Source organism: Flavobacterium denitrificans DSM 15936 (assembly GCF_000425445.1).
Taxonomy (GTDB): Bacteria; Bacteroidota; Bacteroidia; order Flavobacteriales; family Flavobacteriaceae; genus Flavobacterium; species Flavobacterium denitrificans.
On the sequence record NZ_KE384378.1, the window covers coordinates 105,482 to 163,152 of the forward strand.

Annotated in this window: 33 protein-coding genes (1 of these 33 cut by a window edge); 6 read left to right on the plus strand and 27 right to left on the minus strand. The window is 35.3% G+C overall.

Translation table 11 applies throughout. The features are described from left to right. From H600_RS0117135 to H600_RS0117160, 6 genes are all read right to left on the minus strand, one after another. On the minus strand, positions 1-1,907 hold the 5' portion of the coding sequence (locus H600_RS0117135; RefSeq protein WP_026729936.1) for a SusC/RagA family TonB-linked outer membrane protein. The gene continues 1,126 nt to the left of window position 1, outside the view; only the first 1,907 of its 3,033 coding nucleotides appear in the window; it begins with the start codon at positions 1,905-1,907; the stop codon falls past the left edge of the window. Between the two features lie 42 nt (positions 1,908-1,949). Further along, complete coding sequence (locus H600_RS0117140; RefSeq protein WP_026729937.1) at positions 1,950-3,347, minus strand: cadherin repeat domain-containing protein; 1,398 nt, start codon at positions 3,345-3,347, stop codon at positions 1,950-1,952. Between the two features lie 677 nt (positions 3,348-4,024). Continuing rightward, positions 4,025-5,647, minus strand: a complete 1,623-nt coding sequence (locus H600_RS0117145) for a glycoside hydrolase (protein WP_035108732.1) — start codon at positions 5,645-5,647, stop codon at positions 4,025-4,027. Between the two features lie 120 nt (positions 5,648-5,767). Beyond that, positions 5,768-8,563, minus strand: coding sequence for a sugar-binding domain-containing protein (locus H600_RS0117150; protein ID WP_157509946.1), 2,796 nt, complete (start codon positions 8,561-8,563; stop codon positions 5,768-5,770). Positions 8,564-8,677: 114 nt separating this feature from the next. Beyond that, positions 8,678-12,058, minus strand: coding sequence for a DUF5107 domain-containing protein (locus H600_RS0117155; protein ID WP_051234460.1), 3,381 nt, complete (start codon positions 12,056-12,058; stop codon positions 8,678-8,680). Positions 12,059-12,072: 14 nt separating this feature from the next. Then, on the minus strand, positions 12,073-13,449 hold the full coding sequence (locus H600_RS0117160; protein ID WP_026729941.1) for a sugar porter family MFS transporter: 1,377 nt from the start codon (positions 13,447-13,449) through the stop codon (positions 12,073-12,075). 379 nt (positions 13,450-13,828) lie between these two features. On the opposite strand from H600_RS0117160, the gene H600_RS0117165 reads away from it, so the two are divergent. Then, positions 13,829-14,713 carry an AraC family transcriptional regulator gene (locus H600_RS0117165; protein WP_026729942.1) on the plus strand — a complete coding sequence of 295 codons (885 nt, stop codon included), beginning with the start codon at positions 13,829-13,831 and terminating at the stop codon, positions 14,711-14,713. Here H600_RS0117165 and H600_RS0117170 read toward each other — a convergent pair. After that, positions 14,710-18,750 carry a hybrid sensor histidine kinase/response regulator transcription factor gene (locus H600_RS0117170; RefSeq protein WP_026729943.1) on the minus strand — a complete coding sequence of 1,347 codons (4,041 nt, stop codon included), beginning with the start codon at positions 18,748-18,750 and terminating at the stop codon, positions 14,710-14,712. The two genes, H600_RS0117165 and H600_RS0117170, sit on opposite strands and share 4 nt — an antisense overlap. A gap of 345 nt (positions 18,751-19,095) precedes the next feature. Between H600_RS0117170 and H600_RS0117175 the strand changes: the two genes are divergently transcribed. Further along, a complete protein-coding gene (locus H600_RS0117175; RefSeq protein ID WP_026729944.1) occupies positions 19,096-19,515 on the plus strand; it encodes a hypothetical protein in 420 nt (139 codons plus the stop codon). 95 nt (positions 19,516-19,610) lie between these two features. On the opposite strand, the gene H600_RS0117180 is transcribed toward H600_RS0117175, so the two are convergent. From H600_RS0117180 to rhaT, 8 genes are all read right to left on the minus strand, one after another. Then, a complete protein-coding gene (locus H600_RS0117180; protein WP_026729945.1) occupies positions 19,611-20,198 on the minus strand; it encodes a LutC/YkgG family protein in 588 nt (195 codons plus the stop codon). Further along, positions 20,188-21,591 carry a lactate utilization protein B gene (locus H600_RS0117185; protein ID WP_026729946.1) on the minus strand — a complete coding sequence of 468 codons (1,404 nt, stop codon included), beginning with the start codon at positions 21,589-21,591 and terminating at the stop codon, positions 20,188-20,190. The genes H600_RS0117180 and H600_RS0117185 overlap by 11 nt, the downstream gene beginning before the upstream one ends. Positions 21,592-21,617: 26 nt before the next feature. After that, positions 21,618-22,994, minus strand: a complete 1,377-nt coding sequence (locus tag H600_RS0117190; RefSeq protein ID WP_035108767.1) for a glycoside hydrolase family 28 protein — start codon at positions 22,992-22,994, stop codon at positions 21,618-21,620. Positions 22,995-23,111: 117 nt separating this feature from the next. Continuing rightward, positions 23,112-23,849, minus strand: coding sequence for a (Fe-S)-binding protein (locus H600_RS0117195; RefSeq protein ID WP_026729948.1), 738 nt, complete (start codon positions 23,847-23,849; stop codon positions 23,112-23,114). 178 nt (positions 23,850-24,027) lie between these two features. Further along, positions 24,028-25,389 (minus strand): FGGY-family carbohydrate kinase, encoded by a 1,362-nt coding sequence (locus H600_RS0117200; protein WP_026729949.1) that lies wholly within the window; start codon positions 25,387-25,389, stop codon positions 24,028-24,030. 80 nt (positions 25,390-25,469) lie between these two features. After that, complete coding sequence (locus H600_RS0117205) at positions 25,470-26,744, minus strand: sugar isomerase (protein ID WP_026729950.1); 1,275 nt, start codon at positions 26,742-26,744, stop codon at positions 25,470-25,472. Positions 26,745-26,927: 183 nt separating this feature from the next. Next, positions 26,928-29,069, minus strand: a complete 2,142-nt coding sequence (locus H600_RS0117210; RefSeq protein WP_026729951.1) for a bifunctional rhamnulose-1-phosphate aldolase/short-chain dehydrogenase — start codon at positions 29,067-29,069, stop codon at positions 26,928-26,930. 26 nt (positions 29,070-29,095) lie between these two features. Continuing rightward, on the minus strand, positions 29,096-30,166 hold the full coding sequence (gene rhaT, locus H600_RS0117215) for an L-rhamnose/proton symporter RhaT (RefSeq protein ID WP_026729952.1): 1,071 nt from the start codon (positions 30,164-30,166) through the stop codon (positions 29,096-29,098). A 387-nt stretch (positions 30,167-30,553) separates the two neighbouring features. Here rhaT and H600_RS0117220 point away from each other — a divergent pair, with 387 nt between their 5' ends. Beyond that, complete coding sequence (locus tag H600_RS0117220; RefSeq protein ID WP_026729953.1) at positions 30,554-31,594, plus strand: GntR family transcriptional regulator; 1,041 nt, start codon at positions 30,554-30,556, stop codon at positions 31,592-31,594. Positions 31,595-31,895: 301 nt separating this feature from the next. Here H600_RS0117220 and H600_RS0117225 read toward each other — a convergent pair whose 3' ends face one another. The 3 genes from H600_RS0117225 to H600_RS22235 all read right to left on the minus strand — a co-directional run bounded on the left by H600_RS0117225 (position 31,896) and on the right by H600_RS22235 (position 39,506). Next, entirely contained in the window at positions 31,896-33,683 is a 1,788-nt protein-coding gene (locus tag H600_RS0117225) for a rhamnogalacturonan lyase (RefSeq protein WP_280648347.1), read from the minus strand. Positions 33,684-33,902: 219 nt separating this feature from the next. Continuing rightward, the gene (locus H600_RS0117230) at positions 33,903-36,026 is read right to left on the minus strand and encodes a hypothetical protein (protein ID WP_026729955.1); all 2,124 of its coding nucleotides are present in this window, start codon (positions 36,024-36,026) and stop codon (positions 33,903-33,905) included. Positions 36,027-36,197: 171 nt separating this feature from the next. After that, a complete protein-coding gene (locus tag H600_RS22235; RefSeq protein ID WP_245176593.1) occupies positions 36,198-39,506 on the minus strand; it encodes a DUF4450 domain-containing protein in 3,309 nt (1,102 codons plus the stop codon). Between the two features lie 356 nt (positions 39,507-39,862). On the opposite strand from H600_RS22235, the gene H600_RS0117240 reads away from it, so the two are divergent. The 3 genes from H600_RS0117240 to H600_RS0117250 all read left to right on the plus strand — a co-directional run bounded on the left by H600_RS0117240 (position 39,863) and on the right by H600_RS0117250 (position 45,757). Continuing rightward, positions 39,863-41,218 carry a rhamnogalacturonan acetylesterase gene (locus tag H600_RS0117240; RefSeq protein WP_051234461.1) on the plus strand — a complete coding sequence of 452 codons (1,356 nt, stop codon included), beginning with the start codon at positions 39,863-39,865 and terminating at the stop codon, positions 41,216-41,218. A gap of 21 nt (positions 41,219-41,239) precedes the next feature. Further along, complete coding sequence (locus H600_RS0117245) at positions 41,240-44,107, plus strand: glycoside hydrolase family 2 protein (RefSeq protein ID WP_026729957.1); 2,868 nt, start codon at positions 41,240-41,242, stop codon at positions 44,105-44,107. 141 nt (positions 44,108-44,248) lie between these two features. Next, complete coding sequence (locus H600_RS0117250) at positions 44,249-45,757, plus strand: rhamnogalacturonan acetylesterase (RefSeq protein WP_026729958.1); 1,509 nt, start codon at positions 44,249-44,251, stop codon at positions 45,755-45,757. A 140-nt stretch (positions 45,758-45,897) separates the two neighbouring features. Here the strand turns inward: H600_RS0117250 and H600_RS0117255 are convergent, their stop codons facing one another. The 9 genes from H600_RS0117255 to H600_RS0117295 form a co-directional block, all read right to left on the minus strand. Beyond that, positions 45,898-46,074 carry a histone H1 gene (locus H600_RS0117255; protein WP_026729959.1) on the minus strand — a complete coding sequence of 59 codons (177 nt, stop codon included), beginning with the start codon at positions 46,072-46,074 and terminating at the stop codon, positions 45,898-45,900. A 223-nt stretch (positions 46,075-46,297) separates the two neighbouring features. After that, complete coding sequence (locus H600_RS22240) at positions 46,298-48,739, minus strand: glycosyl hydrolase 115 family protein (protein ID WP_035108734.1); 2,442 nt, start codon at positions 48,737-48,739, stop codon at positions 46,298-46,300. 214 nt (positions 48,740-48,953) lie between these two features. Then, positions 48,954-50,282, minus strand: coding sequence for a rhamnogalacturonidase (locus H600_RS0117265; protein WP_026729960.1), 1,329 nt, complete (start codon positions 50,280-50,282; stop codon positions 48,954-48,956). 165 nt (positions 50,283-50,447) lie between these two features. Continuing rightward, positions 50,448-51,872: a family 43 glycosylhydrolase gene (locus tag H600_RS0117270; RefSeq protein ID WP_035108735.1), complete on the minus strand. Its 1,425-nt coding sequence runs from the start codon at positions 51,870-51,872 to the stop codon at positions 50,448-50,450. Positions 51,873-51,933: 61 nt separating this feature from the next. Further along, complete coding sequence (locus tag H600_RS0117275) at positions 51,934-53,268, minus strand: hypothetical protein (RefSeq protein WP_026729962.1); 1,335 nt, start codon at positions 53,266-53,268, stop codon at positions 51,934-51,936. A gap of 242 nt (positions 53,269-53,510) precedes the next feature. Then, on the minus strand, positions 53,511-54,860 hold the full coding sequence (locus H600_RS0117280) for a glycoside hydrolase family 88/105 protein (RefSeq protein ID WP_026729963.1): 1,350 nt from the start codon (positions 54,858-54,860) through the stop codon (positions 53,511-53,513). A 31-nt stretch (positions 54,861-54,891) separates the two neighbouring features. Continuing rightward, positions 54,892-56,160, minus strand: coding sequence for a DUF4861 domain-containing protein (locus H600_RS0117285; protein ID WP_026729964.1), 1,269 nt, complete (start codon positions 56,158-56,160; stop codon positions 54,892-54,894). 57 nt (positions 56,161-56,217) lie between these two features. Further along, positions 56,218-56,547: an L-rhamnose mutarotase gene (gene rhaM, locus H600_RS0117290; RefSeq protein ID WP_035108736.1), complete on the minus strand. Its 330-nt coding sequence runs from the start codon at positions 56,545-56,547 to the stop codon at positions 56,218-56,220. A 3-nt stretch (positions 56,548-56,550) separates the two neighbouring features. Further along, positions 56,551-57,570, minus strand: coding sequence for a family 43 glycosylhydrolase (locus tag H600_RS0117295; protein WP_026729966.1), 1,020 nt, complete (start codon positions 57,568-57,570; stop codon positions 56,551-56,553). Positions 57,571-57,671: the final 101 nt, after the last annotated feature.

Genomic DNA, 57,671 nt, shown 5'->3' on the forward strand with positions numbered 1-57,671 from the left:
GACTGATAAACCGCTGTTGGCAATCCTTGGTTACCCACTTTACCCCAACCAGCTCTGAATCTAAGATCGCTCAATACATCTTTAGTAGATTCCATAAAGTCTTCATTTAAAATTCTCCAAGAAACCGACGCCGAAGGGAAATTAGCCCATTTGTTGTTGGTCATGAATTTAGAAGAACCATCACGTCTGAATGTTCCTGTAAAATAATATTTCCCATCATAGTTATAAGAGAAACGAGAAATATAAGACATTAAAGAGCTTGACCAGCTGTTACCACTGCTGTTTCGGTTTTTAGTTGCCGCTTTCAATTCTCTCATCGAGTCTGTATTGTTAGGAACTCCTTCACCGTAACCCCAAAGATCGTTACCATTGTACTCTTCCATAGTATTACCTACCATCAAAGAAGCATTGTGTTTTTCACCAAATTTTCTTGCGTATGTAATTGTATTCTGCCAAGTCCAGTCCACATTTGTTGTGTTCCATTTTTCAACGATGTTGATTTCTTCTTTTTCATGCGCCGCATCAATTACGAAATCAGGTCTGAATCTGTTTCTTACTTTATCCCCCACCTCGATAGAAGCTTGTGAACGAATAACCAAACCTTTAATTGGTTCGTATTGCAAGTAACCATTTGTATTTAAATTATATTGATCTGTATAATCATCATAACGTTTTACAGCAGCAACTGGATTCCAAACGTACGAAGGAGAACGCGCGTAGATGCTGTATTCATTTTCTGTACCGTTTAATTGATCAGCTGGTTTGTAAATTGGCGTAATTGGATCAATTTTATCAAAATCTGCCCAGTTTCCAGGACCACCGTAAGCTTCATAACGTGGATTTAAAGTAATTCCAGCAGAGAATTTATCAGAGAATTTAAAATCATTAGCAATTCTCATTGTAATTCTTTCCCATCCACCTACTTCATAAATTGATTCAGCATCATAATAGTTAAGGCTGATCGCAAAAGTATGTTTGTCAGAACCACCAGTAACACCCAAAGAAGCATTTACAACTGGAGCACCGCCTCTAATACCTGCTTTCCACCAGTCTGTGGTTTTTCCTCTGTATTGAGAAGGATTTGGCAAATAATCGGCATATCCTGAATTGTTGTTTGCTGTATTCATGATTGTCGCGTACGTTTCAGCATCAGCCATACGGTACGGATTATTCATGATCTGCATACCAGAACTAGTATCAAAGTTGAATCTCGTTTTTCCAGATTTTCCTTTTTTAGTCGTAATCAAGATAACCCCATTAGATGCACGAGAACCATAAATTGCACTCGCAGAAGCATCTTTCAAAACCTCCATCGATTCGATTTCGTTGTTGCTCAAAAAGTTAATGCTAGTTCCCATTGGGATACCATCTACCACATAAAGTGGATCTGTACTCAGGTTAACCGTAGAAATACCACGAATCAAGACTCTAGGCTGTGCTCCTGGACCACCAACACCTGTAACCTGAACCCCAGACACTTTACCTTGCAACGATTCTGTTACGTTACCTACAGTCATTGTCTGCAATTCTTTTCCTTTTACAGAAGAAATCGAACTCGTTACATCGCTCTTTTTTACAGCCGCATAACCTACAACTACGATCTCATCTAATGTCTGGCTTGATTCTTCCAAAACCACATTAAGTGTTGTTTGTCCACCAACTGTAATAGTTTTATTAGCAAAACCTACAAATGAGAATTCGATTTGTGCATCCTGGTTTGGAACATTCACAACAAAGTTTCCGTCAAAATCAGTTGACGCTGTTGTTGCAGTACCTTTAACGATCAAATTTACGCCTGGAATTGGCACAGCACCCTTATCCTTAACTGTACCTGTTACTTTTATTTGTCCGAATGACACCGCAGTACACATCAGGGCAATAAAAAATCCTATATATTTAAATTTCATATTAAGCTATTTTAGTAATTAAATGTTATAACAGCGTCATAACTATTTTTTTGTGATAAAAACTCTTTCTAACTCTGTATCAAGAACCACTTTATAAACTCCCGGAGCTGCTGGATATTTAGCATTTCCATTTTCACCAGGTGACATTGTACAGATTCCGTTTTTGATCAATCTCCAAGAAGGATCCCACCACTGACCAGTGAAAGTCGCTTCCATAGTTCCAGTCAAAGTATACTCGCCTACTAATTGATATGGATTTGCTGAATTATTAGCTAAATGCAATCCCGTCATAACCCATGCATTCCAAGTATCCCAGTTTGCATCTTTAATACCGCCACCACAAACACTTACGAATGGTTTTCTCAATGCTGCATCATCATGCCATAAACCGTTTGCAACATCAGCCCAAACTTTGCTTGAAGGTGTGTATTTTTCAGCAGTGTATTTTAGTGTATTCGGATTTACTTTGATTTTGTAGTATCCTTTTGTTGGTAAGATAATTGGTGCAGAAGCAACATCATCTACTAATTCTCCAGTTCCATTCAAACCAAAACAGTGTGGCCCAAAATCAGCTTCTTGACCTAAGAAATAAACTTCTTTATTGTCTTTATCAGCATAATATTTGAATTCGAAATCTTGTCCATTTTTCTCATGGAAATACATTGGAACTCCAACTGCATCTGTTGTCAAGTTAGTTCCTTTTGGCTGATCGCATAAAAAGATTGCAGGATACTCGTTTGTAGCTACTATATTAACATTTAAAGATCCTGTATTTGGAATAGCAAATTTATCCTTAGCCGTAATAGTCAAAACATAATCTGCTGCAGTTACTGGCAATGTATAGGTTTTGTTGAATGTATATGATTGAGGCGAACCTGTCAATTGAATCGTTTCGTCAATACCTAATGCAGCACATTGAATCTGAACGAAATCAATTCCTGAATCATCATTCACAACAAAATTTACAGGCAATTTATTGCTAGTTGACAATAAAATTACCGCTCCTTCTTTTGGAGAAACCATAGTAATTGATGGTGCAGCAAATTCTCCGTCTAAACGCAAATTGATTTCTTCATTTACAACATTTCCGGAAACGTCTGTGATAACTAATTTAATTTTGAAAGCTTCAGAAGTTCCTCTGTTTGCTGGAACTTCAAAAAAGTAGCTCAAATCATATTTTGTAAGCAATGTATTTGTTGGAAACGTAATTAGTTTATCAAGTGATAACTCTGGAATCTGAATTGCTACGCTTTTTAATCCTAAATCATCTGCTAAAGCTGCTTTGATTTCGAATTTTCGGCTCGGCGCGCCATAGATTTCTTTAGTAGAAACTACAACTGTAGGGTCATCAGATGGAGCAAAATCTGCGTCATTGCTTTGACATCCAGTAAAAAGGATGGCAAAAAGTGCAAGAAAAAATACAAATATATTTTTTTTCATCTCTTTAATTTTAAGGTTAGTTTAGTTTGTTTTTTGTTAATGTGATTGTTGATTGAAATGAGCGAAACTCATTTTTGAAGATCCTGACTCTTTGCTCCTCTCTTTCAAAGAAGTCAGACAATAAAAAATCGGTGGTTTGGTTTTTGTCATGTTAGTAAAGTTTGATTAATATTTTTTTCTTTTTTTCTTTATTCGTCAATGAGCAAACTATTTTTTATAGTTGAGATTTTATTTTTTTGACCCGCGATTTTATTTTCATCGCGGGTCAGATAAGTAATACGTAAAACCAACTCTTACAATCTTATTTTAAAGAAGGCTCAATTCTTTAAACCGATTAAAAACTTATCAAAAAAATAACACTTATAATTCTACACAGTAATACAACTTAATCTATTACTATAAGTGCAAAGAAATGTCGAAAACACACTTATTAGGAGGGGTAAAATGGAAAAAAAAGGAGGTCAAAATTGCAATTAGTTACTATTTTTATCTAAATATTGATTACTTTAAAAAAATAACCCACTATTTTTAAACATTATGTAATTTTACAAAAAAAACTGTTTTTCAGCTAAAACGTTTGAAATTTGTTAATGAATTCTTCAAACAGCATTAAAAACAATCAATTCCTCAAAAGCATTCTTAACAATTTTTTAAATATTACTGCTCCTTATTTCAAATTATTTGTATTCTCCTACATAAGTAACAATCGATTTTTCTGGTATTTTAACTGTATTATTTTTTAAAATTATGCCTCTTTTTAGACTTGAATTTTCAGCTGTCACATAAGGGATTAATTCCTTGTTTTTTAAACTCCTGCTTAAATCCAATTTATATGTTTTCGATTCATTGCTAGAATTAACTACGACAATAACAATTTTCTTTTTGACGCTGTCCTTGTACGCTGTTATCATAATTTCATTTGATGTCTCTTTTTCATTCGCATTCAAAACCTCTAACCGAATCATTCCTGGTCGTACAAAGCGCGAATAATTTCCAAAGGCCCATAATAATTTTGAATCACGAAAAAAGCCGTCATGTTTGCAATAACCGTCTATCATACTACCATTGTTTGTTCCATCATCCAGATAAATTAGACCGTCTTTAAAATCTGCTCTCGTTAATGCGGTCCACCATTGCCATGACGATGCACCGGCCACTGCAACATCATTATGAATAAGACACGCCACAAAAAGAGCTGTTTTCATTCCAAGATCTCTTTGATGTCCTGAACCTCCCGGAATTTCAGTTTCTCCCGGTTGCTCCAAAATACTGTATTCCGTCTGCCAATAATTTAATCCTGAAATTGGTTTGATACGTAAATTCAATTTCTTGCGATACGCAATCTGATCTTTTACGGGCCAAACCGAAAAATAACTATGCCCTGTAATTACTTTTTTTACATTCGGCAAATTTGAAATATTGGTTGGAGAACTACTACCAAAAAAAGCATTGATCTGGTCATCTCTAGTCTCTTCGTTTACATTTTCATATAAATAATTTATAATTGCCGCTTCACCTAATACTATTTCCGTTTTCAACCCTTTTGCTTTCAATTTTTCTGATAAAAGCTTTGTAAAATCAAAAATTTCCTCATTTGTGGCAGGCGTTCCCTCCTGACTTGCTTTTCCATTATTTCCTGCCATCCAATCCCATTGAGGCTCATTAATTGGACTTAAATAATCAAAAGTGACACCTTCCTTATTTTGCAAATTTTCAACCGTTTCGACTAGAAAGTTTGCATAATCAGGAAGCATTCCTTTTTTGATATTCATGTTTACTTTTTGTGATGAAAATGCTTTTCCGTTTAAGGTCATCTGCACCGGCGGACTGATAGTAAAAGCCAGAAACTTTTCGACCCCTCGTTTTTTAGCAGCCTGTAAAAACCAGCGCTGCCCTTCTTGTTTGGTCCAATCATAGGTTCCATCTGGTTTTTGAAAACATTCGCTTCTTCTCCATTCGTCGGTAATACCGCTTTCGGTACCCTGCTCCGCACTTCCTGCGCCCAAATAGAATCTCCATATCGATAATCCAATTCCTTTTGGATTTCCCTCTTTATCCAATTCTTTGCTGAAAAGCAAATCGGCAATAGCGTTTCTTTTTTCCATTGGCCAATTCTTGCCCACCATCTGGCATCTCCAAGCATCCGACGCTCCAAAACCTTCCATGGTCTGCAGTTCCTTGTTCAGATCAATTTTAATAGTTGCTAAAGAAGTTTTTATTTGAGCATTTGAGACAGCGTATAAAAAGAGCGAACAAATGGAAAACAATACTGCTTCCTTGCTTATTTGAAATATTCTCATACTTTATAATAATTTGATGGTTGTATCACGAAGAAAATTGATACTTTAGAAACCAAAAACAAATCTGATTACAAAAATTCAATTCATGCATTCAGATTTGTTTAATGGTTTTAGATTCTTCTAATATATACTTGTGGCACCCTCCTTGCCTTTTTCTTGCTGAACAGCCAAAACTGATTTCAAAAACTCTGGGTTCTTTATCGGCTCAGGATTGAATTCTGCGCTGTTCATATATTTCAAAATAGAAAGCAACATTTGTTTTGCTACTGGGCGTTTCTCTAAATCGGTTGTTAAATCGAAAGCAGCGATTACAAGCTTTCCTGATTTTACACTTCCTTCAAAAAGAGCAGCCAATTTTCGGTTGTTTGCAAAATTGTCCACCATTTCAACGATAGGATTTCCTCCTTCAACTCCATCCATAATCAACGTTGTGGAATTTACATTCAAATCCCACCATTGCCAATCGGTATTCATATCTGTTGGAAAATCTTTAAGGGCTTGATGCGATGGATTGCACAGCACTCCCATTGTACCGGCTTGTTTCGGAAAATGAATTGGGCTCCAAAACACGGGAACAAATTTCCCTTCGATTCCTTTAATTTTCTTCCAATCTGGATTTAATAATACTTTTTTGCCGGCGTTTAGCAATTTATAAGCTTCATCCAAACTTCTTGTATAAACTACTTGACCATAATCAACAGTTTGTTTTTGCGGATATACCCAAATATTCCATTGGTTTTTATAATTTGTTCCTTTCAGATTTACTTTAACTGTCAATTTCGAAGCTTTGTTGATTTTCTGAAGGCTAGTATTTATATCCAAAACGTTATGATTGTATCCAATAGCAACAGCTACTTTAGTACTTCCCGAAGCCACTACAGTAGTTCCTTCGTTGATGGCCCATTCGATTTCCTGATTGTTTAAAAGTGAATCTGAATAATTGCTTACATCCAAAGAAGCAGTGAAATACTCGTTATTCGTATAGGTTGCTTTTGGAAAACGAAGCAATGGAACAACCGGTGCTGAAAATTGTCTGAAATCAGATGCCGAAATCAAACCTTTGCTGTCCCAAAAAGCATCCAGCAAACCAACTAATGCCGTTCCTTGTCCTGGAAAATCATGCAAATCCAACAATTGAAAACCGCTGATTCCTGCTGTTTTCAAAGCTCTTTCAATTTCCTCTTTATACAGAATTACAGCCAATTTACCTGAAGCTTCCGTATATTGAGACGCTTTTGAAATTAACCCTTTTCGTTCTAAATCCTCTTTAACCGACTTAAAGTTGATTGGTTCTAAAACGCCGGTATATTTTGCAATTTCATCTATTTTAGGATAAACCGCATATTGTCCTATTTCATGTGTAACCAAAGGCACTGTCATGCCTTCAACTGAAGCTACATAATCTTTATTGAATGTTGGCGATTCGCTGTTGAAAACACCTTGACCACGTACCCATCCTTTTTTAGTCCATTGCGTAATAAAAAAGTCATCTTCAGGTTCTGGCCAGTCGCCGTGTCCTTTTTCGAAAGTAAATGATGTTGTGGTATAAAGATGTCTATTATCCTGAGCTCTTAAGCTGTTCATTAATTTGGTCAAAACAGTCATATCGCCTTGCAATTCATTCCCCATCGACCACATACAGAAAGAAGGATGATTTCCATATTCGTTAATCATGCGTTGTGCTTCGGCATACAGAAAATCAGTTGTTTTTTGATCTTGCCCAATTTTAAGCACCCAAACTGGCAATTCAACTTGCAAATAAAACCCCATTTCATCAGCCACTTCAAACGCAGCTTCTGGCGGGCACCACGAATGAAAACGCAAATGATTCAGTCCCCAGTCTTTTGCTGTTCCAAAAACTTTTCTCCAGCCATCTTTGTCCATCGGTGCATGTCCTGTAAGCGGGAAAATATCGCATTCTAATGTTCCTCTTAAAAATACAGGTTGATTGTTGATTGTCAACACCGCTCCTTTTCTAGAAAAACTGCGCATTCCGAAATCTTCTGAAGCATTCGAAGTGTTTTTTCCAGCTTTTAATTCGGCTTTCAATTCATACACCTCTGGTGAAAACTCACTCCAAAGTTTTACGTTTTTGCCCATATCATAATCCACTTCAACAGCAGATTCACCCGTTTTGATCTGGATTTCTTTTTCAATCGTTCCAACAGCAACATTGCTTTTTTTATTTACAGCTGTGATGCTTAAAACTCCTTTTGTTGTTTTCTTAGTATTGTTGGCAAGCACTACTTTTACTTTTGCTTTTCCGGTACTGATTTCTGGTTTTACTTGAAGATTGGCAATTTTAATGGCATCAAAAGCTTCAATTTCCATTTTTCCAATGATACCATTCCAAATAATCTGCGTTTCATTGGTATATGCATGTGCCATATTATCAACACTGATATCAAAAAGTTTTCGGTTGTCAATACGAATGGTCAAACGATGTGTTTTTCCAGCCGTAAGAAACTTGGACAAATCAAAATAATGTGGTGCGATCAAACTGTTTTGTTCAGCCTGAAGTTCTTTTCCATCAATCCAAACATTGGTTTTCCAGATGACACGTTCTAGTTTTAGAATCAGTTCTTTTCCTTTCCAATCTTTAGGTATAGTAATTTCACGCGTATACCAAGCAGCGCCTAAATAACTGTTTTTACGCGTCAAATGACTCATTTGCAGTTTTTCTAAGCTTGGCTTCAATTTATTAGGAACGCCAATACCTGCATCATCTGTAGTTCCAGGCAATTTCATCAATTGCTTAAAATTCATATTCTGCCAGCCATTTTTCAGTCCGCTATCGGTGCTATCCAGCTGTACGGTCCATTCTCCGGCAATGTTCATCACCCATTTATCTCTTGAATCCCAAGAAGAGAGAAAAAACAAGCAGCAAAAAGCCGTTATGATATATTTGATTTGCATTTTTTTATTTTTTTATTCAATATTCCTCAATATGATAAAGATGTAACCCGCTGGCCGTAATGTCCAATCAATCCTATACTAATGAAAAACACCACTACCAACGAGTTATAATCTCTATTTACGGAAGGTTTGTTTATTGATATCCAATTGTTTCACCTTTTGATAATACTTTTCAGCATCCATTTCATTTCCTAATCCGCTGTGCCCTAAAGCCATTACATAATAGCAGTGCACCTGATTCCTCACATTCAAATCGTCATCCCAAATCGCAAGATCTGGCAATGAAACCGCAAAATAATCTATTCTTGATTTTTCAAACAAGTATTTCTCGCCGTGCGCTATTAATTTGTTGAAACGGCTGCGGGCTTTATCTTCATCACCTAATTCACGCCATGCCAATCCTTGATAAAAAATCTTATCTGGTTGTTGATCATTATAAAAAAAGGCCTGAACAGGTTCTGAAGATCCTAGCGTTGCTTCGACAAAATTAGCTGTAGCATTTTCTGCATCTCCAAGTCCTTTGCAAGCCAACCCTTTATAATAAAAGACTTCATTTTCCTCAGCATTTTTCAATTTCCCCTCTCCTAAATCATGCGGGTAAACCTCTGTTTCTTTCAATAATTGCAATGCTTCTTCAAATCTGTTTTCAGCAATTGCAATTTTGGCTAATTCTACTCTGCACAATGTATATTGTCCTGTTACTTTTCCTTCTCCGCCTTCCCAAGGATGGAATTTGCGTTTAGAAATCAGTTCTTTGGCAACATCATATTTTCCAATTTGATTGTAAAGTGTAATACGTTCAATACACAAATCATCACGTTCTTCGACCAAATTTGGATACTGATTTAAAACCTCTAAACGGAATTCAGGCGTTTTTCCGATTTTCTTATAAAGCTGATCCAGCTCCATGAAAATTCTTGAATCAGTAGAGTCTAAAGCAAATGCTTTTTCTAACATTTCCTGCGCAGCCACTTTATTATCTGTCTTATTGTAATACGCCAAAGCAAGATTTCTCAATAAAGTTGGAAATTTGTCATCAATGCTGTACGACAGTTCCCAGCTTTTAACCGCTTCATCATACTGACGGAAAGCGTACCAGAAATTCCCTAAGTAATAAGGCGCTTTAGCATCAGACGGGTTTAAAAGAATCGCATCTTGCAAAATAGTTACTTCCTCAATACGGTTCGGGAAACACTTTTCTCCCGACTGTGAAGACGCTTTCTGGTACCATTCAATTGCTTTTTCTTTATTTCCATCCATTGAAGCGAAATAACCTAAAGCATAATATACCATTGGATATACATTTTCGGCATCACTGATTGATTCCTGCAACAATCGAGAAGCTTCTTCATATAATCCCGCTCCAGCAAAATCCAACGCATATTCAATGTAGCCATGTGCCCATTGACGCATAATGGTATTCATTTCGTCTAATGTCGTTTTGTCTTTTGTAAGCAGGTATTTTTCAAAACGGCATCCCATATTGAAACGGTCGATTTTGATAGATTCTTCAATCCAAGACAAAGCTTCTTGATTTCTATTTAATTTTCTTAAAATAGACGCTTTCAACTGACGTGCTTTGTGATTGTGCCAATTGCGTATCAATGACGATTCAACTCTTTCCAAAGCTTCTTGCCATTCTCCTCTGCTACTGTCAATTTGTGCCAATGCATAAAAACCGGCATCCTGCCATGCTGCATTCCAAGTTGATTTGAAAAGCGAATTGTAAGCTTCGTCTAATTTTCCTTGCAATTTTAAACAATAACCCAAATTGTATAAAGGCTCTCCATCAATTGGATTTGGGTTTCTTTCTGTTAAAACCTCGACAGCAGTTCTGAAATACTTTTCTGCTTTTTCAAACTGCCCTCTGCGCAACATCAAAAGACCAACAGCATTATTGCATCGAACGTCCTTTTCGTCTCGGCTTAATGCTTCAAAATAATAGTCCAGCGGATTGTAGGTGGCATGTCTATATTGTTCCAAATGCAATCCTGTCAAATACAACTGTTCCATTGAAGCAATATCTTTTGGATCCAAAGCGGCTTTTGCAGGATCAGGAACAGGCTTTATTTCTGCTTTTTCTTCTTGATATTGCACCAGAATTTTTCCTTCAGCAGTATATACTGTAAAAATCAAATCTTGTGAAGCTGTCTCTCCAATAGCAACTCTTTTTTTATACGGATTTACAGGCGAAATCGTAATTTCTTCTTGAAATAATACGATATTGTGCTTGTCCTTTAATTCAATTTTCAAATTTTTATACAAACCAGTCGTATATAAAATCAAATCTGCTTCTTGACCCTCAACTTCAATATTAATGATTGCTTCTTTTGTTGCGTTTTTAACGTAGCCAACTTCAGCATATGGCATGAAATATTGTACCCAAGATTTTTCTTCGTAGGCTTGCAACCAAGAAAAATCAGGCTGATTGTCTGTAAAAACGCCCGTCATTAATTCGATATACGGGCCATCTTTGTCTGTTAGATTTCTATCCCAAGCAAGACCGAAATCGCCATTCCCCCAAGTCCATTGTTTTTTTCCTGGAGATACGTGGTGATTCGCCACATGCAATAATCCTGCCTGTACGTGATCTTCATATCCACCAACAAAATTATACTTGGACTGAACCGCCATATAAGACGTTGGAACTGGAATGTTTTTATATTTTGAAATGTCTACTCCCGCAGAATAATCTTGCTTGTAATATTCGCCAGTAGCAATTGGAAATTTAGAAACGTCTCTTTTTCCGTGGTCAAAAACAGCATTCACATCTGGTGGAAAAACCGATTTATAGCCATCATTTACTACAACCGCAGGATTTGCCCACCAAAGGAATGTTTGAGGAAATGCTGTACGGTTGTAAATTTTTACTTTAATTTCGATATAAGCTTTGTCAGGATGCAACGTAAAACCCTGCATTCCTTTTGTTCTAAACATTCTTTCTACTTCATTACACCAAATCGTTTTGCTTCCATCTTCATTTTCTTCAATATTGTAATCTGTTGGCAAAAAAGTACTCGGACGGTGGTGCTGTGGCCAATTGAATTCAATTCCGCCAGAAATCCAAGGTCCTGTAAGTCCCACAAGAGCAGGTTTGATTACCTGATTGTAATAAACAAAATGACGCTGTTTTACTTTGTCATACGCCATATGAACACGTCCTCCCAGCTCAGGAAGAATCATTATTTTGATGTATTTATTTTCTAAAAACACCGCATTGTAGGACTTATCAAATTTTTCATCCGATAGTTTTTCAACAACCGGATAAGGATAAACCGACCCCGAACTTCCTTGATACACACGTTTTTCAAGAAAAATTGGATTCTTTTCTTCTTCTCCAATTTGATATGTAGGAAGCAAAATATCTTCTTCCCAAACACGTACAACACCGTCTTCGTCAACTGTTGATTGAATTAAGTAAGCCGTGATTTTTTCATCTTGACCAGTTTCATTTATTGTTTGGTTTGCTTGTAAATCTGCAATTGTATTTTTCATTTTATATACTGCTATTATTTCGTCAATTCTTTTTCTATTTCCTCTAAAGATTTTCCTTTGGTTTCAGGCAGATTAACGCGAAGGAAAAAGTATCCTGCCAAGCAAATCGCACCGTAAAGCCAGAAGGTTCCATAAGACCCAAGACTGCTATTCAAAATTGGGAAAGTGTATGTCAAGACAAAACAGGCTGTCCATAATGAAAATGTAGCCACCGCCATTGCCATTGCTCGTATTTTAGTAGGGAATATTTCAGATAAAACCACCCAAGTAATTGGTGCCAAAGTCATTGCATAACAAGAGATTGATGCAATAACAAGCGCCAAAACTGCAATTCCTGTTATTTCAAAATAATAGCAAGCGCCTAAAAGGGCATAAATTAGAAACAGTCCAATAGAACCAATAAGCATCAAAGTTCTTCTTCCCCAACGATCTACAAAATACATTCCTGCGAAAGTGAATATTACATTAACCAAACCTGTAATTACGATATTGAACAAGATATCTGAAACGCCATAACCTGCAGCTGAAAAGATTTCCTGAGCATAATTAAAAATTACATTGATGCCGCACCATTGCTGAAAAGCTGCAATTACAATCCCTAAAATCAAAATTTTAGGCATTTTGCCTTCAAAAAGTGTTTTGAAATTGGCTTTTTCCTCAACATCTCCAGCACTTGATTTCAATTGCTCAATTTGTTCTGCGGCAAAAGAGCCACCACCGATTTTAGAAAAAATAGCTTCTGCTTTTAAGTAATTATATTTACTGGCAAGCCATCTTGGACTTTCCGGAATGATTAAAATCAAAACAAAAAACAATACTGACGGGATGGCTCCTGCCCAAAACATATATCTCCAACCCCATTGTCCGTTCCATGAGTTTAAAATATCCTCTCCTTCAATAATAGGTTCTGCAATTAGCCAGTTAACAATTTGCGCCGCCAATATTCCAATAACGACTGTTAATTGGTTGATCGAAACAAATTTACCTCTGGATTCACTTGGTGCAATTTCGGCAATATACATGGGAGAAAGATTAGACGCAATTCCGATTCCGATACCGCCAACTACTCTCCAAATGATAAACCATTCTATTGTATCGACCATTCCGGTACCGACTGCAGCCAACGTAAAAAAGATAGAAGCCACGATCATTAATGGTTTTCTTCCGTATTTATCAGATAAACCTCCCGAAATCATTACTCCCAACAAACACCCCAAAATAGCGCTTCCCATCACCCAGCCTTGCATAGAAGGCGAATTGGTAATATTAAAAAACACTTCATAAAAAGGTTTTGCCCCGCCAATGACAACCCAATCGTACCCAAAAAGCAAACCGCCCATGGCTGAAACTAATGCTATAAAAAGCAGATACGAAGAATTAAACTTACTCATATATGTTATTTTTAAATTAATTTATTCTTTACAAATGTCGCGGCTTACAACGGGTTCAAAAATGTAATATTTATATAAAACATGTATAAAACATCGATTACTTATTTGAACTTGTCATTCTGGGAATAAAAAACGCTTTTTTTTATAGCAACACTTTTTTTTCTGTTAAAAACCAAGAATAAAACATTTACTGAATATAAAAAACATCTTACCAAAAACCTTTGCTGCCACTTTACGACCTGGTTTTTATTAGCTTTATTTCATAATATGTAAATTTTAACGGTTTTTATCCAATTACGATTTAATCATATAATTTCTTAGATTTGGCTTTTATAACATTTAAAACAGGTTTTTGTTTTAAAAACTAGCACCTCATTTTATGGATCAGATAGCAGATGGATTTAAAGGAGAAAGAGCGATTGTTGTTCCTTATAGTATTCGAAATTTTCAATCGGAAAATGAACTGACAAAAAACTTGTTCGTTACTCATATTGGCTATTATCCGAATGCAAAATATCATTTCAGAAAAAGGTCAAAAGGTGCACTTGAAAACATCCTTATTTATTGTGAAAACGGAAAAGGCTCTATTACCTTTGAAAACGAATTGTATTCACTAACTAAAGATCAAGCTTTTATCATTCCCGCACATAAAGCACACAGTTACGAAGCCGAATTCTCAAAACCTTGGAGCATTTACTGGATACATTTTAAAGGAACCACGGCCGTGTCGTATGCTGCTGTATCAGGAAAAATATTAAATCTGGGCGATACAAGAGCAAATGATCGACTGAATTTGTTCGAGGAAATCTATCAAAATTTAGAAATGGGATTTTATCCTGATAATCTCGAATATTCGAGTATTTGCTTGCAGCATTTTTTAGCAAGCATAAAATACACCGATCAGTTCTTAAAAATTAAAACTTCTGATTCGGAGGTTTTAGACATTATTCCTATGAGCATCATTTATATGAAAAACAATCTGAACAAGAAAATCACCTTGCAAGAGATTGCAGAACATGTAGGCTATTCCAGTTCTTATTTTGGCTCTTTATTTTTGGAAAAAACATCGTGTACGCCAATGGATTATTACAACCAGCTGAAAATTCAGAAATCTTGTTCGCTTTTACAATTCAGCACCATGAAAATAAAAGAAATCGCTTATTTTCTAGGTTATTACGACCCATTTCATTTTTCAAAATCCTTCCGATTAGTAATGGAAATATCACCTCGTGAATACCGTTTGCGTTATAAAACACAAGCTTAATTTATAATATTCAAATCCGAATTAAAGGAACTCTTATACTTTTTGATATAATCAGAAGGCGTCATGCCAAAAAGCTTTACAAATTGCTGTCTAAAATATTTAGGATCTTCAAAACCAACTTCGGCACTTGCTTGCGCAATATTCATGTCTTCAGTAAGCATTAGCATGGCCGCACGGCGAATACGAAGCGAACGAATAAAAGCATTCAAAGTCTGTCCCGAAATAATCTTGATTTTTGTATAGAGCGTTCTGTGGCTCATTCCCATTTCTTGAGCAAACGTTTTGATTGTGAAATCTTTTTTGTGAATATTTCGCTCCACAATATCAATACACTTTTTCAGGATTTCCTGATATTCTACAGGCACTTTTTGTGCATTTTCTTTTAATGTAATACTGTCTAAGAAATACGTTCTTAAATTGCTTCGGTTGCGCAATAGCGATTCAACGCGAGCGACTAATATATCATCATCAAATGGTTTGGTGATGTAGTCGTCGGCTCCGTCATTGATTCCCTGTAAATGTGTTTCTGGATTCTTTGAAGCTGTCAATAAAATAACCGGAATATGCGATAGATCATTGCTTTCTTTTATTTTTCGGCACAATTCAAGACCGTCCATCTGCTCCATTGTAATATCACTTATTACCAAATCCGGCATATGTTTTTTGGTCATTTTTAATCCTTCTGCTCCATTCTCTGCGCTATAAACCATATAGTTTTCAGAAAACATTTTGATCAAATAATTACGAATATCATCATTATCATCAATAATCAAAACAGTACGTTTTTCCGTCAGCATTACTTTTTGGAAATCACTTTCTGAAACCTGATTATTGGCTTTTGAAGTGTTTTCATCAAAATCATCTACAATTAATTCATCAAAAAGCTGAGTTCTCTTTTGAACATCGTTTGTTATCACGACATTGTCAAAATGACTGTTTCCTTTTAAAAATGTCAATTTAAAGATACTTCCTTTTCCTATTTCACTGCTGCAGCTTACTTTTCCTTTGTGTTTGTCAACAAAATACTTCACAATAAACAATCCGATTCCGAAGCCAGTTCCAATAGAAACTTTAGAATTGATTTGTTTGAATTTCTCGAAGATCACCTCAATATCAGCCTTGTCGATCCCTTCCCCGCTGTCTGAAATCTCCATTGCAACATCAGTGCTGGTTTCGGTCAGCCTTAGAGTAATTTCACCTCCAACTGGCGTGTATTTAAATGCATTGGACATTAAATTAAACAATGAAATTTCGATTTTTTCGTAATCGCCAATGATCTCGATTTCATTTTCTGGAATTTGAAAATTATAGCTAATATTTTTATCCTTTGCCTGATTGACAAAACATTGATACACTTCATTGCAAAGTTTATTTACATCAATGGGCGACAATCGTAGTGAATCGGCATCGTTCTCTGCTTTTCTAAAAAGCAAAAGCTGATCAACCAAACTCAAAAGTCGTCTGGCATTTCGGTGTGCAATAGCCAAATCACTTCCCGAAGAACCGTTTTCAACACGTTCTTTTTGAACTGCTTTTTTCAACGGATTAATAATCAGTGAAAGCGGCGTTCTAAATTCATGTGAGATATAAGTAAACATCGACGATTGTTTCTCGGCAATTTCCTTTTCTTTTTTGCTTTCTAATTCGGCAATTTTTACTTTATATTTTAGCTTTTCTTTGTTTTTTTGATAATCCAAATAAACAAATAATGCACCTGCAACAGCAAACAAATACAAGGTATACGCCCACCAGGTTCTGTACCAAGGTGGCAATACTTGAATAGAAACCAAACTGACTTCCTTATTCCAACCACCTTTAAAATTGGTTGTTTTTACCTTAAATATGTATTTTCCTTCCGGCAATCTTGAATAATTTGCTTTTCGGGCTTGACCTACATAATTCCATTGCTCGTCCCAGCCTTCTAAAAAATAAGCATAATTGATTTTGTCGGCATTGTTATAATCAATTGCGACAAATTCTAATGACAAAGCGGTTTGGTCATAATCCAAACGAACTTCTTTCATTTTGCCCGAATCTGAAACTTCCACTTTGCTTTCTTCAATCGATTGATTATTAACCGAGAAATCACTCAACAATAAATTATTCTTCTGATTATAACCCTTAATGGCTTCTGGGAAAAAGATATTGAAACCATTGATGCCACCAAAAAGAAATTCCCCAGTCGACAATTCGATTCCAGCGTTAAAACTAAACTGATTACTCTGCAAGCCATCATTAACAGAGAAATTGCGGAATGTTTGTTGTTTTTTATCAAATCGACAGATGCCATTGTACGTACTCATCCAAAGATTTCCTTCTTTATCTTCGAGCAGTCGCAAAATGGTATTCGATGGAAGCCCGTCGTCTGTAGTATATCTTTTAAAAGTATTGCTTTTGCGATCAAACAACAGCAAACCACCTTCCTGTGTACCGATCCAAAGATTTTTGTCCCGATCTTCATGAATGTATCGAATCTGATTGCCAATCGGAATTTTATTGATTTTTCTAGTTGTCTTTTCAAGTGAAAACAAAGAAGTATAATTTCCTGCCCATAATTTACCATCGCTGGTTTCGATCATGCACTGCAAATTGGTAACTGCTTTGTCAAAAAGAACAAAACTGTTTTTAGCACGGTCGAGAAGATAAAGAGCACCTTCATTTGTAGCCCCTGCCCAAATATTATTTTTTGAATCTTTGTAAACAAACCAGATGTTCTTTTCAATTTGTTTGGTATACGGATTATAGCAAGAATATTGAGTAACCGAATTGTTTTTCGGATTGATCTTATTTACTCCTCCAGCCCAAGTAGAAAGCCAAATTTCGTTATTGTTGTCACGGGTAATTCCGGTAATAAAAGGACTTGACAATTTATTGCCGTAATTGCTATATGTATTTGTTTTTCGGTCCCAATATTTTAATCCCGCTCCATCGGTACCCACCCAAACATTCTTTTTTTCATCTTCACAAAAAGACAAAATAAAATTTTCTGCAGGGTTTTTGGCATTGTAACGGATGCTTTTAAAATACTTTGGGGTACTGCTCAACATACTAATTCCGCCACGAAGTGAACCAAACCATTTGTTGCCGCCTTTGTCTTCGTATAAACTCCAAACCGAGTTGCTTTTTGCCAACTGGTTTTCGTTGACACTATTGTACGGAATTGCTTTATTATTTGTTCCTATGACTTTGTAAATGCCACAACCGTCTGTCGTGATCCAGATTTCTTTTTTCTTATCAACCAAAAGATCTGTAACACTGCATTTATTCGGAAAATAATTATCTGAAATATTCCCCGTTTTGGTATTAAACAGAAAAAGCCCTTCATCAGTTCCGAGCCAAAGATTTCCATCTGACGCCAATTTCATTGCCTTTACTTCTTTTGAGAGAGGAAAAACCGCTTTTAAACTTTTATTCGAATAATTGTAACTACAGATTCCTACATTGCGGACATACACCCAAGCGTGGTTATTTTTTTGATCTTCCTGAATGGCAATAGCATCATAATTATTTATCATGATTCGGTTGCCAAGTGCAGTCAGCGGGATCTGTTTTCCAATAAAAGATCCATTTTCAAAACGGATTAAACCTAAACTTTGAGAAGCAACCAAAACCAAATGATCCGAAACCGCACGCATTTGATGAATAATGTCCTGAAGTGTTTTTTGCTTTTTGTTTGAAGCAATATATTCGACAAAATGAAAAGATGCTGTAGCCTTATTGTAAATACTGATTCCGTTAGCGCCACCTACCCAAATATTCTTCTTCGAATCGCCTTCTATATTGTAAATGGTATTGAATGAAAGTGATTTTTTATCATTGATACGATTACGGAAAACCTTGAAGTTATAGCCATCATAACGGTTAAGTCCGTCGTAGGTTCCAAACCACATATAGCCATCGTCGTCCTGAAAAATAGTCGTCACAGAATTGTTCGACAAACCATCAGAAATATCAAGAAATTTAACGGGATTGTCCTGCGCAAAACTCAGCGAAGTAAAACCAAATAACAGTATAAAATACAGAACAAAATACTTCAAAATATGGCACTAGTTTTTGATGTTGTGTAGAAAGCACAATTATAAGCCTATTTATAGCAATTTTGCAAAAATCAACTCATAAAATTTTGATTTTAGAGTTGATATGTAGGAGTAAATCTTACGTTTTAATTTTTAGTAAAGAATTGCTTATAAAAACTTTTAAGTATTCAATGAAATTGAAAATTAATTTCTCTGAAAAGCATTCAACTGAAAACATTTCAATACTACATTTTAAAATAAAAACACACAATCAGCACATTATTAAATACTTACAAACAAAAACTATTCTCTGAATCAATATTTTTTTTACCTTTAATACATTCCAACAACTTAAAAATAAATATTATGAAGAAAAGATTATTAATTGTCATGGTTTTGTTAGGAACCATTTCGCTTGCAAATGCGCAAAGTGTAGGAGATATTACTAAAGCAGCAAATAAGGCATCTCAAACAGCAGTTCCCGCATTTGATGTTGCCAGTATTTCGAACCAAGTTATGGGCTTGTTGAATCCCAAGTTAAAATTAACCGATGCACAAAAACCTATTGTAAATTCATTGGTAAATGAAACGCTTAATAAAAAGAAAAATCTTTTGCCAACAATGGCTACCAACAAAGCAGGCTACACCTCAAAAATGACTGCTAATAGAGAATCTTTTATTGCCAAAATGAAAAAAAATATAACTCCCGCACAATTTTCAGCATTGACCTCTTTATTGCCAAAATCAGCTTCTTCAGCATCAGCACTGGCACAAATGCTTTATTAAAAACATTACATAAAAAATTGTAAAAAAAAACTGCGCAAAGTCAAAAAATAGACATCTGCGCAGTTTATATTTAAAACTATTCTTAAAATAAAATCCTATCCCAAAATAAAAACCACCAATCCCCTCGCGCCATGCGCACCCAAAACCAACGACTGCTCAATATCAGCCGTTTTTGAAGGTCCAGCGATGAAAGTTCCGAAACCGTAGTCTTGATTTCCTATTTTTTCATACGCTTGATGCATTGTTGGATATATGTTTTCTTTGTTTACAATGATAGCCAAATATTGTGCGATAAAAGGAGAAACACGCTGTCCCAGAATATCATCTGTTACCCAAAGTGCACTGTTTTCAGCAACGCCAAAATGTGCCTTAATAACATTTAATTCAACATTTTTAAGCGAATGCGGATCATCATTTGTCCAATCTAAACTTGCGATTTCAGAAAGTTCAGGAAGTGTTGTAACAATTCGTTTTTCAATGTTATAATGTTCTTTAATATATGAAATCAATTCATCATAATTTGAAACTTCAACAGGATTTCCTCCAATGTTTTTTAGGACTGTTTTGTACGTTTCTAAAACATTAAAGTTTTCAGATCCTAAAACTTTTAAGTCTGGCAAAGCAGTTACAGAACCTGGTTGATTCTGTTTTATTTTATTTAATATATCGGCTTTACTGCTCATTGTTTTTTTCTTTTGCTTCTCTTGAATTTTTCTTGTACCATTCTCTAAATGACTCTTCTGGAACGGCAGGCATTTCGCGCTGATCGTACCATTTGTTCATTTTGTTGTTGACTAAACCTGGAACATTTTTCATTACAAATCGCCCTGATTTTCCTGCAATATTAAAAACCGTTGGATTCGCTAAAACCGTCGCCATTGTTTTCATGGCAATTGTTTTGGCAGTTGGCGTATGTCCTTCTTTTACCAAAACCTGACGCCATTTATATAACTGATCATGTATGTCAATTTTTACCGGACAAACATTGGTACACGAACCGCAAAGCGTACTTGCGAATGGCAAATCGGCATTTTTGCTCATGTCGAGATTTGGAGCCAAAATTGAACCAATTGGCCCTGCAACGGCGTTATGATAACTGTGTCCGCCGCTTCTTCTGTAAACCGGACAGGTATTCATACATGCTCCACAACGAATACATTTCAGCGAATTTCTAAAATCTTCTCTTCCTAATTGCGTGCTTCTGCCGTTATCTACAATTACAATATGAATTTCTTTTCCGTCTCTTGGCTTTTTAAAATGACTTGAAAAAGTGGTAATGGGCTGTCCTGTTGCACTTCTGGCTAATAATCGAAGAAAAACGCCTAAATGTTCACGCTTCGGAATCAGTTTTTCAAATCCCATGCAAGCAATATGAACATCGGCTAGATGTGCGCCCATATCAGCATTACCTTCATTGGTACAAACTACAAATTCACCGGTTTCTGCAATCGCGAAATTAACTCCTGTCAAAGCTGCTTTTCGAGTTAAAAATGTATCACGAAGTTGTTGACGCGCCGATTCGGTTAAATATTGAGGATCGAAATTTCCTTTTTCTGTACCTAAATGTTCATGAAAAGTTTCGCTTACATCTTCTTTTTTAAGGTGAATTGCCGGCAAAACAATATGACTCGGCGGTTCTTTGCGAAGCTGCACAATATATTCTCCTAAATCAGAATCGATAACTTCAACGCCATTTTCAGCTAAATATTCATTTAAATGACATTCTTCTGTAAGCATAGATTTTGATTTCACCATTTGCTTAACATCGTGTTTTACCAAGATAGAATGCACGATTTCATTATGTTCTTTCGCATCGGCTGCCCAATGCACTTTTATGCCGTTTTTTTGAGCGTTTGCTTCAAACTCGATCAAATAATCGTGGATATTAGAAAGCACATTATTTTTGATTTTCGAAGCGGTTTCACGCAATAATTCCCAATCCTGAATCTGATGCGCAGCTTTATCACGTTTTTCACGTACAAACCAAAGTGTCTCATCATGCCAGTCTACACGCTTTCCATCTTTATTAAAACGTGCCGCTGCTTCACTATGCTCTATTATTTTTTTTGAAGACATCTTATATTCTTTAATATCTGAGTAATCTAATATCCGTTTTTATCTGAAAAATTAATTACATTTTCATGAATTGAATTTTTCTCTGAAACTGTATTTGCTGTCACATTTTTCAAGAAAATATTTTCTATTGGAAGTTCTTTCTGACCTTGAATTTTCGAAATAAACTTCACATCAGTAGCTTTTATATTTTCCAGATATATATCTTTTATTGGCGTAAGTCGGCGATGAATTGTTGGCACCAAATTACGCCATTGGTACAAAACATCAGTATCAATGCCTAGAATTCCGGCATCAATTTTTCCTGATGTAATGTTGCTCATATAAATATTCTTTACGAATCCGCCCCGTCTTTCATTTGTTTTGATGAATAAAAGGTGATTCAGTTTCGCTCCATCTACAACATTACAATTGTCAATAAAAACATTTTCTATTCCCCCTGAAAGTTCACTTCCAATTGCCACTAATTGATGTCCATTTTTTACGGTGCAATTGCGCATTACAATATTTTTTGAGGGCGTATTCAAAGTCCAAGCATCTATTCCACAACCCGATTTGATTGCAATTGCGTCATCTCCTTGATCAAAAACGCAATTTTCAATCAATACATTTTGCGACATTTCAGGATCAACACCGTCATTATTATGTCCGTGCGCGTATACCTGAAGATTTCTGATCACAACATCTTTTGATAAAAACGGATGAATCGTCCAAAATGGACTGTTTGTTATTTTAACGCCATCCATCAAAACATTTTGACAACGATTAAATTGAATAAAATGCGGACGCAAATTAGCTGTATCATTTACCATTTGTCTCTCTTCTACAGGTTTCTGATAGGAAGCCAAATAATATAATCTTTTTAGACTTTCCATATGCGCTTTTGGGCGTGCAAACCATTTCGTCCAAACGTCCATTTTCGCTTTCAATTCTCCTTCACCTGTAATGGCAACATTTTTACATTGATAGGCATAAATCAATGGCGAATAATTATAACATTCATAACCTTCCCAAGTTGATCGAACGGCAGGCAGATAATCTTTTGGATCTTCTGAAAAAAGCAAAACCGCACCTTTATTCAAATGCAAATTGACATTGCTTTTAAAATGAATTTTCTTGGTCAGCCACTCTCCTTCCGGAATTACAACAATGCCTCCACCCACTTTATTGGCTTTTGAAATCGCTTTCGAAATCGCTTCAGAAGTTTTTTCTTTATCGCCTTTAACAGCTCCAAAATCAGTAATCAAAAATTCTTTGCATTTACTGAAATCCGGAATTTTTATTGCCGGCATTTCAAAAGGCGCTTTCACCACTACTTCTTTCAGCGTTACAGTAGACGGGTCTTTTTGAAACGATAAAAAAATGATTGAAAGAAATAGAATGGAACAAAGTGCAATTTTTTTCATAATAATATTTTTAAGAAATGGCTCACCGATTTTACGGATTAAACAGATTGACACAGATTATTAAAAATTTTCAACCAGCGCAAACCAGTTTAATCCGTAAGATCCTTGGCCTATGTTCTACACCATTGTATTTAATATCTCGGCAATATGAATCGTTTTAATGTTGCTTTTTTGTCTTTTCAGAATTCCTTCCAAATGCATCAAGCAAGACATGTCGCCGCCAGTAATATAATCTACATTATGGCTTGCGTGATCTTTGATTCGGTCTTGTCCCATTTTTACTGAAACCGCTTCTTCGGTCACACAGAAAGTTCCACCAAAACCGCAACATTCATCTTTTCTAGATAACGAAACCAAATCCAAACCTTTAACTTTAAAAAGCAATTGCTGTGGTTTTGAGAAAAATGGTGCGTTTAATTCGGTCATCTGCGAAAGCTTTAAACCACGTTGTCCGTGACAGCTTTGGTGCATTCCTACTCGGTATGGAAAATTTCCTTCTATTTCATGAATATCTAAAATATCGGTAATAAATTCGGTCAATTCGAAAACTTTTTTGCGCATTTCGGATGCTACAACTTCCAATTTATCATCATGCAAATGATCTTTTACATGTAAAACACAACTTCCCGAAGGACAAACTATATAATCAAATCCGGCAAAATTCGAAATAAAATTAGCATTACAGCCTTTTGTTAAATGTTCGTAACCGCTGTTTGCCATTGGCTGTCCACAACAGGTTTGACCCATTGGAAAATGAACATCACAACCTAATTTTTGTAAAAGTTCATAAGTGGCGATTCCTACTTTTGGGTAAAACTGATCGACATAACACGGTATAAAAAGTCCGATTTTCATTTTTTATTCTTTTATTTTTTGCCCGCAGATTTAGCAGATCAAGCGGATTTATTCTCATTTTTTGTCATTTCAGCCGAAGGGAAACTCGAAATAACAAGCTTACGCTACAAAATTCAGTTTATTAATTTTTAATTGATAATTATCAATTGTCCATTATTAATTGTAAATTATCAATTACTTAATGCTTATAAAACTTCAAATCGATTAAATCATTTTGAATTGGTTTTGGGTTCCAATTGTCATGGATTGCCAGCGCCGCGCCTAATGCACTTGCTTGCGCCATAGAAGCTGCATAAACCTCAATATCCGGGAAAGCTTCCGCTAATAAATTCATGAAAATTGAATTTTTACTGAACCCCCCATCAACAAAAATTTTCTTTACTGGGCTGTTGTGAATAACTAAACGTGTAGAAAAAACTTGTTGTTCAACCAAATCCAGCATCAATTGATGATAGGCAATTTCGTAGCTCTTAAAAGTCGAAAGATCTCTTTTTTGAAACGGGCATTCTTTTAGAATATCAAAATCGTATTTCTTCGGATAAATAATCTGGAAATTCATTGATCTTAAAGTGGCAACGATCTTTTTATCAAAATAAACATCTTTAAAACTGTCAAACGGAACATTAAAATGTGCCGCTAATCTTTTCGCCTGAACTTCGTGCTCGTTGCCTGAAAACAATCGCGCGGCTTTTACCGGTTTTTCGGTATATTGCATATAGCACAAACAATCCTGTTGCAGTTCCTCAAAAGTCAATGGTTTGTTATTGAACGGATTCAGCGAAATGCTCCAGGTTCCTGTTGACAATAATACAAAAGGTTCTGTAAAATTGATCGTATATGGAATAATTGCAGATGAGCTGTCATGCAGGCCAACTCCAATTGCCAAATCGTCTTCATTTTTCAAAACATCTTTTCCAAAATGCAACGGCGGAATTTTCTCTGAAATGCCTTCATTTTGAAGCCATTTATGATATTTCATCTTTTTGAAATTCCACAAATTGGTATGACAGCCAATGCTTGTAATATCGGCGAAAGCTTCATTAGTCAAGAGAAAACTCAAATATTGAGGCAAATGAAGGCAATATTTTACTTTTTCAAAAAGCTCTGGTTTTTCCTCTTTCAACCTGTAAATCTGCATTCCAGAATTTAGGCTTCCTAAAACCGGAGAAGCCGTTTTTACAGCAAATTTCTCTTCGCCTTTATACTTTTCGTAAAACCCTAATTTTAATTCCTCTGGATAATCTTTCAAATAATTATACAGAGGAGTCAAAACTTTTCCGTTTTCGTCAATGTACACAAAACTAGCACCGTATGTACTAAAATTGATCGCCTTTAGAACATAGCTGGTCAATTCTTTTATTTCTGATAATCGATCAAGAATCCAGTTTTTCAGGACATCAATATCTTCACATGGAAAACCATCTTCATCAGTGGTTTCATCAAGATTTACCGATTTTTCCCAAACAATCTTATAGTTTTCGTCAAATAAAAATACCTTTTTGTTTGTTTTACCAATATCAAAAATTGCAACTACATTCATTTTTTTTTAATTGTAAATTGTTAATTATCAATTGTTAATTATGGATTTATAATTTATAATCAACAATTAATAATTTATAATTATAATCCCGTTGCCATTGTTTTTAATCCTCTTTCTCCAATCAAGCTGTTTCTAACTGCAAGAGTACGATACAATTCAACTGGATTTAAAGCTGCGCCAGAACGCAAACGAGCCTCAGCAACTAAAGCGCGGACGTCTGTACGAAAAGCATTTTGAAGAATTTCCTGCGCTTTAACCACATCATTTTCTTCTTGTGCTTGCTCTAAAGCTTTTCTGTCAACTGAAAGCGCTTGCGCATAAGCAATCATAATCGCCTCAACTGACTGCAATAAATCTTCTAAAGGATCTTTGATATTGTGAGAAGCGTCAATCATCCAACCTAAATCTTTGGCATGGTTCATTCCTCTTGCATCCATACCTTCAACCAATTCATTGAAAATCAAGAACAATTGGTATGGTTTCAAAGCACCAGCAGTTAAATCATCGTCGCCGTATTTAGAATCATTGAAGTGGAAACCACCTAATTTATTATCCATCAATAAAATAGAAACAATTTGCTCGATGTTTGCATTTGGCAAATGATGTCCTAAATCAACAAGCGTTTTTGCTTTATCTCCTAATTTTTGAACGTATGAATACGATTGTCCCCAATCGGCAACTGTTGTAGAGTAAAAGTTTGGTTCAGCACATTTGTATTCTAAAAATAATTTCCAGTTTGAAGGCAATGCATCGTAGATTTCTTCTAAACTTTCTAATGTATTTTGGTAGGCTTTTCTGAAGTTTAATTGCCCCGGAAAATTAGACCCGTCAGCTAACCAAACTGTTAATGAATCAGATCCTAATTCAATTCCGTGTTTGATTACTTCAATATTGTGAGCAATTGCTTGTTTGCGAACTGCTTTGTTTACATTTTGCAAAGAACCATATCTGTAAGTATGCTCAGCATTGGCTTGATCTTGAAACGTATTTGAGTTCATTGCATCAAACTTCAATCCGTGTTGTGCAGCAAGCGTTTTGATTGCTTTATAATCTGTTGGAATATCCCACGGAATATGAAGCGAAATTGCGCCAGAAGCATTATTCAATTTGTGAAGCAAACCAACATCTTCAATTTTTTCTTCTAATGAACGAGGTTCACCTCCACCTGCAAAACGCCCAAATCTTGTTCCTCCAGTTCCTAAAGCCCAAGATGGAATTGCGATTTGAAAATCAATTAATTTTTGAATAATCGATTCTGCATTTTCTATTTCTGATGCTGTAAAAGCAAATTTATTTTGGTGTTTTTTTAGCAATCCCTCATTGTGGACTGCAATATTATTTGATTCAATTAACATAGCATTTTATTTTAATAGCGCACAATTTACCACATTATATCGATTGCGCTCTTGGTTAATCTTGATTATTTTTTCTTGTTTTTGCCTTTTAATTTTAAAAAAATCTAACGCTCAGAAAATTCCGAACGTTAGATTACAAAAAACCACCTTTGTTTTAAACAAACTAAAAAAAACTTAAACAATCTATCTGTAAAAGCCCATTCCGACACCGCCATCTACGTTTAGAGCATTTCCTGTAGATTTATCTAATAAACCGCCAACAAAAGCAAAACACGCGTTTGCGATATCATCTGGCAATATAATTTCATTTAATAATGTACGTTTTGCGTAATAAGCAGGTAGTTCTTCAACTGTAATTCCGTATGCTTTTGCGCGTCCTTCAGCCCATCCGCCAGACCAAATATTTGAATCTGAGATTACTGCATCTGGATTTACCGTATTTACACGAATTTTATCAGCTCCTAATTCTGCTGCCATTAAACGTGTTAAATGCGCCTGAGCTGCTTTTGCAGAACCGTATCCAGGATTATTTGGACCCGCAACAACCGCATTTTTAGAAACGATATTTACAATATCGCCGCCAAAACCTTGTTTACGCATTACTTCAATTCCAGCTTTCGAAACAATAAATTGTCCTTTTACCAAAATATCGTACAATCTATCCCATTCTTCTAAAGTGTGCTCAGCAATTGATTTTGAAATACTGATTCCAGCATTGTTCACAATAATATCAGCACCACCAAAAGCAAGACAAGCTTGATCTAGAGCTTTTTCTGTACTATCAGAATCGGTAACATTTAATAATGTACTAGAAACTGCATCCTTTCCAAATAATTTCACAAACTCTGCAGTAGCCGATTCTAAACGCTCTTCGTTGATATCGTTGATTACAACGCAAGCACCTTCTTGAGCAAATTTCTTCGCGATAGCTTTACCAATTCCGCCAGCAGAACCTGTAATTACAGCTACTCTTCCTGACAATGCTTTTGGTTTTGGCATACGCTGTAATTTAGCTTCTTCCAATAACCAATATTCGATATCAAATGCTTCTTGGTGAGGCAATGACGTATATTCTGAAACTGCTTCAGCACCTTTCATTACGTTTACCGCATTGATATAATATTCTGACGCTAAACGCGCCATTGTTTTATCTTTTGCAAAAGTGAACATTCCCACTCCAGGATATAAAATCACAACCGGATTTGGGTCACGCATTGCTGGTGAATTTGATTTTTTACATGCATTGTAATAGTCTTTGTACATTGCACGATATGCTTCAAATGCAGGCGTTAATTTTGCTTTAATTGCATCAACATCAGATAAATCTTCGTTTGGATCTAATTCTAAAACCAGCGGACTGATTTTAGTTCTTAAAAAGTGATCTGGACAAGAAGTTCCAAGTGGCGCTAATTTTGAAAGATCATTAGAATTAATGAATTCCAAAACTCTTGCATCATCTGTATAATGTCCAATCATTTGGCGCTCTGATGAACAGAAACCTCTTAAGATTGGAGCTACTTTTGCCGCTTTCAGTTTACGATCTGCTTCTGGAAGACTGTCGATTTTTTTACCTCCAAAAACTGGACGTTTTTTTCCGTAATTGCTTTCAAGATATTCAGCACATTTCTCGATTACTTCCAGCGTATTGATATAACTTTCGTATGCAGTATCGCCCCAAGTGAATAAACCATGAGAACCTAACATAATACCACGAAGTTTTTTTCCTTTCTTTTCAGCTTCTTCCAAACAGCTTCTTAATTGAAGACCAAGGTCAAAACCAGGACGTTGCCATCCAACCCACCCGATTTCTCCATCGAATAATTCTTCTGTAATTTGTTTTCCATCTTTCGCAGCAGCGATTGCAATTGCCGCGTCTGGATGCAAGTGATCGATGTGCTTGAAAGGCAAGAAACCGTGCAAAGGCGTATCGATTGAAGGCGCTTTTGAAGCCAAATCAAAAATACAGTGGTTGAATAATTCTACCATTTCATCTTCAAACTCGATTCCTCTGTATACATTTTCAAGATTGCGTAATCTGTCTAAATAAAGTGCTGCACATCCTGATTTTGTCAAAGTTCCTATGTCTCCACCAGAACCTTTGATCCACATAACTTCAGAGCTTTCGCCCGTTAATGGATCTTTATCTGTAATTTTTACAGAAGTGTTTCCACCTCCATAGTTTGTCAATCTTAAATCGGCTCCAAGTAAATTAGAGCGATAAATAAAAAGCGCTACTTCATCCCCAGCTAATTCTTTTGCTTTAGCGTCATCCCAAAGATAGCTTACGTGCTTAAAATTCATATTAGTTGTATTTATATTCGACATTTGGTTGTTTTGATTTTAGTTGATTTTTATAATGAATTCCCGATTCCTACTACAACAATCGAAAGCATGATTAATCCAATTCCCCACATAAAAGTTCTCATTGTTTTTTTAGAAACTCCTGTCCATTCTTTCAGATAGAATCCCCAGAAATTAGCCGTCAAAATAATAGTTGACATGTGCAAAATCCATGAACTTGCCCCATTTCCTAATTTGCTTTCTCCCATACCATAAAAGAAAAACTGCAAAAACCACATTGTTCCCGCTATTGCTGAAAACAAAACATTTTTAGCAATTGGCGTACTTGTATTTGTATAATCTGAAAAAGTTTTGTTTTTGAAATTAAGATAGATACACCAGATAAAATTGGTAGTTAATCCACCCCACAGTATAATGATGTAACTTACATTGTTTTGGAACAGGAATTCTCCTTGATTAGGGTTTGCTAATTTCCAAGCCTCGTTTGCAACATCTGCCATTGGCTTTGCCGCTTCGATTCCGAAATTAAAAAACGAACTCAAAATACCTGATATTATGGCAATAATCAGTCCTTTTACCAAATTAAAATCCTTGTCTTTATCTTCATGACCCGTTGCAAAATCCTTTTCTTTCAGCATTCCAGCTTTACCTAAAATAGCAATACCAAGAATACAGATTAAAACTCCAGCCAAAACCATTTGTCCGCCAGAATTCGCAAACATATCGCTGATTGATTCTTTGCCTTCTACTGCATTGAAGTGATAATAAATTGGCGGAATTAAAGCGCCAAAAGCAGAACAAAATCCTAAAGTGATTGAGTTTCCTAATGACATTCCTAAGTAACGAACACCAAGACCGTAAGTAAGTCCTCCTACTCCCCAAATCAATCCCATAGTAAATGCTAATGCTTTAACTTGTGGTGCAGCTGTAGCGATAATTTCAGTAAAATTCGGAATAGTCAAATAAGCAGCAATTGGCGGCACAATCAGCCAAGAGAAAAAACCTCCTATAAGCCAATAGCTTTCCCAAGCCCAATTTTTAACTTTTTTGAATGGCATATAAAAACTGCCCGAAGAGAAACCTCCAATAGAGTGAAAAATAATACCGAGTAATGATTCCATTAATTAAATTTAGTTTGTGGTTATTGATAGTTAATCTGGTTTTGTAAAATAAGAGAATGTAAAAAAGAAAACTGTCCTGTACTATCCTTTATGGTTTTACTAAATATGTTAAAACCCAATAAAAATGGAAAGAAGAATGGTTTTTAAGTAGAAAAATAAATTTAAAATTTCTATTTTAGCAATCGATTTCGTAATTATTATATCCTCAACCATTAATAAATAGTGAAATCTCAAAAATTATAAAATAAGCCTTATTTAATTTTGAGTATTTTGTGAGAAAAGTTACAAATAAGCCAATTTGTAAGCTTTAAACCGAAAATTTTCTGTACAATTTATAATTCAAAATTATGCTCCATAAGTAATCGCCATAATCAACAAAACCACAAAATGATTAAACTTATCAAAATAGACGAAGATTCAAGGGTTCCAAAATATAAACAGATTGTAGATTCAATTTTGCAGAATATTGCCAACGGAAATTTGAAAATAAACCAGAAAATCCCTTCGATAAACAGCTTCAGCGAGGAATTTTATATGTCTCGTGACACTGTTGAAAAGGCATATAACATCTTAAAAGAGCGAAAAATCATTTCTTCTATTAGAGGAAAAGGCTACTATATTACTCGCACTAAACTTGAATCGAAGGTAAATGTGCTTTTTTTGTTCAACAAATTAAGCGCTTATAAAATGAAGACTTATAGTTCTTTCATTAATACCGTGGGCGCAAACGCACATACAGATCTTCATATTTATCACTGCGACGAAACTTTATTTTTGAATTTGTTGGACAAATTTGAAGGTGCGTACGATTATTATGTAATCACAACGCATTTTAAAACAGATGAGTTAAAACATTTAAGTTTTACTGATGAAGTTGTAAAAGCAATTGAACGCATTCCGAAAGAAAAATTAGTCATTATGGACAATATTAAATTGGGGATGGAAGGTGAAATCATCAAGATTTATCAGGATTTTGAAAATGATATCTATAATGCTTTAAAAGAAGGCCTGTCGAAAATCAGCAAATACAAAAGACTTATTTTAATTTATCCTGAAAAAGCAGTTTATCCTTATCCGAGAAGAATTTTGCACGGTTTCAGAAAATTTTGTGTCGAACACGAAATCAATTTTGAGATTCTTAGCGAAGTCTATGACGATATGATTCTAAAAAAAGGCGATTTGTTTATCACTATTGAAGAATCAGACTTGGTGAATTTAATGAAACAGATTCGCGATGAAGAATTTATCTTAGGAAAAGAAATCGGTGTAATCTCCTATAATGATACACCGCTTAAAGAATTATTAGGCATTACCACGATGTCAACCGACTTCAATGTAATGGGCGAAACCGCTGCCCGAATGATTTTGAATAAAGAAAAAGGAGAATTCAAAGTACCTTTTAATTTTATTGATCGAAATTCTATTTAGAAGTAACAAAGATACAAAGTAGCAAAGGTGCAAAGTTTTTTTAGATTATACGTTTTAATCTCCCAAAGGCGCCAAGTCGCAAAGTTTTAGTTTAAAATATTAATTGCCTCCAGCTTTAGCTGGAGGTTTCATAAAGTCAATTTTGAATGGCTTTAGCCAAAAAAATGTATTTTGGCTAAAGCCATTTTTGCAAATACATAATTTCATCCAGCTAAAGCTGGACGCAATTCATAAAAACCTTTGCGACTTGGCGTCTTTGCGAGATTATAAAATTTAGAACCTTTGCTTCTTTGTCACTTTGTTACTTTGAAGCTTTAGCCAAAATTATACTCGGTTTCGGTGCTGGTTTCATATCTTTTCCCATGTAAAAACTAGTATGTGGAGGCTGATTATAACCAATATTCTGCCAGGCAATACTCAATCTATATTGAGGATCATGCATTAAAGTATATTGACGGACATCAGTTGGAATTGTAGTCGAGTAAATTCGAAGCTCTTTATTATCTTCTGATCTTAAAATCAATTCCTCACGCCAATCTCCTAGAATATCAGCAGAAAGTCCTGGAGTCTTTTTAGTTCCGTTGTTTGAAACAGCTCCAGTTGCGGTGAACAATCTTCCTTTATTGTATTTATCGATATAATTTGAATCCAAAAGCTCTCGCGAAGTATCACCGTCCCAGTAAATCAAGAAATTAACTGAGCTTGGCGCTTTCCCAACAATTTTTCCTTTCATATCATACAAATCCGGAGAACCAGCCCACCAAAATTGCGCACCTTTCAACGTCGGATCAATATTATCTGCAACACCTCTCCCGACATCTTCATTTAGAGAACCTGTAAATAAAACTTTTCCATCTGCTGCTGCAAAAACTGCAACACCCGGACCAGTCGTACCATTTTCAATTTCATGGATTCCAAAAACTTCTAACCCCGGAAGATCTGGATCTAAATCGGAAACGTGAATAGCATCACCATGCCTAAAACCAGTTGTGTACAAACCTTTTCCATTATCATCTACACACATCGAACCATAAATAATTTCATCTTTTCCATCATTATCAACATCTGTAACAGTAAGATTATGATTTCCCATTCCAGAATATGGATTTTCAGAATCTTTACTATCAAAAACCCATCTTGAAGTCAGCTTTTTATCTTTAAAATCCCATGCTGCCAAAACGATTCTTCCATAATAACCACGACACATGACAACACTTGGATGAACGCCATCTAAATAAGCTACACAAGCCAAGAAACGATCCATACGATTTCCTTTTGTATCATTTCCACCACTTCCACCATGTCCGCCCCATCCGGCTAAATCACCACGTTCAGCAATATAATCAACAGTGGTAAGCAGCTTTCCTGTTCTTCCGTCAAAAACAGAAAGATATTCTGGGCCTTTTAAAATTTTACCATAAGTCCCTGAATTTGGGTCACGATCTACCCAGTCTTTTGTAGCATCGCCAACAACATTGTTTTGACTGTCGGTTGTTCCATCAGCGGTTTTGCAAACCAATTCTGCAATGCCATCACCATCCAAGTCATACACCATGAATTGCGTATAATGGGCACCTTCGCGAATGTTCTTTCCTAAATTAATCTGCCACAAAAATTTTCCTTCTAAAGTATAAGCTTGAAATATTGGCGGATCTGTAATTCCGGTATGCGAATTGTCATGTGCTTTTCCGGTCATATGAACAATCAAATCGTATTTTCCGTCGCCATCCAAATCGCCAACCGAAAGATCATTTGCCGTATAACCTTCAATTTGTTTTAATTGAATCGCCAAATAATCTTTATCAGGACTTGAGGCTGGAATCGTAAAACTTCCTTTTGCATCTGATTCTTTTCCTTTTAAAACTGTCTTTACAAACCAAGTATTTTCTTCTTGCGAACTTGCTTTTGTATCCACAAAATTTGTTGCTCCAGAAATGGGTTTGTCATTTAGTTTAATGGCTTTTTGAGAACCAGTTTTTCTGTATAAATTAAAAGCTAGATTATCAGAATCAGTTCCTAGAACACGCCAGCCAATAAAAAACTGGCCATTATTTTTTACGGCAATAACACCTCTATCGAGATTTTCCATTTGCCTTTGACTGAATATATTTAGGCTTAAGAAAAGCAGTATTACTACAAAGTTTTTATTATTTTTCATATTGCATTTTAAAATGTGAGTATGTTGTTTTTTAATCTCGCAAAGTCGCGAAGACGCAAAGAAAAATTAAAATGAAACTTTGCGACTCTGCGTCTTTGCGAGACTAAATAAATCCGCTTTATCAGTAAAATCTGCGAGAAACCAAAAAAATCAAAACATCTTTTTAAATCCTTCGCTTTGTACTTTCCAAGTTCCATCTTTTGGAAACCCCGGATTTTGTTCTGTCGATCCGTCCCAACCTGCGCACATCATCGCTACAGCCGTCAACAAACCTCCATTTCCTGGAAGATATAGTGTCAATCTTTCGGCTTGATAATTATGTCCGTTCTTCAAATAGGTATTTGTCGTTACATTCATAAACAAGGCATCTATAGCTTTTTCTGGCATTTGCAAACGTGCGGCCGTCATAGCCGTCATTGGAAAATCCCAGCCCCATGTTTTATCCCAAGACCATGTTTTCCAAACCAAATCAAAAGTGTTTTTCATGATTTTTTTATCCAATAAAGAAGTTTCAGGAAGCATTCCGAAAGTTCCTAAAACGGATGGATGATCCGTTTTAAATTCTGGATTGGTATAAGAATCTGTTGCGCTTTCTGTAGCCAAATAAACATCTCCAGAAACGGGAAGTTTAGATAATTTAGCCAAAACCGTTTCCCACTTTTCTGGTACTTTTTGGTTCAATCCATGCTTCCATGAAATTGCTGTTTTCAATGCCCAATTCCAATATGCCAATTCATAAGTTGGGTTAAAAGTCTCCATTGCCTTAAAACGTTCTTGTGCTGGAATAACGCCTGGGCCTAAAACATAACGATCGTTTTTAGCATCATAATTAGCAAACGAAGCCATAAAATCAGCGGTTGCAAAAACGCGTTCACTGTATAACTTCAAGGTCGCAGCTGTTGGTTTTGCACGATAAATCAAATCGGCATAGGTGATGAAATGCGGTTGTTGCCAAATCAAAAATGCACCTACAGACGATGGGCTTTCATTTCCTTCAGGATCAGTCATTTTTTGCCATCTTGCTCCTTCAAATCCTTGTCTTTTGGCTATTTTTTTAGCTGTGTCAAAAACTTTCTGATACCACGGAAGACTTTTCTCTAACAATTCTGGTCTATCCCAAAGTGCAAAATGAACGCCATGCCACCAATGCATTTCTAAGTGCGGTTTTCCGTACCAACTATTATACGTCAATCCGGTTTCCTGAGGTGGCACTTTTCCGGTACATTGCAGTTTTGTCAAGTATTGTGAAAGAATCACTCTTCGTTCTAATTCTCTAGCTCTCGGATCTGTACTACCTGAGAAATCAACCGCTGCACCGCTTAACCAAAATTGTTCCCAACCTTTTATACTGCTATTTTCTATCTCTGTAAAAGTAGAATTTGTCACTTTATTAGTTGCCAAAGCAAAAAGACAACTCAATTCTAACGTGTTACTATTTGAAGCTTCAACAACAAAATAATGATCTCCTGCCTTTTTAATTTGAGCATTTCCTTTCCAAGCCAAATCAACATTGTACGAAATACTATCCATCACATGAGTCACAACCGCTTCCGATTTTGATTTTTGTTTTAATGTACTTGTATAATTTTGCTTTCCTTCATATTTAGTACCATAATCAGCCCAATCGCCTGTTGGAAACGGAATTCTTAAACTAATTTTTAATCTTTTTTGTTGTAATAAATCTGATTTTACTTTTACACCAATCGCATCTTTCTGCTGATGCGAAGCGGTCACAACGGTAACTGGAGTTCCTTCAACTTCAAAATAACTTTCGATTTCGCCAGTCCATAAATTCAATTTTTGAGCAATTGATTTTAGGTCTGATGATTTCGCCAAGCTTCCATCTTTTTTTGTGATTTCAAAACCTAAATTTCCCAACTGCAATAAATGCGGATTTTGTCTGAACCAATTAATAGCGTCAACTTTTCTCTTTGGTTCTTTAATTTGAACCGTATACGAAACATTTCTGCCATATTGCTGATAGTCTTTCAAGGTTTCAGAAAACTTAAAATTCTCCGTATTTTTATAACTGTCCCAGCCCCAATCTGATTGAGTTCCTAGCGGAATTCCGTGTTGATATTCTTTTGGGAAACTCTGCAATCCAGTCGCATCAACAGTAAATGCAAAAGTTCCGTTTCCAACAGTTAAAGAAGCTAAAGTATCTATAGCTGAAATTTCAACATTATGACGATTTACTAATGCTTTTCGATCAATTTTTTGAGCGGACAACAACGTCGAAAATAGAATTGCAATGATTAAAAGTTGTTTTTTCATTTGGTTATTTTTTGGTTTCAGGTTTCAGGTTTCAGGTTTCAGGTTTCAGGTTTCAGGTTTCAGGTTTCAGGTTCTCGAGAACTTTGTCAAAGTTTTGAACTTTGACAAAGTTTCACGTCCGAGAAATTATCAAATTGACACATTTTCTAATTATCTCATTCTCTAATTATCTCATTCTCTAATTAAAGTAACACTCATCAAACCAATCACCACATCATTAGCAATTGTTTTCAAAGTCAAACTTTTTAATGTTTTATTTTTATCCAAAGGCAAATCCAGAATGGTTCCTGCACCGCCGTCAACGCCATAATTTGTAAAGCCTTTTATAGTTGTAAAATCTTTAAAATCTCTCGAAATTTCTCCGGTTTTCAAATAAACTCTTTGCGGTTTCGGGGCATCGGTTGTAAAAGCTTTTCCATCAATAAAATAATCCTGCTCGATTGGCCACCAATTTTCCGGGTTTTTCAATGCCAAAATTTCAGAAGTTCCATCGCTGTAATTTACTGTAATTTCTCCGTTTGTGATTCGGCTTTGCATTGGGTTTGTCGTTCCTGCCAGCATAAAATAAGCATGCGAAGCTTTTCCGTTTAACGGAATATCAATGCTTTTCGGATAATTATCCCACATCGAAGTAAAGATGATATTCTTCTGATTTTCTTCAGATGGCGTTTTAAACGGAATCCCATTTGGTGTTTTGATTTCTCCAGTTTGTTTGGCTTTTTCACGCAAACCTTTATCATCAATTTTCACTGAAATATTTGGATAACACCAATTTCCAATTCCTTGTTTTGGAAGCTGTAAAGTCACCGTTTTCGGTCTTGGAGACAAATATTCGTTTGTGAAAATGTCTGTAACTTTTGCATTGAAATAATTAGAAAGCGAAATGGTTTCTGCTCGTTGTGATTTTTCCAAAGGCAAATCCCAATTTGTAGATATCAGATTTGGATTTTCTTTTGGTTTTAAACTAAATTCAATTGGTTTCCACCAAGAAAAATCGCCTTGTTTTAATTGAATGAAAAAGGTTTTATTTCCCTCGCCATTTACAGTTGAATTGAAAGTTTTAGCTGTTTTTTCGATTTTACGCAAAACACCTTGAGGATCATAAACGGAAATAATTTCTCCTTTATCAATCAAAATATCTAAAGCATCCCCAGAATTATAGGAAGGTTTGATAAACATTGAGATAAAGGTTTCTCCTTTCCAATTCACAACAATATCATATTTTTCATTAAAAGGAACTTCAATACTAATTTTAGGACTTCCAATACTTTCTTCAATTGATTTCCAGCTTACCGTTTTTCCATTCACATTAATATTTTCGATTGCGTCGAAAGGAGCATTCAAAATCAATTTTAAATTCATTTTTGTTCCAAAATGATTTTCAATGCGATAGGAATCCTGTTTATTTTTTCTGTTAAAAGCAATTGAAATATCTGGAACTTCTAAAGAAGCCTCATTCCAATATGAAGGAAAACCAGGCTGAATCGTCAAAACTTCAGCAATTGCATCTGGTTGAATACCGAAAAGCCCTTCTACCAAAGTTCGAGACGCCATCCCGATTGGGTCTGCAAAATCACGATACAATTCGCCACGCATCGCATCTTGATACAAAAGCTGTTCAAAACCACCCGGCGACGCGCCTAAATACATACTTTCGATCAAAGCACTTTCCCACATTTTAAATGCTTTTTCCGATTGTCCGCCTTGCCAAAAAGCCAATGAAGTATGCAATTGTTCGGCCAAAGCTACATTATTGATTGACCATGTATAAGGTTGCCAGTTTGTTGTGCTAATTACATATAGATCTTTTTTACTCAAGCCTTCGGCAGAAATTGGAATATGCGGAATTTGATTATTCACATAACCTAACATTTGATAACTCTCAAAAGGATTTGAAACTTCCGAATCAATACTATGATAAATGCTCCAAATTCCCGGAGAATCGTGCAATAATCGGTTTCCTAAAGCATCTTTATATTCTGCAAAAATTCCTTTTTTAGAAATCCAAAGTTGCTCTTTTGAAGCTTTTAAAATTTTCTCCGCTTCTTTTTCATAAGGCGTCGAATCCTTGCCGATTTTTTTAGCCAATTCAGCCACCGTTTTATTTGCATAATAATTATAAGCCGATGAATGAATTACTGCTCCACCACTATATTGCAAAGCATCGCTCGCCCAAATTGTCGCATAAGCATCATAAAGTCCGTCATTATCTGGATCAAAATTTCTTTTTTCCCAATTCAAATGTCGTTCAATTGTAGGCCACATTTCTTTTAAAAAAGCAAGATCTCCCGTCCATTTAAAATGACGCAACATCTGATCAATAAAAACCAAATTCATATCATAATGATGTGCCACAGTATTTTTATTTGGATTTCGGCTGATGTAACCGCTACTGAACATTGAAGTTCCAAGTTCTTCTTTTTGACGTGCCAGATTTCTTTCTTCATCAAAAACAATTGGACCATTTGCAGGAGACGTTACTTGAGAATTGCTATAACTTGCAAAATGCGTTTTTGCTCTGTCGTGCCATCCAAGCGGGTCTGCCGTATATGCGCCACGCCATGCATTTAGGTACATTCTCCACGCAATTGCGCCATGAAGATACGCTGGGTTTTCCCAAATTCCGTCAGAAGCAATTGCAAGTGCGAAACCTAAATTATTGATATAAGGATCTGGGGTTTTAACTTTAACTCTGTTCGCCAAAATTTGTGTTTCTTGCACTGATTTTTCATAAAGCTGTGCAACCTCTTTTTGTGAAACAGCCGTTTTTACTTCTTCGGTAGAAAAATACCAATAAATAGCTTTTTCAGAAATACTGCTTGTTTTACCTGAAATAACAGGCAAATTTTCTGCGCTTGAATTATACAATTCTAAAGGCGAATTTTGATTTTTTGCATTTGCTAAAAGCACTTTCGATTCAGGAAAAAAACCAGATAAACTTTTATTGTTACCTGTTTTTTGCTTATTGCTTTCAGAACCATATTCCAATGAAAAAGACTGTTTTTGTAGCGTGTATTTATTACCGAGACAATAATCTGGCTGTAAATAAAATACCGATTCCGGATCAGCGCCAATATCACCGTCGCGACTAAATTTCTTTCCGGTTGCACCTCCGAATGCCCAAATAATATTCACATTTTTAGAAACCGAGTTTCCATAAATTTTTACAATAAAGCCTTCCCTTTCTTTTAAAGCGACAACATCAACAAACAGTTTTCCTTTTCCTAAAATCGCATCTTCAATTGTATAATGCATCGTTCCTAAAACATATCTCGTATCAATTTTAGAAGCTTCGGTAATCCATTTGCTTTCTTTTCCGTTTGCAATTCCGAGTTTGAGATTTCCTCCCATTCCCGGCAAGTACATAGCAAATTCAGGCAAATCACCTGTTTCAACTCTAAATCCGGTATTCGAACCATATAAAGCACGATTGAATTTTCGAGTTCCATTTTTTAAAACAAAAGCATTTTCTTCTGGCATATAATGCAGTTTGCGTACTTCTTTATTTTGTCCAAAAACTGGAACAAAACATAAAAAAAGTAAACTTAAAAATGTCTTGAAAAAATATTCTTTTGTCTTCATAAAGGCGTAAAAAATGACTGAATCTAAATAAGAATTAAATAAAATTAAAATCGCTTTTTTTTATCAATTCAATAATAATGATGCAATTTCTTTGTTTTTTTGTGGTATACTATCCTGTACCTTCCTGATTTACGAAATATAAAAAGTATATTAATTTTTAGCGTTTTTAAATTCTTTTTAACATCATAGTACAGGATACTATATCAAAAATGAACCGTTAAGTTTGAAAATAAAAAAATTAAAATCTCAAAAAATTGGTAAAAATCAGTACTTTCTTATCGATGGTTATTTGTTTGGCAATTCCGACTCAATTCTTTGCCATGCCTTCAAGCATTTCTTTAAATAATGCTGTTTGTTCTTCGGCTATAAATAAAAATGAATCACAGCTTTTTATTTTTGGAACTTCGACAAAAGATAAAAAAAACACTCTAATAAACAATGCATTAATTTACTCTCAAACAAAAGGTTACGGGTTTGATTTCAACTCGGCTTCGAATGTAAAAATCAACTCAAATAATTTTTCAATTACAAATCCAGCATACTTTTCAGTTGCCGTTCCTGAAGGAAATTATCAAGTTGAAGTTACTATCGGAAGTGCCGAAAAAGATTCAAAAGTGACGATAAAAGCAGAATCGAGACGATTAATGTTAAATGAATTTGTTGTAAAAGAAGGACAAAAAACAATACAGACTTTTAATGTAAATGTCCGAAATGTAAAAATCGACGATCAAACCAATATCAGTTTAAAGGACAGAGAAAAAGAAATTTTAAACTGGGACAATAAATTGACGCTTGAATTTCTAGGCGAAGCTTCGATTCAAAGCATCAAAATAACTAAAAAAGATAATTTGACTGTTGTTTATTTAGCTGGAGATTCAACTGTTACGGATCAAGATGTGGAACCTTGGGCATCTTGGGGACAGTTCATTACGAATTATTTTGATTCAAATGTTGTAGTTGCAAATTATGCTTATTCGGGTTCATCTTTGAGTTCGTTCAAAGGAGCAAATCGTTTGAAAAAAATACTTTCAGAAATCAAAAAAGGCGATTATTTATTTGTAGAATTTGGCCACAATGACGAAAAAATAAAAGGCGAAGGCAATGGCGCTTTTGGGTCTTATTCTACTTTATTGACTGAGTTTGTAAATTCGGCTAAAGAAAAAGGTGCAATTCCAGTTTTGGTTACGCCAACACAAAGAAGATTTTTCAATGAAAATGGAACTTTAAAAGAAACACACGGTGATTTTCCTGCTGCGATGCGTGATGTTGCCAAAAAAAATAATATCGCTTTAATTGACGTTACCAAAATGACGACTACTTTGTATCAAACATGGGGTGACGAACCTTCGAGAAAAGCATTTGTACAATATCCAGCCAATACATTTCCGGGACAAACAAAAGCATTGGATGATAATACGCATTTTAATAGTTTTGGCGCCAATGAAATTGCGCTTTGCGTGCTTACCGGAATTCGAGAACTTGATATTCCGTTAAAAAAACAAATCAAAAAAGAAACACCAGATTACAATCCGAATAAACCAAACTTCATTTCGAGTTGGACGCTTCCAATGAGTGCGCGATTTGAAATTGTTAAACCAGATGGTAATTAACCATCAAAGAATTACTTTACTATGCTACTAAAAAACACTATCCAAAATCTCTCGCTTGCTGCGTTCGTTTTTTTTCTGACCCAAAACAGCAATGCACAACAAACTGACAAAGTTTATCTTTCGGGAGAAGATTTTGAACATCCTGTGAAATGGGATTTTTATTGTACCGATGGAAATAACAGCAAAACTTGGTCAAAAATTAATGTTCCATCGCAATGGGAATTAGAAGGTTTTGGTGAATACACATACGGCCGTTGGTACAAAGAATTGAACCAAAAAGAGCCAAGCAAGGAAGAAGGTTTATACAAATTCGAATTTGATGTTCCAGCATCCTACAACGGAAAAGAGGTTTTGATCGCTTTTGGCGGTGCAATGACGGATACTGAAGTTAAAATAAACGGAAAATTGGCCGGAGCAATTCATCAAGGTGGTTTTTATGAATTCAAATATGACATTTCGTCTTTATTAAAATACGGATCTAAAAATACTTTAGAAGTTCACGTTTGGAAACATTCTGCAAATAAATCGGTTAATGCAGCAGAAAGAAGAGCAGATTGGTGGCTGTTTGGAGGAATCTATCGTCCGGTTTGGTTAGAAGTTTCACCAAAAACACATATTGAAAATATTGCTGTAAATCCGAAAATGGACGGTTCGATTACAGTTGATTTGAATCTTAAAAATGTTCCGAAAAATACCACTTTAGAAGCAACTTTAAAAGGTTTAAATGGAGAAAATTTCCAAACTTTTACTTTTCCTGTAAAAGCAAAAAGCACTAAAGAAAGCATTGCAGCGCAATGGAAAAACGTAAAGCCTTGGAATCCAGAAACTCCAAATTTATACAACCTACAACTGGTTTTAAAACAAAACGGAACTGTCCTTCATCAATATGACAAACGCATTGGTTTCAGAACTTTAGAGTTTAAAAAACAAGACGGAATTTATCTTAATGGTACCAAAATTATCATGAAAGGAATTAACCGTCATTCTTTTTGGCCAGAAGGAGGAAGAAGCACCAGCAAACGTATTAGTTTGTTAGATGCCAAATTGATTAAAGACATGAATATGAACGCCGTGCGCGGGCATTATCCTCCGGACACGCACTTTTTAGAAGTTTGTGATTCACTTGGTCTTTTTGTTTTGAATGAATTGGCTGGCTGGCAAAACTCTTACGATACTGAAACTGGAAAAAAATTAGCAACTGAAATGATTACGCGCGATGTAAATCATGCTTCTGTAATTATTTGGGATAACGGAAATGAAGGCGGATGGAATTATGATACTGATAAAGTCTTCGCAGATCTTGATCCCCAAAAAAGAATCGTAATTCATCCTTGGGCCGATTTTAATGGCTGGGACACGCACCACTACCCGACTTACTTAACCGGAATGCACCGTTTTAACGCCGGAGAAAATGTATTTTTCCCAACCGAATTTATGCACGGGACGTATGATAACGGCCACGGAGCAGCGCTAGAAGATTTCTGGAATCGATACAAAGAAAGTCCGCTTTTTGCAGGAGGATTTATGTGGGCAATGTTGGACGAAGCTGTTTATCGCTCTGATTGGAAAGGTGATGTGAAATTCGACTCAAAAGGTTCTTTAGCTGCGGACGGAATTTTAGGTCCACATCGTGAAAGAGAAGGAAGTTATTATACGGTAAAAGAAGTTTGGGCGCCAATTCAGTTTCAGCCAAAACAAGTTACGCCAGATTTTGATGGTTCTTTCTTGATTGCCAACGATTATCTTTTCAGTAATTTGAATACTTGCAAAATGGAATTCAAAGTATTACAATCAGATAAAAATGTGCTTTATACCACAGGAACTGCCAAAGAAATAAGTGGCGGAAAAATCGAAATTCCTAGTATTGATCCAGGCGAAACACGCAAAATTCAGTTTGCTGTTCCTAACAATTTTGCTGAAGGTGATGTTTTATCGATTTCGGCTTATGATCAATTTGGAAAAGAAATTTATACTTGGACTTGGCCGATTCACAAAGCTTTATTTTATGCCAATAAATTTTTAGCGGTTCAAAATACAAAAGCAAAAGCTTCGGCGGTAAAAACAGGAACTGACGTTACTTTAAAAGGTGGCGATGTTACGATCGTTTTAAATTCGGCTAACGGAGAAATTACTTCTGTTAAAAATGCAACTTCAACTATTCCTTTAACAAATGGTCCGCGTCCTATTGGAATGAAAGCGAAATTGAAAGATATTCAAGTTTCACAAGATGGCGATAAAGCAGTTTGTTTGGTTTCATATGTTGGAGGAATTTCATCTATCAAATGGACTATGGAAGCTGACGGAAGATTTAAAATGGAAATGATAGTTTTAAAAAATGAAAGAGCAAACGGTGCAGATGGATTTGACGGCTCTTTCTTTGAAGATAAAATCAACTCTTTCGGAATCACTTTCAGTTTTCCTGAAAAAGAAGTTACAGGAATTAAATGGTTTGGAAGAGGTCCTTACCATGTTTGGAAAAACAGAATTAAAGGAACAACTTATGGAATTTGGGAGAAAGACTATAACAATACGATTACGGGAGAAAGTTTTGAAAATCTAATTTATCCAGAATTCAAAGGTTATCACGCCAATTTGTTAGGAGCAAATTTAAAAGCGGACGCTTCATCATTTAAAGTTTTCAGTGAATCTGATAATTTGTTCTTGAGATTGTTTACCCCTGATTTGCCTAAAAATGGTTTCCCAGGAAGTAATCCGCAACCAGCATTTCCAGAAGGCGACATTTCGTTTATGTATGAAATTCCGGCGATGAGAGATTTCAAACCTTTGGAACAACAAGGACCTCAAAGTCAACCAACGAACATCAGAATTAAAAGCGGTGACGACGGAATTAAGATGAATTTGTGGTTTGATTTTAGAGATAAGATTTAAGTTACAGGTTTTCTTTGTTTCAGGTTTCAGGTTCAAAGAATTATACCTAACAGGTTTTGGAAACCTGTTAGGATACACACAATAATCTCCTAACAGGTTTCCAAAACCTGTTAGGTATTTTTTTAAACAATATTAAAACGCATGAAATCAATTAAAATACTTTCTGCTCTAATTTTAGCAGTATTATTTTTCAATTTTACATCGACAAAAAACAATAAGCCAACTGTTTATATGGTTGGTGATTCAACTGTAAAAAACGGCAAAGGCGACGGTGCGGGCGGACTTTGGGGCTGGGGCGATTATATTGGGCAATTTTTAGATACTACAAAAGTCAATATCGAAAATCATGCTTTGGGAGGAACCAGCAGCAGAACTTTTCAAGACAAAGGTTTATGGATTGAGGTTTTAAACAAACTTAAAAAAGGAGATTATGTTTTGATTCAGTTTGGACATAATGACGACGGGCCAATTAATGATACTATTCGTGCTCGTGGTACTTTTAAAGGAATTGGAAAGGAATCACAGGAAATTGACAATTTAATTACCAAAAAACACGAAACCGTTCACAGTTACGGCTGGTATATTCAGAAAGTGGTTCGTGAAGCCAAATCAAAAGGTGCTATTCCGATCATTTGTTCGCCAATTCCGAGAAATGATTGGAAGGAAGGAAAAGTGCCAAGAAACGACAAATCATATGGTTTATGGGCGAAACAAATTGCTGAAAAGGAAAAAGTTACTTTCATCAATTTGAACGAAAAAATGGCTGTAGAAATGGAGAAATTTGGCGAAGCAAAAGTAACCGGAACTTATTTCTACAAAAAAGATCATACACATACTTCTGCTAAAGGTGCTGTACTATCGGCATCAGTTATTATTAATGAATTAAAAGCAAGTAAAAATTCATTGAAAAATTACATTTTAGCCAATCCAAAAATTGTGCTTCCTCCAAAGAAAAAACTTTTTTTAATTGGCGATTCGACAATGGCGAATAATAACAATAATCCAGACGCCGTGGGTTGGGGCGTTCCATTTCCACAGTATTGTGATACGACGAGAATTGAAGTAATCAATAAAGCCAGAGGCGGCAGAAGCACCAGAACTTTTGTTTATGAAGGCCTTTGGGATGAAGTAAAAAATCAACTTCAGCCAGGAAATTTTGTAATTATTCAGTTTGGACATAATGACGCTGGCGATATTGACAAAGAAAAATTCAGAGGTTCACTAAAAGGAAATGGTGACGAAACTCAAGAAGTAACGCGTCTTGACGGCTCAAAAGAAATCGTACATACTTTTGGGTGGTATATGGTGAAATTCATCAAAGAAGCCAAAGAAAAAGGCGCTATTCCGATTGTTATAAGCTTGACGCCAAGAAACGAATGGCCAAATGACAAAGCAGAACGCAGAACGGATAGTTACGTAATTTGGTCTAAAATTGCAGCCGAAAAAGAAAAAGTTCCTTTTATAGATTTAAATGATATTGTGGCCACAAAATATGAGGCTTTAGGAAAAGAAAAAGTAAAAGCCTTTTTTCCAAAAGATCACACGCATACGGGTGCAGAAGGTGCTGCATTTAATGCGCTCACAGTTGCTGAAAGTCTTAAAAAGATAAAAGACTGTAATTTGAAAGATTATATTGAAACCTCAAAATAATTATAAATTATGAGTTATGAATTATAAGTTAAATACAAAGTCAAAATCAACTAATAATTCATAACTCATAATTCATAACTTAAAAAAAACCTCGTTTAAATTACTTAAACGAGGTTTTTGTTTTTGAAATACGAAGTGTATTATTTTTTTGATTCTTCGATAGAAACTTTTCTGAACTCTTTCAAAAGTTTTTCAATTTCTAAAGTAGCTTTTCTAGCTCTTGGTCCAGCAGCTTTGATACCTTTTTCAGTTAAAGATTCAGCTTCTGCTTTAAATGTGTCAATTTCGGCGTTGATTTTTACTAATAGATCTTTCATGCTTATACTTGTTAAATTAAGGCGCAAAAATAAAAGTTTGCTGGAACTATAACGCACGTTTAATGTTAAAATTATAACGGTTTACGCTATTTGAGTTAATAATTATTTAACCTGTTTTCTTTAAATCTCTATATCAATGGATTACAAAAATTTATAAATCTATTTTTTTTAAAATATTTTTTCTTTTAGCAGTTGTTACTGCTTCATAATCATCATTTAATGCTTATTTCAAAGGTATTTCGTAAGAACTTCCTTCGCTTGACGGATAAACTGCCAACTGATCTAGCACAATGCCTGTCTGGTTAACCTCAACTTTGATTGTGTGTTTTCCCTTCTCTAAATTCGATGCAGGAAGTTTTACAATGGCGCTGTTTCTTAAAACATTTTCTTTCCAAGTTTTTTCTCGATCTCTTGTATTCGTTTTAAAATTTTGTAAGACATTTTTATCCAATTGAATACCAATTTCATGATCAAAATTATTAGCATGAGTTGGAAGCAAACGAACTTCAATTTCATACTCTCCCGAAGTTTTAATTTCGAATTCGTAGATCGCAAAAGGTTTTTCTGTTTTGAAATATTGCTGTTTCAACGGAAACAAAGTAATCGCATTATTGCTGTAGCCTAAACCATTAATTGCTTTCCAATTGTAATTTTTAAGGCCTTTTTGAGAAACAAATGCATTCGCCTGAATTGCAATTCTATTTTCTGTCGATTTTTGCTCTTTTTTAATGAATTCAGGCTTTTTAACCGAATCAAAAACAGGCAGATTTCTAGGATGCATGGACATCATTTTGTTCCATTTTCCATTACTTAATTTGATATTGTAAAAATCTGTAAGCTCTTCGATCTTTTTATAAGATGCTGAAGCTAAAGCTTCATATTTCGCTTTTTCTTTTTCATCTGAAGTTATTGCTGCTAAATTCCAATAAAGAAACTTATGATTCATGTACGCTGCTCCTTTTACTGGATAAACTGCCAATTGAAACCAAGCATCTTTTCGCTCCTGCGGAATAAATGTGGAAAGGCTGTCAATTTTATCAATAAGTTTATCATACGATTTAATTCTGTTCCAAATTTCCTTTTCTGAAAAATCGGATAGTTTTACCTGCGTTGTTGGTTCAGTTTGGCTCCAGCCCATATATTCTGGTTTTCTAAGAAATGCTAAACGATAATATTCTTCAAAAACAGCACTTGCCTCAGAACTAATTTTAGGAAAAAATTCTCTAGACGCCCAATCTTTCAAATATTGATTAATTCCATCCGATTTGATACTGTTGATATTCCACGCCATATCCAAAAACAATTCTGTATCATATTCCGCAGGTTTTATATCACCAACGTTCACAATCCACATTTTGTTTGCACCATTTTGATACGCTTTATTCATTTCGTACCAAATCAAACCCGGTTGCATCGTACTTAACCAAAGATAATCGTGCGGTCTTCCCCAATAACTGATGTGATAATAAACGCCGCTTCCTCCTGTCCTTTTTTGCTCTTCTTCATTACTCAAACGACGAATGTATCCATAATTATCATCGGGCCAAACCAAAGTAATATCACTCGGAACTTTAAGTCCGTTATCGTATAATTCTAGAACTTCTTTGTAGGGAACAAAAGCTTGCGGAATTTCTGCCAAAGGTTTTTTAAAAGTATTAGAAAGCATTTCTCGCTGGTTCCCAATGATTTTTTCTACCATTGAAATCGATTCGTTCAAATCCTTCGCACCTTCCATTTTACTGTCGTGAACGCCTCGCATGCCGAGGGTCATAATCGTTTCATTTTTAGCCGATTTTAATTCGTCCAATCGCTCTTGCCAATATTGATCAACTTTTGCTTTATTAGTAAAATAATTGTAATCACCATAAATTTTTGGCTTCCATTCGTCAACATTATTTCGAAGCATCGGTTCTGCATGAGACGAACCAATTACGATATGGTATTTTTGCGCTATTTCTTTATTTCCCGCAATTGTAAAAAAGCCTTTTGTTGACGGATGCATTGCCGGCCAGATGGTGTTAGCTTTTAATCTTAATAATAATTGAAAGATTTTCTCATAGGTTTTCGGGCCAATATCACCCGTTTCTGGTTCAAATGTTTTAGCTGCCCAAGGCTGCAGTGCCCAATCTTCATCGTTTAAAAAAATGCCTCGATATTGAACCGAAGGCGATGTAATTATATTTTTACCTGAAAGTTTTAAAGAAAGTTTTTCTTGTTTTATTGGATGAACATCTGCCCACCATTTCCAAGGAGAAATCCCCAAACGATCTGATATTTCAAAAATGGCATAAACTGTTCCGCGAACATCAGAACCCGTAATTACAAGATTATCTTTTTCTTTTTTAATGGAAAATTTCTCCCATTGATTTAAAAGTTCTTTTTGCTCTTTTCTATTTTTAAAAAGTGCATTTGAAGCTTCTCCAATATAAATTCCGTTTTTAGAAAATGAATCTGCTTGCATTATTTCTGGTCGTTTTCCGGTTAATTCTTTGACATCATCAGCAAGTTCATTTACCGCCCAGATAATTAATGGATCTGCATTTTTGTCAATGTAAATGTTTACCGCATGATTTGAATCTGCGATTACAAAATCACTTGCGTTTTTGTTTTGGCAGAAAACATTTATGGATGAAATCGAGAAAATTAATAGCAGTATTTTTTTCATTTTGGAATTTATTTTGGACGTTTTATTAGGCCACGGATTTTACTGATTTAACGGATTTGCGCCAGTTTTGTCATTCCGAGGAACGAGGAATCACACTAGGGAATCGACAAAGATTGGCAATATTCTTTGCGGAGCTTCTAGTGTGATTCCTCGTTCCTCGGAATGACAAAAAACCTCTGGAACTTTGTAACTCTGTGACTCTGTCACTTTGAACCTACTCTACAACCTTCTTATTCACAGTAACATTTTTAAAAATCACACCATTTATTATGCTTTTATCGATTTCTGGTTTAGAAGATTCTATTTTTAAGTTTTCGAAAGTGAAGTTTGACAAACGCACATTTGGGTCGTTTTCTACTTTATAAAACATTTCGCATTTAAGATCAATGTTTTTTAAAGTAACGTTCGCTCCATAAGATAATGGGATATCAGGACGTCCTTTTAAATCAAAAAACTGTTTCCATGCTAAAATCGCCAGACCATTTTTAGTTAGTCCCTTGATATCTTCCAATCTGATGTATTCGTAAAGTTGTGGTGTATCAGGCCTCATTTTTAGATGCAGCAATATTGATGGCCCATCAACTTCACAATTACGCATAATGATGTTTCGGTTATGAATCGCTTCACTTCCATTAGTTAAAGCCGAATGACAATATCCAAATTTACAGTCTTCAATAATGATATTGGTGTTTGGTCCATTGTTTTTATCTTGATCTGCGTATGGTCCTTTACCGCCTTTTAACGCAATCGCATCATCATTTACAGACATATTAGTGCCTTTTATGAGTACGTTGCTGCAAATATCAAGATCAATTGCATCGGTACTTGGAGCATCACCTTTTTTGTGTGGCGAATAGATGTAAGCATCCAGTATTTTTATGTTATTGCATTTATAAAAATGATTTGTCCAAAATCCAGAATTAATGAATTTTACATCTTGAAATTGCACATTGTTTGAATTCCAAACAAACACTAATCTTGGTCTAGAAACCTCAAGATTGGTACATTTTGGATTTTCTTTACGGCGCGCCCAGAAAGCATCCCAATATTTTCTTCCATTACCGTTGATTGTTCCTTTTCCTGAAATCGAAAAATTATCAACGCCATAAGCATTTACCAAAGCTGGAAAATAATCTAGATTCTGGCCTTCCATTCTTGATGGCATAATTGGATAATTGGCAATATCATCGGAGCCCTTTAAAACCCCGCCTTCGCTGATATATAAAGCAGTTTTTGGTTTAAAAAACAAAGCACCACTCAGGTAAACTCCTTTTGGGATTATGATTACGCCTCCTCCATTTGCGGCCGCTTTATCTATGATTTTCTGAATCGCAACAGTCTGCAATTTTGTACTGTCCTTGCTTACGCCAAAATCAGTGATCGTGTATTTTTTTCCTAAATCTTTTAACTGAAGTTTTTTGTAATCTTTAAACCAAGATGTAATTTCAGTTCCATCAGGAAATTTGTCATTCGTGTATTTCTGTGAAAATGCATTTTGAGAAATTCCCAAAACACATAAAACTAAAGTGAAAAACTTTTTCATTGTATCTATTTTTATTTTATTTTTTATTGACTGTTCGCTTAGTGAACTAAATTTGTTTTAAATCCACAGATTAAAAAGATTTTAAGTTTTTTTTAATCTTAATCTGTGTTAATCCTTTTAATCTGTGGCAAAAAATTGATTAAATATGAAATACGAATAATTATTTTATTTCTTTATTTCAATTTGAGTTACAGAAATATAATATCCTGTACTTCCGTAATTTGATTTTCTTTTATCGGACCAATTTGGTCTTTCTCCAGTTCCTGAAACCGTTAAAACGTAATTTCCGTTTTTCAAAATTGGAGATTTATAAACTGTTGTTTCTGTCGAACTTTTACTGTACGAATCAATAATCGCTGAAGTTATAATTTTTCCTTTTTCATCGGTTAAAACAACTTTAGCATAACCATTTTCAGATCCAACAAAACTTGAAAAACCAATTTGCTGGCCTTTGAATTTTATTGAAAACGAAGCATTTTTATCGTCTGACTTGCTTTCTTTATCTGTATGACTCCAATTGCCAGAATATGCAATTTCTTTATTGTTATTTTTCAGAATTTTATTGGTATTTTTTGGAACAGATGCAATTCCGGTAGCCAAATCAATTTTCCATGTTTCCTTATAAACCGGAATTGAAAGCGACTTTCCTGAAATTGCTAACGGTTGCCAAACATAAGTTGCAGAAGAAGCTTGGTTAGGAAACGACCAGCGATCACCCATAAACATATAAGTTGTTTCTTTTGAACCTTGAATTGGCAAAACAAAAGTCGATTGCGAATTCCATGTCAGCGTTTCTTTTGGCGCAACTAAACCTTGAAATTCCCAAGGTCCTTTTATTGAATTTGAAGTGTAATAATAATTGTCATTTTTCTCCCAACTGGTTAAATGCGAACCAATGAAATAATACAAATTATCTTTTTTAAGCATCGTTGGCGATTCAAATCCGGTTGTTATATTTTCATTTACCTTTTCTGTAACCGATTTATAATCATCGCTTAATTTGTAAATTTCACCGCCATGAACGAGAATATATCCAGAACCGTCAGAATCTTGAAAAGTTCCCATATCCCATTTTTTGATTGGTTTTCCATCAAATAAAAGTGGGCCTTTAAATTCATATGGACCTTCAATATTTTTGGAAACCGCATAACCCACAAACTGATCTTTATACGTTAAAGTATCGGCATGCATATACATTACGAACTCACTTGTTTTAGGACATTTCATTACTTTCACGCGTTCGCCCACACGATTTGGCCCCAATTTTCCAGATTCCTGAACTGGAAGCGCTACTTTTTCAAATTTCCAATTGTAAAGATCTTTTGAAGAATAACAATTAAATCCTGCAAATGCATTGCTGGTGTCACTGTGTGCTTCTCCAAACAAATAAAATGTATCTTTTTCTTTTATAATGTTTGCTCCATGCGCGCTTACAATATTTCCATTTTGGTCAAGCCAAGGCGTTCCAGAATTGATCGCCTCATATTTTCCTGGCTGTTGTGCTAGTACAAAAGCAGAATTCATCAAAAGAAACAGACCAACCATTTCTCTAATCAAACTTTTTAAATCGGAATAAATCTTAGTAAACATTCTATTTTCTATTTTCTTGCTTCTTGCTTCCTGCTTCTTGCTTCTTTCTTTCTAATTCTTTCTATTTTCGTTTCAACCATTCCTTCGGAACATTTACAATACAAATATTCAGCGTTCTATTATCTTCAGAAAGCATTGCCGACTGAATCTGAATTTTTGTTCCGTCTCTGTTGAAAGTTGGGTGAACGTGATCTGCTGCGGTTTCTTTGTGTCCCGTAGTCAGCATTTTCATTTCATTTGTTTTTCGGTCAATCAAATATAAACTTCTTGAAAAATCATCTCCAACAGCCCACCTTCCGTCAGAAGAACCGTGAACATGCCATAAACCGCTACCGCTTTTGGTTTGTCCGGCAATAATCATTTCACGTGTTCTTAAGTTTACAATCGCTAAACCAGTTGGTTTTTCTCTGGTTCCCGAATTTCCCCAATTGCTTTCCTGACCCGGATTTTGCGGATTTCTAACTTCTGTGCTGTTCGTCACTTCTACAGGTGCATCTTTTTGAATATCAATTTTTCTGTGTCCCATAATTGCCATCGCTACTTCATCTTTAGAAATTACAGCTTCGTGCGTTACCCATTCAAAATCAGATTCAGGATATAAAGGTCGTAATCCTGTTCCGTCTGCCATAACGGTCCAAGTTCTTTGTGGAGATTTTCCGCCTGTTTCCCAGCAAAAAACCAATTCGCCCGGATTCCAGATATTAGACTGAATATGTCCGACTTGAAATGGCACAGAAACCACATGTTTTATTTCTCCGGTTTTGATATTCATACTGCTGATGCCACCCGGTCCAGCGCCCATATTTCTTGGTCCAAAACTCTTTTCTATTTTTATATTTGGATCCAAATGTCTTGCCGCTTCTTCTTTTCCAATTCTGAAATAAACGCGATCTTCATTAGCATCCAAAGCCATATCTCCTGAAGCGCCCATTTCTGGATTTGTTGTACCGCAAATGCGTTCATAAGCCGAAACGGGTTTCATTTTCCCTTTTTCACTATCAGTAAAAACGGCTTCCAGATTCACTTCCATAATCTGCATTTTATCGCTATCGCCTTTTCGCATAAAATAAAGCTTCATCGATTTTTGCGCCATGCATAAAGTTCCTGTATAACCACCTTCGGTAACCTGAACCATAACGCCAGATTTTTCATTGACAGCCATTGCTTCTCCGTTGGCTCTTTTGGTTCTGAAGATAAGCCATTCGCCATCAGCAGTCCATTGCGGATGCGTTGGGTAGGTTTTTGAATCTCCAGCCGATTTTGTGGTTAAAAAGATTAGATCTAAGCCTGTAACGGGATCTTTGATTATCTTTTTTTCTGATGGAAATCGTTTTCCTATTTGGGCAAAAGCAATTGTGCTCAGTAATAAGAAAAGTATGTTTATTATTGGTTTCATATGATGTTGGGTGTTTCGCCGTGAAGCCACTAAGTTTTTTTAATGCTTTGTCAATGAATCTCGCAAAGGCGCTAAGTCGCAAAGTTTCTTTTGCTATGAACACAGAATTGGCTAAAGCCGATTGTGATAACTTATATTTTACCTCCAGTTAAAACTGGAGGCAATTAAAATTTAAAACTTTGCGACTCTGCGACTTTGCGAGATTAAAACTTTACTAAAACCTTAATCAAAAAAACTTCGTTTTACTTATGCAGATTATCTTTTCCTTCGATTTTCAATTGGATCGAGCTATCGTTTATCTGAAACTGACTGTCTTTAAGAAGCATAATCACTTCAGCTCCGGCTAATAAAACTGGACCATAACCATGCGCTGCAAAAACATTTACTGGACGATAATAATAGAAAGCAGGGTCAAAACCCATTCCGGTTCCAACGCAAGTTCCCTCCACTTGACCTTTGTCGTTTACTTTTGTAGCGACTGCATTCCAAGCCAATAAAACTGCTGGAGCATATGTCATTTTATCAACATAACCTCGATTAATTGCTCTTGCGATTGAATATGCATAAATTGCTGTTGCAGAAGTTTCTAAATACGAATCATTTCGATCTAACAATTGATGCCAAAAACCAGTTCCATCTTGGTATTGAACCAATCCTGCGATATGTTTTTGCAATTGCGCCAAAACTTGATTGTAACCTGGATGATTTTTTGGAAGTACTTCTAACAATTCTACCATTGTCATAACTGCCCAACCATTTGCTCTTGCCCAATGAAACTGCGGATGAACCTGCATCGATTCTACCCAACCGTGCATATAGATTCCTTTTTGGCTGTTGAACATTCTTTCAGAAAACTGATTTACTTGTTTTACTGCGTCATCGAAATATTTTGTATTTCCAGTATAACTTCCCATTTGTGCCAATGCAGGAACACTCATAAACATATCGTCAAGCCAAAGTGTATTATCTTGCGGTCTGTTTCTAGCTAAAGTTCCGTCTTTTAATCGGAATTGTTTGTTGCTGATAAAGTCGATGTAATTGTTTACTAATGGATCTATATTAGCTTTCAAACCGTCTTTTTTTGCTTTGATGAAAGCGGCACAAAGAGCTCCGGCAAAATCCAATGCTTCAGGATGAAGTGTTTTTAACATGTCTTTATCCTTGATATTTTTCTCGTTGTAATTTTCGGCTATATCTGCAATTAACTGCACTCTTTTATTGGTGTAATCAGCATAATATTTTTCGCCTGTTGCTTTAGAAGCCAAAAGCATTCCGGCATAAGTTACTCCCCATTCATAACTCGTTAACCTAAAAGCACCAGGTTCAAAAACAATATCCTGGTTTCCTTTTTTATAATTTGTTATTTCCGCTTTAGTATTAGCATCAACAATTTTAGAAGCCGAATTTTTATCTAAAAAATTGTACACTCTGTCCAATACCGCTTTTATATTTTCCTTTTGCGGAATCACATACGGTGTTGGGTAATCAGGTTGCATTAAATGTAAAGGTGCAGTTGCATCTGTTTTTTGAGCGTTTGCAGTACCAAATACTCCAAAAGCGAATAACGTTATTGTGGTTAATTTATAATTCATGGTTAGTGTTTTTAGTTAGTTGACAATGAAATTACTTACTTACTTCAACCGTTATTTTGGCCGAAAGTTGTTTAGCCAAAGTGGTTACATAATTGCTGAAATATTTCGAATCTTTAAAATTTTTATCGGCACTTAGCTCCCAGCCTGCAATGGCGTAGTAGCTGATTTTTTTATTGTTCTCAATCGTTAATTTTGCCAAATATGAATCGGTTAGCTGACCTGTTTTTGGTGCTTCGATATAACCTTGATAAATTTTCTTCGGAACCAAAATTGCAGTTCCCAAAATCCATTCGCGATTGTATGTCAAATTATCATGCTGAATAAAACAAACCCAGTCTCCTGCTTCGACCACCTGCAACGGGTTTTTATTATTGATGTTTGAAATTGCTGCTAAAAATGTTTCGCCTCCTTTTAGTCCGCTGATGTAAACGGTGTTCTCATAACCGTACATTCCTGGCCAAATTGAAGTTGTTTCTTGAACTTGATAATTATTTCCAGAAGCCTTCCAATTTTGGTATTTATAACTCAAAACCGAATTTACTGGACCTTCACTCACAATCTTGAAAGTTGTTTTTTCAACGTTATTCAAAGTATCATTCGTCAAAATTCCAAGTCTGTTGATTTTATCATTAATCAATAAAGCATAACCGCCTAGACCAACAGAATTTCCAACAGGAAAAATATCTCTTCCCCAGTCGTACATTACGTGGTAATTGTCTTCAACAGCACCTTTGGCATTAATTCCAACATTTTCAGGCGTAATTGCGGGGATTTTTTTTCCGAAAACATCTTTCGAATTCCTTCCATCCAAATAATGTCTGAAACCAACTTTATCATTTTCCCAAGTTGGACCGTCTGTTTGATACTTTTGAAAGCCTAATTTCTTATGCACCTGATTTGCCATTAAAACTTCCTCAGTTGCTGGCTGAACTGGCAAATCTTTGGCTTCTCTTTTTCCAAAACGCACACTGGTTTTTATTGGAAATTTTGGATCTTTTAAGGACCAATTTAATGTTGCGGTTTTCTTTTCATTTGGTGCAAGATCAGTTACTAAGAAAAGTTCATCCCATTTCCCATCACCATCCAAATCATTTAATTGTGCTGGAATTGTATCGTTTTTACTGATCAAAATCGGGAAACTGTTTGCAACGTATTTTGATGCAATTTGGTTTCTTTTAATGCTGATTGCTTTTTGCGGAACAGCAATATCAGAAGTGTTTTTTAATGTAATTTTTTGTGCATTGCAATTAATGAAAATTGCGGTTGCAAAAGCTATTGACAAATAATATTTTGTTTTCATTTTTTTTCTTTTTGTTTCAGGTTTGAAGTTTCAGGTTTCAGGTTAAAAAACAATCGTTTAATCCAAATGAAAAACTTCTTTTAAGCCAATTGCAACAGGCGAATTGTCTGGGTTTGTTTCCATAATATCGCCCATATAGGCCCACCATTTTTTTACGATTGGGTGATTTGGCAAATAATCGAAGTCAAAATCTGGGCTTATTTTTTGAACTGCAAAAAGGGCAAGTGTTTCTTCATCTAAAAAAATACTATAATCCTGTATTCCAGTTTCTGAAAGCAAATCCGATAATTCTGGCCAGATTTCGTCATGTCTTTTTTTGTATTCAGCCTCAAAACCTGGTTTTAATTGCATTTTGAAAGCATTTCGAATTGTATTTTTATTTGCCATTTTTTAGTGTTTTAAATTGATTTGAACCTGCTTATCTCTATTGCAGATAATTTCGCCATTTATATATTCTAGTTCTGCTACTTGAATAGAACTTCTTTTTGTTTCATAACTATCAACGCCTTTATTTTCAGGAGTTCTTCCAGGATGCGTAAAATAAAAAATATATGCTTTCCCGTTATTTACAATTACATCAGGATGCCCTCCAATAACTTTATCATCTACACCAGTTCCGGGCGTTTGAAGGATATTCTTTTCTTGGCGATTCCAATTTAAAAAATCTTCTGAAGAATAAACGTTTAATCCTCTCCAAGAATCAGAAATCATCCAGTTTTTTCCTTTCCAAACAAAAACTTTTGGCCCTTCACCTCTATCTTTTACAATTTTCGTTCCTCTGTCTGTCCAATTATATAGATCTTTACTGTCTGCATAATAAATTGACTTACCTTCATTTTCATTGTTATAGAACATTCTCCAAGTTCCGTTTGGCAATCTAAAAACCGATGCATCAATACATCTTTCAGAAGCCAATTTCAACTCCGATTCAAATTTCCAATCCATTAAATTTGAACTTGTCAAATGAATAATCGAACGCGGATGGTACCAATCATTGAAAATTCCGGGAACGATTGTCAAATACATATGATATTTATTTTTGTATTTAATGATATCTGGCGCCCAATATGTCACATCTTTTAAATTGTATTTAATGTTACAAGTATCTTTATATGTCCATTTTGCGCCATCTTCAGAAGTTGCAACACCAATTTTCGTTCCATGTACCCAAGTGATTCCTTTTGCGGTTGTATCCTTTGCTCTTCTATTGGTATAAAACATGAACCATTTTTTCTCCTTTTCATTCCAAATAATTGTTGGATCGGCAGCTCCATCAAAAATAGGATCGCGAAATAATGGTTTTGGCGCAATATGTTTTTGGTCTTCTTTTCTTTCTTTTTGTGCTGTCATTGTTAGGGTAAACAAGACTGCTGAAAGATTTAGAAGAAGATATTTTAGTTTAATTTTCATTTAATATTTTTATATTTTTCTCGCAGATTCTGCAGATTTAGCAGATTCTTTATTTTTATTTTTATTTCTCAGTTTTGTCATTCCGAGGAACGAGGAATCAT

What these genes read in the sequence shown, in the direction of transcription:
- H600_RS0117220 (WP_026729953.1), top strand. Translation starts at nt 30,554, where the DNA reads ATGATTAAACTTATCAAAATAGACGAAGATTCAAGGGTTCCAAAATAT.
- H600_RS0117230 (WP_026729955.1), bottom strand. Translation starts at nt 36,026, where the DNA reads ATGAAAAAACAACTTTTAATCATTGCAATTCTATTTTCGACGTTGTTG.
- H600_RS0117155 (WP_051234460.1), bottom strand. Translation starts at nt 12,058, where the DNA reads ATGAAAAATACAATTGCAGATTTACAAGCAAACCAAACAATAAATGAA.
- H600_RS0117165 (WP_026729942.1), top strand. Translation starts at nt 13,829, where the DNA reads ATGGATCAGATAGCAGATGGATTTAAAGGAGAAAGAGCGATTGTTGTT.
- H600_RS0117285 (WP_026729964.1), bottom strand. Translation starts at nt 56,160, where the DNA reads ATGAAAACAAAATATTATTTGTCAATAGCTTTTGCAACCGCAATTTTC.
- H600_RS0117175 (WP_026729944.1), top strand. Translation starts at nt 19,096, where the DNA reads ATGAAGAAAAGATTATTAATTGTCATGGTTTTGTTAGGAACCATTTCG.
- H600_RS0117145 (WP_035108732.1), bottom strand. Translation starts at nt 5,647, where the DNA reads ATGAGAATATTTCAAATAAGCAAGGAAGCAGTATTGTTTTCCATTTGT.
- H600_RS22240 (WP_035108734.1), bottom strand. Translation starts at nt 48,739, where the DNA reads ATGAAAAAAATACTGCTATTAATTTTCTCGATTTCATCCATAAATGTT.
- H600_RS0117275 (WP_026729962.1), bottom strand. Translation starts at nt 53,268, where the DNA reads ATGAAACCAATAATAAACATACTTTTCTTATTACTGAGCACAATTGCT.
- H600_RS0117195 (WP_026729948.1), bottom strand. Translation starts at nt 23,849, where the DNA reads ATGAAAATCGGACTTTTTATACCGTGTTATGTCGATCAGTTTTACCCA.
- H600_RS0117280 (WP_026729963.1), bottom strand. Translation starts at nt 54,860, where the DNA reads ATGAATTATAAATTAACCACAATAACGTTATTCGCTTTTGGAGTATTT.
- H600_RS0117225 (WP_280648347.1), bottom strand. Translation starts at nt 33,683, where the DNA reads ATGGAAAATCTCGATAGAGGTGTTATTGCCGTAAAAAATAATGGCCAG.
- H600_RS0117150 (WP_157509946.1), bottom strand. Translation starts at nt 8,563, where the DNA reads ATGCAAATCAAATATATCATAACGGCTTTTTGCTGCTTGTTTTTTCTC.
- H600_RS0117270 (WP_035108735.1), bottom strand. Translation starts at nt 51,872, where the DNA reads ATGTTTACTAAGATTTATTCCGATTTAAAAAGTTTGATTAGAGAAATG.
- H600_RS0117245 (WP_026729957.1), top strand. Translation starts at nt 41,240, where the DNA reads ATGCTACTAAAAAACACTATCCAAAATCTCTCGCTTGCTGCGTTCGTT.
- H600_RS0117265 (WP_026729960.1), bottom strand. Translation starts at nt 50,282, where the DNA reads ATGAAAAAGTTTTTCACTTTAGTTTTATGTGTTTTGGGAATTTCTCAA.
- H600_RS0117200 (WP_026729949.1), bottom strand. Translation starts at nt 25,389, where the DNA reads ATGAATGTAGTTGCAATTTTTGATATTGGTAAAACAAACAAAAAGGTA.
- H600_RS22235 (WP_245176593.1), bottom strand. Translation starts at nt 39,506, where the DNA reads ATGCCAGAAGAAAATGCTTTTGTTTTAAAAAATGGAACTCGAAAATTC.
- H600_RS0117210 (WP_026729951.1), bottom strand. Translation starts at nt 29,069, where the DNA reads ATGTCGAATATAAATACAACTAATATGAATTTTAAGCACGTAAGCTAT.
- H600_RS0117185 (WP_026729946.1), bottom strand. Translation starts at nt 21,591, where the DNA reads ATGTCTTCAAAAAAAATAATAGAGCATAGTGAAGCAGCGGCACGTTTT.
- H600_RS0117190 (WP_035108767.1), bottom strand. Translation starts at nt 22,994, where the DNA reads ATGAAAAAAATTGCACTTTGTTCCATTCTATTTCTTTCAATCATTTTT.
- rhaM (WP_035108736.1), bottom strand. Translation starts at nt 56,547, where the DNA reads ATGGCAAATAAAAATACAATTCGAAATGCTTTCAAAATGCAATTAAAA.
- H600_RS0117250 (WP_026729958.1), top strand. Translation starts at nt 44,249, where the DNA reads ATGAAATCAATTAAAATACTTTCTGCTCTAATTTTAGCAGTATTATTT.
- H600_RS0117160 (WP_026729941.1), bottom strand. Translation starts at nt 13,449, where the DNA reads ATGAGTAAGTTTAATTCTTCGTATCTGCTTTTTATAGCATTAGTTTCA.
- H600_RS0117140 (WP_026729937.1), bottom strand. Translation starts at nt 3,347, where the DNA reads ATGAAAAAAAATATATTTGTATTTTTTCTTGCACTTTTTGCCATCCTT.
- rhaT (WP_026729952.1), bottom strand. Translation starts at nt 30,166, where the DNA reads ATGGAATCATTACTCGGTATTATTTTTCACTCTATTGGAGGTTTCTCT.
- H600_RS0117295 (WP_026729966.1), bottom strand. Translation starts at nt 57,570, where the DNA reads ATGAAAATTAAACTAAAATATCTTCTTCTAAATCTTTCAGCAGTCTTG.
- H600_RS0117255 (WP_026729959.1), bottom strand. Translation starts at nt 46,074, where the DNA reads ATGAAAGATCTATTAGTAAAAATCAACGCCGAAATTGACACATTTAAA.
- H600_RS0117180 (WP_026729945.1), bottom strand. Translation starts at nt 20,198, where the DNA reads ATGAGCAGTAAAGCCGATATATTAAATAAAATAAAACAGAATCAACCA.
- H600_RS0117205 (WP_026729950.1), bottom strand. Translation starts at nt 26,744, where the DNA reads ATGTTAATTGAATCAAATAATATTGCAGTCCACAATGAGGGATTGCTA.